General features: G+C 45.9%; 57 protein-coding genes and 3 tRNA genes (1 of these 60 running past the window's edge). 30 read left to right on the plus strand and 30 right to left on the minus strand.

The features are described from left to right. Positions 1-123 precede the first annotated feature (123 nt). Together V2H45_RS03375 and V2H45_RS25515 are read left to right on the plus strand one after the other, a co-directional pair. Complete coding sequence (locus V2H45_RS03375; protein WP_330482206.1) at positions 124-375, plus strand: hypothetical protein; 252 nt, start codon at positions 124-126, stop codon at positions 373-375. A gap of 47 nt (positions 376-422) precedes the next feature. Next, entirely contained in the window at positions 423-686 is a 264-nt protein-coding gene (locus V2H45_RS25515) for a hypothetical protein (protein ID WP_408648712.1), read from the plus strand. On the opposite strand, the gene V2H45_RS03380 is transcribed toward V2H45_RS25515, so the two are convergent. The 3 genes from V2H45_RS03380 to V2H45_RS03390 are packed head-to-tail and all read right to left on the minus strand — an operon-like array spanning position 661 to position 1,332. Further along, complete coding sequence (locus V2H45_RS03380; protein ID WP_330482207.1) at positions 661-798, minus strand: hypothetical protein; 138 nt, start codon at positions 796-798, stop codon at positions 661-663. The two genes, V2H45_RS25515 and V2H45_RS03380, sit on opposite strands and share 26 nt — an antisense overlap. Further along, positions 782-991, minus strand: a complete 210-nt coding sequence (locus tag V2H45_RS03385) for a hypothetical protein (protein ID WP_330482208.1) — start codon at positions 989-991, stop codon at positions 782-784. The genes V2H45_RS03380 and V2H45_RS03385 overlap by 17 nt, the downstream gene beginning before the upstream one ends. Positions 992-1,002: 11 nt before the next feature. Beyond that, complete coding sequence (locus V2H45_RS03390; RefSeq protein WP_330482209.1) at positions 1,003-1,332, minus strand: PIN domain-containing protein; 330 nt, start codon at positions 1,330-1,332, stop codon at positions 1,003-1,005. Positions 1,333-1,499: 167 nt separating this feature from the next. Between V2H45_RS03390 and V2H45_RS03395 the strand changes: the two genes are divergently transcribed. The 3 genes from V2H45_RS03395 to V2H45_RS03405 all read left to right on the plus strand — a co-directional run bounded on the left by V2H45_RS03395 (position 1,500) and on the right by V2H45_RS03405 (position 6,817). Next, a complete protein-coding gene (locus tag V2H45_RS03395; RefSeq protein WP_330482210.1) occupies positions 1,500-2,063 on the plus strand; it encodes an NADPH-dependent FMN reductase in 564 nt (187 codons plus the stop codon). Between the two features lie 305 nt (positions 2,064-2,368). Beyond that, positions 2,369-5,095 carry an MGH1-like glycoside hydrolase domain-containing protein gene (locus tag V2H45_RS03400; protein ID WP_408648713.1) on the plus strand — a complete coding sequence of 909 codons (2,727 nt, stop codon included), beginning with the start codon at positions 2,369-2,371 and terminating at the stop codon, positions 5,093-5,095. A 12-nt stretch (positions 5,096-5,107) separates the two neighbouring features. Then, a complete protein-coding gene (locus V2H45_RS03405) occupies positions 5,108-6,817 on the plus strand; it encodes a mechanosensitive ion channel family protein (protein WP_330482212.1) in 1,710 nt (569 codons plus the stop codon). Positions 6,818-6,864: 47 nt separating this feature from the next. Here V2H45_RS03405 and V2H45_RS03410 read toward each other — a convergent pair. The 3 genes from V2H45_RS03410 to trpA all read right to left on the minus strand — a co-directional run bounded on the left by V2H45_RS03410 (position 6,865) and on the right by trpA (position 8,987). Beyond that, positions 6,865-6,936 (minus strand) — tRNA-Met (locus V2H45_RS03410). Positions 6,937-7,005: 69 nt separating this feature from the next. Next, positions 7,006-8,193: a F420-0:Gamma-glutamyl ligase gene (locus tag V2H45_RS03415; RefSeq protein ID WP_330482213.1), complete on the minus strand. Its 1,188-nt coding sequence runs from the start codon at positions 8,191-8,193 to the stop codon at positions 7,006-7,008. Positions 8,194-8,195: 2 nt separating this feature from the next. Further along, on the minus strand, positions 8,196-8,987 hold the full coding sequence (gene trpA / locus V2H45_RS03420; RefSeq protein WP_330482214.1) for a tryptophan synthase subunit alpha: 792 nt from the start codon (positions 8,985-8,987) through the stop codon (positions 8,196-8,198). A gap of 249 nt (positions 8,988-9,236) precedes the next feature. On the opposite strand from trpA, the gene cax reads away from it, so the two are divergent. Next, positions 9,237-10,325 (plus strand): calcium/proton exchanger, encoded by a 1,089-nt coding sequence (gene cax, locus V2H45_RS03425; protein WP_330482215.1) that lies wholly within the window; start codon positions 9,237-9,239, stop codon positions 10,323-10,325. Here the strand turns inward: cax and V2H45_RS03430 are convergent. After that, on the minus strand, positions 10,322-11,227 hold the full coding sequence (locus tag V2H45_RS03430; protein ID WP_330482216.1) for a methylated-DNA--[protein]-cysteine S-methyltransferase: 906 nt from the start codon (positions 11,225-11,227) through the stop codon (positions 10,322-10,324). The two genes, cax and V2H45_RS03430, sit on opposite strands and share 4 nt — an antisense overlap. 187 nt (positions 11,228-11,414) lie before the next feature. Here V2H45_RS03430 and V2H45_RS03435 point away from each other — a divergent pair, with 187 nt between their 5' ends. The 4 genes from V2H45_RS03435 (at position 11,415) to V2H45_RS03450 (ending at position 15,395) form a co-directional block, all read left to right on the plus strand. Beyond that, positions 11,415-12,182 carry a Uma2 family endonuclease gene (locus tag V2H45_RS03435; protein ID WP_330482217.1) on the plus strand — a complete coding sequence of 256 codons (768 nt, stop codon included), beginning with the start codon at positions 11,415-11,417 and terminating at the stop codon, positions 12,180-12,182. A 478-nt stretch (positions 12,183-12,660) separates the two neighbouring features. Beyond that, a complete protein-coding gene (locus V2H45_RS03440) occupies positions 12,661-13,086 on the plus strand; it encodes a VOC family protein (protein ID WP_408648714.1) in 426 nt (141 codons plus the stop codon). 100 nt (positions 13,087-13,186) lie between these two features. After that, a complete protein-coding gene (locus V2H45_RS03445) occupies positions 13,187-13,927 on the plus strand; it encodes an LOG family protein (protein WP_330482219.1) in 741 nt (246 codons plus the stop codon). Positions 13,928-14,069: 142 nt separating this feature from the next. Beyond that, positions 14,070-15,395, plus strand: coding sequence for a PhoH family protein (locus V2H45_RS03450; protein ID WP_330482220.1), 1,326 nt, complete (start codon positions 14,070-14,072; stop codon positions 15,393-15,395). Between the two features lie 25 nt (positions 15,396-15,420). Here the strand turns inward: V2H45_RS03450 and V2H45_RS03455 are convergent, their stop codons facing one another. After that, entirely contained in the window at positions 15,421-16,692 is a 1,272-nt protein-coding gene (locus V2H45_RS03455) for a glycoside hydrolase family 10 protein (protein WP_330482221.1), read from the minus strand. 336 nt (positions 16,693-17,028) lie between these two features. Between V2H45_RS03455 and V2H45_RS03460 the strand changes: the two genes are divergently transcribed. After that, positions 17,029-17,952: an EAL domain-containing protein gene (locus tag V2H45_RS03460; protein ID WP_330482222.1), complete on the plus strand. Its 924-nt coding sequence runs from the start codon at positions 17,029-17,031 to the stop codon at positions 17,950-17,952. Between the two features lie 45 nt (positions 17,953-17,997). On the opposite strand, the gene V2H45_RS03465 is transcribed toward V2H45_RS03460, so the two are convergent. Then, positions 17,998-20,046 (minus strand): amylo-alpha-1,6-glucosidase, encoded by a 2,049-nt coding sequence (locus V2H45_RS03465; RefSeq protein WP_408648715.1) that lies wholly within the window; start codon positions 20,044-20,046, stop codon positions 17,998-18,000. A 197-nt stretch (positions 20,047-20,243) separates the two neighbouring features. On the opposite strand from V2H45_RS03465, the gene V2H45_RS03470 reads away from it, so the two are divergent. From V2H45_RS03470 to V2H45_RS03480, 3 genes are all read left to right on the plus strand, one after another. Beyond that, positions 20,244-21,068, plus strand: a complete 825-nt coding sequence (locus V2H45_RS03470) for a hypothetical protein (RefSeq protein WP_330482224.1) — start codon at positions 20,244-20,246, stop codon at positions 21,066-21,068. Between the two features lie 202 nt (positions 21,069-21,270). Next, a complete protein-coding gene (locus V2H45_RS03475) occupies positions 21,271-23,691 on the plus strand; it encodes a hybrid sensor histidine kinase/response regulator (protein ID WP_330482225.1) in 2,421 nt (806 codons plus the stop codon). A gap of 399 nt (positions 23,692-24,090) precedes the next feature. Beyond that, positions 24,091-25,164: a cupin-like domain-containing protein gene (locus V2H45_RS03480; protein WP_330482226.1), complete on the plus strand. Its 1,074-nt coding sequence runs from the start codon at positions 24,091-24,093 to the stop codon at positions 25,162-25,164. A 63-nt stretch (positions 25,165-25,227) separates the two neighbouring features. Here the strand turns inward: V2H45_RS03480 and V2H45_RS03485 are convergent, their stop codons facing one another. Both V2H45_RS03485 and V2H45_RS03490 read right to left on the minus strand, forming a co-directional pair. Further along, positions 25,228-25,509 carry a GlsB/YeaQ/YmgE family stress response membrane protein gene (locus V2H45_RS03485; RefSeq protein ID WP_330482227.1) on the minus strand — a complete coding sequence of 94 codons (282 nt, stop codon included), beginning with the start codon at positions 25,507-25,509 and terminating at the stop codon, positions 25,228-25,230. Between the two features lie 156 nt (positions 25,510-25,665). After that, positions 25,666-26,412 (minus strand): DUF502 domain-containing protein, encoded by a 747-nt coding sequence (locus tag V2H45_RS03490; protein WP_330482228.1) that lies wholly within the window; start codon positions 26,410-26,412, stop codon positions 25,666-25,668. A 115-nt stretch (positions 26,413-26,527) separates the two neighbouring features. On the opposite strand from V2H45_RS03490, the gene V2H45_RS03495 reads away from it, so the two are divergent. From V2H45_RS03495 to V2H45_RS03515, 5 genes are all read left to right on the plus strand, one after another. After that, positions 26,528-26,971, plus strand: coding sequence for a tRNA (cytidine(34)-2'-O)-methyltransferase (locus tag V2H45_RS03495; protein ID WP_330482229.1), 444 nt, complete (start codon positions 26,528-26,530; stop codon positions 26,969-26,971). A 108-nt stretch (positions 26,972-27,079) separates the two neighbouring features. After that, positions 27,080-27,331 (plus strand): hypothetical protein, encoded by a 252-nt coding sequence (locus V2H45_RS03500; RefSeq protein WP_330482230.1) that lies wholly within the window; start codon positions 27,080-27,082, stop codon positions 27,329-27,331. After that, entirely contained in the window at positions 27,306-27,668 is a 363-nt protein-coding gene (locus V2H45_RS03505) for a type II toxin-antitoxin system PemK/MazF family toxin (RefSeq protein ID WP_330482231.1), read from the plus strand. Before V2H45_RS03500 ends, V2H45_RS03505 begins: the two co-directional genes overlap by 26 nt. Before the next feature lie 385 nt (positions 27,669-28,053). After that, a complete protein-coding gene (locus tag V2H45_RS03510) occupies positions 28,054-28,281 on the plus strand; it encodes a hypothetical protein (RefSeq protein WP_330482232.1) in 228 nt (75 codons plus the stop codon). Position 28,282: 1 nt separating this feature from the next. Beyond that, a complete protein-coding gene (locus V2H45_RS03515; RefSeq protein WP_330482233.1) occupies positions 28,283-28,690 on the plus strand; it encodes a putative toxin-antitoxin system toxin component, PIN family in 408 nt (135 codons plus the stop codon). Positions 28,691-28,981: 291 nt separating this feature from the next. On the opposite strand, the gene mutS is transcribed toward V2H45_RS03515, so the two are convergent. Next, positions 28,982-31,684, minus strand: coding sequence for a DNA mismatch repair protein MutS (gene mutS / locus V2H45_RS03520; protein ID WP_330482234.1), 2,703 nt, complete (start codon positions 31,682-31,684; stop codon positions 28,982-28,984). 135 nt (positions 31,685-31,819) lie between these two features. On the opposite strand from mutS, the gene V2H45_RS03525 reads away from it, so the two are divergent. Together V2H45_RS03525 and V2H45_RS03530 are read left to right on the plus strand one after the other, a co-directional pair. After that, positions 31,820-32,707 (plus strand): alpha/beta fold hydrolase, encoded by an 888-nt coding sequence (locus V2H45_RS03525; RefSeq protein ID WP_330482235.1) that lies wholly within the window; start codon positions 31,820-31,822, stop codon positions 32,705-32,707. Positions 32,708-32,787: 80 nt separating this feature from the next. Continuing rightward, the gene (locus V2H45_RS03530; RefSeq protein WP_330482236.1) at positions 32,788-32,979 is read left to right on the plus strand and encodes a hypothetical protein; all 192 of its coding nucleotides are present in this window, start codon (positions 32,788-32,790) and stop codon (positions 32,977-32,979) included. Positions 32,980-33,077: 98 nt separating this feature from the next. On the opposite strand, the gene V2H45_RS03535 is transcribed toward V2H45_RS03530, so the two are convergent. After that, positions 33,078-33,764, minus strand: coding sequence for a hypothetical protein (locus V2H45_RS03535; RefSeq protein ID WP_330482237.1), 687 nt, complete (start codon positions 33,762-33,764; stop codon positions 33,078-33,080). Positions 33,765-34,408: 644 nt separating this feature from the next. Between V2H45_RS03535 and glyA the strand changes: the two genes are divergently transcribed. Then, a complete protein-coding gene (gene glyA / locus V2H45_RS03540; RefSeq protein WP_330482238.1) occupies positions 34,409-35,704 on the plus strand; it encodes a serine hydroxymethyltransferase in 1,296 nt (431 codons plus the stop codon). A 143-nt stretch (positions 35,705-35,847) separates the two neighbouring features. Here glyA and V2H45_RS03545 read toward each other — a convergent pair whose 3' ends face one another. Further along, positions 35,848-36,636, minus strand: a complete 789-nt coding sequence (locus V2H45_RS03545; RefSeq protein ID WP_330482239.1) for a sulfite exporter TauE/SafE family protein — start codon at positions 36,634-36,636, stop codon at positions 35,848-35,850. Between the two features lie 61 nt (positions 36,637-36,697). On the opposite strand from V2H45_RS03545, the gene V2H45_RS03550 reads away from it, so the two are divergent. Further along, positions 36,698-37,822: a THUMP domain-containing class I SAM-dependent RNA methyltransferase gene (locus V2H45_RS03550; protein ID WP_330482240.1), complete on the plus strand. Its 1,125-nt coding sequence runs from the start codon at positions 36,698-36,700 to the stop codon at positions 37,820-37,822. A 317-nt stretch (positions 37,823-38,139) separates the two neighbouring features. On the opposite strand, the gene V2H45_RS03555 is transcribed toward V2H45_RS03550, so the two are convergent. The 4 genes from V2H45_RS03555 to pgeF all read right to left on the minus strand — a co-directional run bounded on the left by V2H45_RS03555 (position 38,140) and on the right by pgeF (position 39,979). Further along, a tRNA-Val gene (locus V2H45_RS03555) sits at positions 38,140-38,213 on the minus strand. Between the two features lie 50 nt (positions 38,214-38,263). Further along, positions 38,264-38,941, minus strand: a complete 678-nt coding sequence (locus V2H45_RS03560) for an SDR family oxidoreductase (protein ID WP_330482241.1) — start codon at positions 38,939-38,941, stop codon at positions 38,264-38,266. Between the two features lie 91 nt (positions 38,942-39,032). Continuing rightward, positions 39,033-39,106, minus strand: a tRNA-Arg gene (locus tag V2H45_RS03565). Positions 39,107-39,232: 126 nt separating this feature from the next. Then, positions 39,233-39,979, minus strand: a complete 747-nt coding sequence (gene pgeF, locus V2H45_RS03570) for a peptidoglycan editing factor PgeF (RefSeq protein WP_330482242.1) — start codon at positions 39,977-39,979, stop codon at positions 39,233-39,235. Positions 39,980-40,101: 122 nt separating this feature from the next. Here pgeF and hemB point away from each other — a divergent pair, with 122 nt between their 5' ends. Continuing rightward, positions 40,102-41,094: a porphobilinogen synthase gene (gene hemB, locus V2H45_RS03575; RefSeq protein WP_330482243.1), complete on the plus strand. Its 993-nt coding sequence runs from the start codon at positions 40,102-40,104 to the stop codon at positions 41,092-41,094. 18 nt (positions 41,095-41,112) lie between these two features. Next, positions 41,113-41,871 (plus strand): pentapeptide repeat-containing protein, encoded by a 759-nt coding sequence (locus V2H45_RS03580; RefSeq protein ID WP_330482244.1) that lies wholly within the window; start codon positions 41,113-41,115, stop codon positions 41,869-41,871. Between the two features lie 75 nt (positions 41,872-41,946). Here the strand turns inward: V2H45_RS03580 and wecB are convergent, their stop codons facing one another. From wecB to panB, 6 genes are all read right to left on the minus strand, one after another. Further along, complete coding sequence (wecB, locus tag V2H45_RS03585) at positions 41,947-43,080, minus strand: non-hydrolyzing UDP-N-acetylglucosamine 2-epimerase (protein ID WP_330482245.1); 1,134 nt, start codon at positions 43,078-43,080, stop codon at positions 41,947-41,949. After that, on the minus strand, positions 43,077-44,105 hold the full coding sequence (locus V2H45_RS03590) for a hypothetical protein (RefSeq protein WP_330482246.1): 1,029 nt from the start codon (positions 44,103-44,105) through the stop codon (positions 43,077-43,079). The genes wecB and V2H45_RS03590 overlap by 4 nt, the downstream gene beginning before the upstream one ends. 144 nt (positions 44,106-44,249) lie before the next feature. Next, positions 44,250-45,215: an acetyl-CoA carboxylase carboxyltransferase subunit alpha gene (locus tag V2H45_RS03595; RefSeq protein WP_330482247.1), complete on the minus strand. Its 966-nt coding sequence runs from the start codon at positions 45,213-45,215 to the stop codon at positions 44,250-44,252. A 218-nt stretch (positions 45,216-45,433) separates the two neighbouring features. Beyond that, positions 45,434-45,757, minus strand: coding sequence for a hypothetical protein (locus V2H45_RS03600; protein WP_330482248.1), 324 nt, complete (start codon positions 45,755-45,757; stop codon positions 45,434-45,436). A 64-nt stretch (positions 45,758-45,821) separates the two neighbouring features. Next, on the minus strand, positions 45,822-46,421 hold the full coding sequence (gene hisB, locus V2H45_RS03605; protein ID WP_330482249.1) for an imidazoleglycerol-phosphate dehydratase HisB: 600 nt from the start codon (positions 46,419-46,421) through the stop codon (positions 45,822-45,824). A gap of 173 nt (positions 46,422-46,594) precedes the next feature. Beyond that, positions 46,595-47,386: a 3-methyl-2-oxobutanoate hydroxymethyltransferase gene (gene panB / locus V2H45_RS03610; protein WP_330482250.1), complete on the minus strand. Its 792-nt coding sequence runs from the start codon at positions 47,384-47,386 to the stop codon at positions 46,595-46,597. A gap of 168 nt (positions 47,387-47,554) precedes the next feature. Between panB and petP the strand changes: the two genes are divergently transcribed. The 4 genes from petP to V2H45_RS03630 all read left to right on the plus strand — a co-directional run bounded on the left by petP (position 47,555) and on the right by V2H45_RS03630 (position 50,266). Beyond that, the gene (gene petP / locus V2H45_RS03615) at positions 47,555-47,752 is read left to right on the plus strand and encodes a cytochrome b6f subunit PetP (protein ID WP_330482251.1); all 198 of its coding nucleotides are present in this window, start codon (positions 47,555-47,557) and stop codon (positions 47,750-47,752) included. Between the two features lie 160 nt (positions 47,753-47,912). Next, the gene (locus V2H45_RS03620) at positions 47,913-48,209 is read left to right on the plus strand and encodes an HU family DNA-binding protein (RefSeq protein ID WP_330482252.1); all 297 of its coding nucleotides are present in this window, start codon (positions 47,913-47,915) and stop codon (positions 48,207-48,209) included. A gap of 99 nt (positions 48,210-48,308) precedes the next feature. Then, the gene (locus V2H45_RS03625) at positions 48,309-49,373 is read left to right on the plus strand and encodes a Get3/ArsA fold putative tail anchor-mediating ATPase NosAFP (RefSeq protein WP_330482253.1); all 1,065 of its coding nucleotides are present in this window, start codon (positions 48,309-48,311) and stop codon (positions 49,371-49,373) included. 338 nt (positions 49,374-49,711) lie between these two features. Then, complete coding sequence (locus V2H45_RS03630) at positions 49,712-50,266, plus strand: RNA 2'-phosphotransferase (RefSeq protein WP_330482254.1); 555 nt, start codon at positions 49,712-49,714, stop codon at positions 50,264-50,266. Between the two features lie 62 nt (positions 50,267-50,328). Here the strand turns inward: V2H45_RS03630 and V2H45_RS03635 are convergent, their stop codons facing one another. The 6 genes from V2H45_RS03635 to V2H45_RS03660 all read right to left on the minus strand — a co-directional run bounded on the left by V2H45_RS03635 (position 50,329) and on the right by V2H45_RS03660 (position 53,957). Further along, on the minus strand, positions 50,329-51,552 hold the full coding sequence (locus V2H45_RS03635) for a heavy metal-binding domain-containing protein (RefSeq protein ID WP_330482255.1): 1,224 nt from the start codon (positions 51,550-51,552) through the stop codon (positions 50,329-50,331). A 90-nt stretch (positions 51,553-51,642) separates the two neighbouring features. After that, positions 51,643-51,978, minus strand: a complete 336-nt coding sequence (locus tag V2H45_RS03640) for a DUF5615 family PIN-like protein (protein WP_330482256.1) — start codon at positions 51,976-51,978, stop codon at positions 51,643-51,645. After that, positions 51,971-52,285 carry a DUF433 domain-containing protein gene (locus tag V2H45_RS03645; RefSeq protein WP_330482257.1) on the minus strand — a complete coding sequence of 105 codons (315 nt, stop codon included), beginning with the start codon at positions 52,283-52,285 and terminating at the stop codon, positions 51,971-51,973. The genes V2H45_RS03640 and V2H45_RS03645 overlap by 8 nt, the downstream gene beginning before the upstream one ends. A gap of 92 nt (positions 52,286-52,377) precedes the next feature. Further along, positions 52,378-53,262 (minus strand): indole-3-glycerol phosphate synthase TrpC, encoded by an 885-nt coding sequence (trpC, locus tag V2H45_RS03650; protein ID WP_330482258.1) that lies wholly within the window; start codon positions 53,260-53,262, stop codon positions 52,378-52,380. A gap of 184 nt (positions 53,263-53,446) precedes the next feature. Beyond that, a complete protein-coding gene (locus V2H45_RS03655; protein ID WP_330482259.1) occupies positions 53,447-53,731 on the minus strand; it encodes a YggT family protein in 285 nt (94 codons plus the stop codon). 43 nt (positions 53,732-53,774) lie between these two features. Further along, the gene (locus V2H45_RS03660; RefSeq protein ID WP_330482260.1) at positions 53,775-53,957 is read right to left on the minus strand and encodes a hypothetical protein; all 183 of its coding nucleotides are present in this window, start codon (positions 53,955-53,957) and stop codon (positions 53,775-53,777) included. Between the two features lie 280 nt (positions 53,958-54,237). On the opposite strand from V2H45_RS03660, the gene clpB reads away from it, so the two are divergent. Next, a protein-coding gene (clpB, locus tag V2H45_RS03665) for an ATP-dependent chaperone ClpB (RefSeq protein ID WP_330482261.1) crosses the window boundary here: on the plus strand, positions 54,238-56,405 show its 5' portion. The gene runs 421 nt beyond the window's last position; 2,168 of the gene's 2,589 nt are visible here — the first part of the coding sequence; the start codon lies at positions 54,238-54,240; its stop codon lies beyond the right edge, outside the window.

A 56,405-nucleotide genomic window follows, 5' to 3' on the forward strand; every position in this document is an offset into this window, starting at 1 on the left:
CTCAACGCTGATGCCTTTTCTAATGCTCTCAATCTTTTGTCCTGTACTTAGGTTGAAAATGGTAAATCTAAAGAGAAAGAGCAAAGTTTAGCTCAAATCAGTATTATTAAAGAATACTTTGAAATGTATCCTGATATTGAAGTACATACTAAAGAGGTTGTTGATTGGGTAACTTCAGCATATCTACAGCGTACTGGGAAAATATTTCGAGATCCTGATAGAGGAATTAGATCTTTATATCAGAGGGGTTTTTTGCAGAAAATAGCAAAAGGTATTTATAGATACGATCCTCAATATGCTCAAAATAAGCAACAACAAGATTTTACAATTGTTCAAAAAAAGAAATTTTACAGCGAGATGGCTACAAATGTGTAATTTGTGGAGCAGGTCGAGAGAATGGAGTAGAACTTCATGTCGATCATATTAAACCTAAAGATATGGGCGGTTTAGCTACCATTGAGAACGGTCAAACTTTGTGCAGTCAGCATAACTTCCTCAAGAAAAATCTTAGGCAAACCGAGACAGGTAAAAAATGTTTATCCGTCTCTATGAACTTGCTAAAAAAGAAAATAATCAGGAATTACAAGACTTTTGTATTAAAATTCTCAAAACTTTTGAAGATTTTAATATTAATGGACATATTGAATGGAGAAAGTAGATTCATTTGGCGATCGCTATTTGATTGAGATTAGGGGCGATCGCTGTTTGTTGTTGTTGGTTTGGGGGGCGATCGCTTGTGTGGTGAAGTGTGGATATTTGAGGCGATCGCTTTATGATGAGGTTAGGTGCGATCTTCAATCGTTTTTTCTCTTTTCTTCTGCACAAAAGCTCGAAAATCATCCATTGTCAACTGCTCTAATTCCTGATGACGCTCTTTCGTATAGTCACCAGAACCAGACTCAAACCTTAACAGAAATCTTGCAGCGCCAGCATAGCCCAACTCTTGAATCAAAGCTTTGTAGCCACGTCTAGAAATTTCACTAACTTTCATCACTAACCCTCCTAAATCTCCTCTTGATTTTCCATTAACCAAGTTACTGGATTAGAAACCCTAACCTTAATGTTACCAGCATAGCTTATTGCTTTCCTGAGTAGGCGATCATCCGTTGTCAAAAAAACAGTTGCCTCTGAAGCTTCCGCAAATGCTAAATGTAAAGCATCATACAGAGTAAAACCTAGTTTACAAAAACTCTCTGCCCTATCTTCAATATTGTCGGTTGTCTCAACAAAAATTTTTGCCGCACTCAAAAAAGCAAAAACTTGTTCACGTTCCTCAACATTAGGAATCCTCTGTAACTCAAATTCTAGTGCATCACTACTAATTAGGGGCAATTCATGAATTGCCCCTACGCTCTATGCAAAGGAAAGAATTCCTCATGCATCAAATAGGAGCGCTATATGAAGTTATTCTCAGTTTCGCTTCAGCTTAGCTTTAGAGAAAGAGCGCATAATTCAATCAGTAGCACTCTATGTTAGGAAGGAATCTTAGGAAGAAATCTATGGAGCGATCGCTATTTATCCCCGTAATTTTGGGAACTGTCCGCCAAGGGCGCAAGAGCGAGCATGTTGCCCAGTTTGTCATGCAAGAGGTTTCTAAGCAGCAAGGCGTTGAGACTGAGTTAATCGACATTCGCAATATTCCGCTTTCCACGATCGATGAAGGTGAGAATATTAAGGATAAAGGGTTCTCAGAGACGATCGACCGTGCCGACGGGCTGATTATTGTTGTGCCTGAATACAATCACGGCTATCCAGGGTTGCTCAAGCATGTTCTCGATACAAATTTAAAGGAATATATCCATAAAGCTGTGGGAATCTGTGGAGTTTCGGCAGGACCATTTGGCGGGACGAGGGTGATTCAAAATCTCTTACCTGTGATGCGGGAGTTAGGCTTGGTGACGATTTTTTGGGACGGGAATTTCTCTAGCGTCCAAAATATCTTTGATGAGAGTGGGAACCTCCTAGAAGAAGCCTATATTCGCCGCATGGATAAGTTCTTAAAGGAATTGATCTGGATGTCAAAGGTACTGCGCTACGGGCGTGAGAAAGTGGCGCTGGAATGATTTTGAATCATCTGGAATCGTAGGGGCAATTCATGAATTGCCCCTACGAAAAAATCGAATCTGATTCTACTCTCTCCTTATTAAGCTACCGTTTACACTCATCCCATTTATCCAAAAGGTTTGATCCCCCTGCCCTATCGGGCATCCCCCTTAGTAAGGGGGAAGACTAATTCTCCCCCCTTACTAAGGGGGGGTGGGGGGGATCAAACCCCAAAACGAAGACAGACCATAGCTTAACAAGGGGAACTGGGGGGATCGACACCCTTAAACGCAAGCAATTAATTAATCATAGGAGAACGATCGTGATAACCGCAGAAGAAGTTAGATTAGCAGAAACGAGAAATGGAACGCCTTGGAAAAAGTGGGGTTCCTATTTGAGCGAGCGTCAATGGGGAACTGTGAGAGAAGATTACAGTGCCAATGGGACAGCATGGGATTATTTTTCGCACGACCAATCGCGATCGCGTGCCTACCGTTGGGGTGAGGATGGCATTGCTGGAATTTCAGACGATCGCCAGTTGCTTTGTTTTGCGATCGCGCTGTGGAATGGCAAAGATCCAATTCTTAAAGAGCGCTTATTTGGCTTGACAGGTAGTGAAGGCAATCACGGTGAGGATGTAAAGGAGTATTACTTTTATCTGGATAATACGCCGACGCATTCCTATATGAAGTATCTGTATAAATATCCACAAGCAGCCTTTCCCTACACCGAGCTTGTGAATGAGAACAAACACCGAGGTCGGAGAGAGCCAGAATTTGAGTTACTTGAAACAGGAGTATTTGAAGAAAATCGCTACTTTGACGTGCAGGTGGAATATGCAAAAAACGCTCCTCAAGATATTGGGATTCAGATTAGCATTACCAATCACGCTCCTGAAGCAAAAACGCTGCACCTTTTACCTTCCCTCTGGTTTCGCAATACTTGGTCTTGGAAAGAAGGTACGCCTAAGCCCCAGCTACAAGCATTGCAAGTCAATGATTCCTTGAAGGTCATTGCGGCAGATAGTAATGAACTGGGGAAAATGTGGCTGTATTGCCCTGATAGCCAAGCGTTACTATTTACAGAGAACGAAACGAATAATCAGCGTATATTCGGAACTGCGAATGTATCCCCCTATGTCAAGGATGGCATCAACGATTACATCGTCAACGGTAATACTGAAGCTGTGAACCCAGAACAAAAGGGCACAAAAGCTGCAGCCCATTATTTACTAACAATAGGTGCAGGGGAAACCAAAGTGGTGATGCTGCAATTGAGCGATGTTTCTCCTGCCTTACTGAATCATGGGAGCGACCGCGAAATATTTTCACAGGGGAACGTTAAGGACATACTCTCAAAGCGTCTGAGCGAAGCCGATGAATTCTATCAGCGTATTTCTCCCTTTGAGATGAGTGAAGATAGGCGGAACGTGCAGCGACAGGCATTTGCAGGCATGTTGTGGAGTAAGCAATATTACAACTATTCCGTAAAGGATTGGTTGGATGGCGATCCTGCCTTGCCAACACCACCCCGCGATCGCCAGCAGGGTCGAAATTCGCAGTGGTTCCATTTAGAAACAGAGGATATTCTTTCCATGCCCGACACTTGGGAATATCCTTGGTTTGCCGCTTGGGACTTAGCCTTTCATGCCATTCCTTTAGCCATGCTCGATCCCGATTTTGCTAAGAGCCAACTGGATTTGATTACGCGAGAATGGTACATGCACCCCAACGGTCAGATTCCCGCCTACGAGTGGGCGTTTGGCGATGTCAACCCTCCCGTCCATGCTTGGGCAACTTGGCGCGTTTATAAAATCGAGCAGAAACTCTACGGACGTAGCGATCGCCAATTCTTAGAACGGGTCTTCCAAAAGCTCTTGCTGAACTTTACTTGGTGGGTCAATCGTAAGGATAGAGAAGGCAAAAATGTGTTTGAAGGTGGCTTTTTGGGATTGGATAATATCGGCGTGTTCGATCGCAGTGCCGAACTGCCCACAGGGGGCCATATCGAGCAGGCAGATGGCACGAGCTGGATGGGCATGTACTGTCTGAATCTATTGGCGATCGCTTTAGAATTAGCCAAAGAGAATTCGGTCTATGAGGATATTGCTACCAAGTTTTTCGAGCACTTCCTCTATATTGCCGATGCCATGAATAAAGTCGGTGGTAACCATACGGAGTTATGGGATGAAGCCGATGGCTTCTTTTATGACGTATTGCATCTGCCCAATGGCGAACAGTTGAAACTCAAAGTGCGATCGATGGTGGGACTGATTCCTCTGTTTGCGATCCAAACTTTAGAACCAGATGTGTTAAATCAACTCCCAGACTTTAAGCGCAGAGTGGAGTGGTTTATCCAACATCGTCCCGACCTCGCCCATAACGTCGCCTGTATGGAAGCAGGAGGAATGAAAGCCAGACGGTTATTGGCAATCTGCGATCGCCAAAAATTAGAGCGCATTCTCAAGAAAATGTTGGATGAGAGCGAGTTTTTAGGAGATTATGGCATTCGTGCCATTTCTAAGTTCCATAGTTCTAACCCCTATGTTTGGGAAACCAATGGCAGTCAATATCGCGTTGATTACGAACCTGCCGAATCAACCAGTGGTCTGTTTGGTGGCAATTCTAACTGGCGTGGCCCCGTATGGATGCCTGTCAATTTCCTGATTATCGAATCCCTACAAAAATTCCATCATTACTTTGGTGATGACTTTAAGGTCGAGTATCCCACGGGTTCAGGGAAAATGCTCACGCTTTGGGAAGTGTCTGTAGAACTCTCACGCCGACTGATCGATATTTTCTTAAAAAATCCTGCGGGCAACCGTCCCGTTTATGGCGGACAACCTACATTCCAAACCGATCCGAACTGGAAAGATTTACTCTTATTCTACGAGTATTTTCACGGGGATAATGGTGCTGGCATCGGTGCGAGTCATCAGACGGGATGGACAGGTCTAGTTGCGAAGTTGATCCAACAGTCTAGCGAGTATGGTGGAGCCACGCCCCATCTTGCCCTTGCCGATAATTTACTAGAAGCAGCCCTGCCCAAGTAGTAAGATACGAATATGCTCAAAACCAAGAGACTTTTAACCTCGCTTCTTACCTGTTGCTTTGCATTGCTGCTAGCAGTGAGTGCAGTGAGTGCAGTGGGTGCAGAACCAGCCCCTTCCCTAGAAAATGATACGAATCCTTTCTTACCGACAATTCAGAACGGTAGTATGGTTTATGCCCCTGTCAAAGTAGATGGCCATGTCCTGTTTTTGGTGGCAGCAGAGGCATCCAACGGGCAGGGAATGACACAGGGAAGCATGAGTCCGATTGAGACGCGGGCGCAAGCGATCGAAAAAACGCTATATAAAACCATCGATCGCGGCTTCAATGCTGAGATGCTCAAGGTTTCCAATAAAGTAGAGAACAAACATGCCGATATTCTTCTCTCTGATGGCAAGGAATACGATAATCTCAGCCTGCTCGTTTATAGCGAAATGGATGCGCGAATTAGTGGCTACACGCTTCAGGAAGCTTCGGGTTATGTAGCTTATATCATCTACAAGGCACTCCTTCGCGCCCAAATGGAACGTCAGTCAACCTATCTCTGGCAGCAGGGCTTGGTTTCAACAGGAATCCTTTCGATCGCGATCTGTATCAGTTTATTTTTGCGGTTCTTTCAAAAACGATTGACAGTAAGGTGGCGATCGCTGCAAGCAAGGCAAAAAGACGAAATGCAGAAACTCCTATCCGTGAGAAATGCCGTTGACTCTGAAGATGAAGATAGCGATACTTCCACTTTTGTGAATGTGATGATGTCGCAGCAAATGGTTTTCGATCGCATTCTCAATCGTTACGATCTCTACAGGCATTTGCTCCAATTGGGACATGTATTGGTGTGGTTGATTGGTATTGCTTGGATTGTCGGGCTCTTTCCCTACACGCGTTGGTTGCAGGTATTTGCAATCCAGCAGCCGATTCTTTTAGGTGTTTTTCTAGGTACGAACTTAGCGATTAAATATAGCGAGGTTTTGATCGATCGCTTGTTAGCCAAGTGGACAACCAGAGAATCGCTGACCCCAGAAGCCACCCAACGCTGGTCTTTGCGAGTGAGTAGCTTTTCCCCTATTCTCAAATTAATAGTTGCTATCCTTTTAATGGGATTGGCACTTTTGTATGTGCTATATAGTTTTGGAATTCCTCTAGCTCCTGTGCTAGCAGGGGCGGGGATTTTAGGCTTCGCAATTTCGCTCGGTTCGCAGACCCTTGTTAAAGATCTGATCGGAGGAGCGTTGATTTTAATTGAGGATCAGTACGCGATCGGGGATGTTGTCAATCTCAATCACGTTTTTGGGCGCGTCGAGAACATGAACCTACGGATTACTTCTCTGCGTAGCGACGAAGGTAGTGTCATTATCATTCCGAATAGCGATATTAGAATCGTGCAAAACCTCTCGAAAGATTGGTCGCGGGTTAAACTCCCGATTTACATTGATTACAATACGGATATAGACGATGCCTGCTCAGCACTTCAATCTGTAATTGATGATATTAAGAAAGATGAATTCTGGGGTTCTCAAATTGTCGAAGCAGAAATCAGGGGCATGGATGCCATTGATGCAGGGGGCTTTACGATCGGCGTGCGCTTTGAAACCAAACCCGGCGTTCATCGTAAGCTCATCAAAGAATATCGCCGTAGAATGAAGCTTGCTTTCGATCGCGCAGGCATCAAACTCGGTTCGCCCGTAACCACAATCCAATCAAAGAGCGAGCCTGTAATGACTTAACTGGACATGATTTTACGAGGACGCTTCTAAGTGTCTAGTTTCTTGAATCCTGGGTGTCGGAATTGAACCGACATATCAACGATTATGAGTCGTTTGCTTTACCAATCAGCCAACCCAGGCAGTGGTACGCATCCTAAATAAGGAATTGCGTATCTTAAGATTTCGCTTAAATATTATAGGCGATCGCTCTATAGTCCGATAACATTTGGTCGAATTAATACGATCGGTGTTTGCTCGGAGGCATTGCCAGCGGGATTGAGCAAGAGGGCTTGGTTGAGTAACTTTTCGGAGACACCTCCAGTGGCTGCCAAAACTTTAACTCGCTTGAGATCGTTAACATCGACGATCGCGGCTTCTAAACCAGTTTCTGCCTTAATTTGATCGACCACAGTTTGGGGACGGTCTGGGCCTAGCACGATAAATTGATCGTAGGGGGGTAGCGTGCCCGTGACATCATCGATCAAACGCGCCTGCTCGCCTGCCAAAATGTAAAACAAGCCGGGAAAGCGAAAAATTGCCTTGGCAAATGCGCCCAAAATGAAGGCGATCGCGACGCGCCAAGCCCCAGACTCGTCAACCAAAACTTGCAAACCGCAAGCGGTTGCCAAACTCGATGTGGACTGAAAGTAATAACACAACCGTTTTGCCAGCCAGCCCGGTTTGACATCGCTGGGATGCCGCCAACGCCCCTGCATAATGGCTACGGGGGTTTCGGCGATCGTGACAATATCGCCTGCTTGGGCATGGTCGGTGACATAGCGCTGGATTGCTTCGACAGGGGTGTCGAGGACAGACAAAATGTGGGTGCGAATCGGCAATACGTCCGCATCCTTAGTGGGTCGCCATCTTTCCCGTTGTTGCGTATCGGGAAATTGCAGGGGCACAATGCAGTGCCTGAGTTTTTGGGTGCGCCCTTCAGGACCGTATGCCACATAGTGAATGCGCAGCCAAGCTGTCTTGAGGGATTCTAGCTCTTCGCCTTGCAGGTCAAGCTGAATTTCTAGTTTTGTCTGTTCGCCTGGTTTGACAATGTAAGCTTCCCAATAGTTGTCAGCGCGACTGGGTACATTCTCGCGATCGGCTCTAAGCTTGATCGTATGAATGACGCGATCGAGGCTGCCGCTAGACAGTAAGGTAACCTCTGGTCTGACCTCAGTCAAAAATACATCGAGGCGATCTGTGTAGTTCGTTGCGGTGAATGTGAGTTGGAGCTGATAAAAGTTAGGTTCGTAGGCTGTAAATTCCCAAGTACCCGAGTCTAGCTCTAATAAGTTGCCCTGACGACTGGCAAATTGGAGTTCAAACAGTAACCATAAAAGCAGGATCAGTGCGATCGCTGCCGCACCACCTATTGCTAAACCGACCAGAATATTCATGTCTAGTCCCTCAGAATTGCCCGCTTTAGACTACTACATAAATCGACGATTTCAGCTAAACCATCAGGTTCTGCTAGCCGTTTTACCATGGCACTACCGACGATCGCGGCATCTGCTCCCCACTCAATCACTTGATGTGCCTGTGCGGGTTGAGAAATGCCAAATCCAACACCAATGGGCTTATCGGTCATGGTGCGCAGGCTTTCGAGCATGGTTTTGACATTTTTAGCTACTTGAGTGCGAATGCCAGTTACACCTGTGGCGCTAACGAGGTAAATAAAGCCTTGAGACTTGGCAGCGATCGCGGCGAGGCGTTCGGGTGGACTCGTGGGCGCTACGAGTAAAATCACTTCAATACCAATAGCGGCAGCGGGTTCGAGCAAGACATGGGACTCTTCGAGGGGCAAGTCTGGCACGACCAAGCCCCTTGCTCCTGCATCGTAGATTTGCTGTAAAAACTGCTCGACGCCCAGATTGAGAATGGGGTTGTAGTAAGCAAATAAAATAATTGGCGATCGCAACTCAGGGCTAACGGTGCGCACCACCTCTAAGACCTTTGCTAAGGTTGTCCCCTTTTGCAACGCCCTCGTTGCTGCTGCTTGAATCACAGGCCCATCCGCCAAGGGATCGGAGTAGGGGATGCCCAACTCAATCAGATCGGCTCCGTTGCGATCGAGTAAGCGTAGGGCTTTGATCGTTGTCTCTAGATCTGGATCGCCCGCAGTAATAAAGGGGATCAAGGCTGCTTGCCCCTTAGCTCGCAATTCCTCTAATCGAGCAGAAACCGACACCATGCTGATACTTATCCCTAAAAAATTTAGTCCAAACCATAGTAATACCAATTCTTGACATACTTTTAGCAATCCCTACCAATTTCAAGAGTATTTACGATCGCTCTGAATTTGAAACCCTCCCAGAGTAAGGATTTTGAGGAAATTCTGCATGATTAGCAAAACCCTATGACTGTTAGCCGAAATTGAATTTTGCCAATATACTTTGACAGAACAAACCCTCAACTTATCGTCTCAAGCTGCCCTATAGGTATGGTCAAAAAAATTATTTCCATTGGACTGCTCGTGTTTGTACCCATTTCGATCGCTGCCCATTGGTTAGGTTGGAGTCCCTTAATTGTATTTATCACTGCTGCGCTAGCGATTTTGCCCTTGGCATCTTGGTTGAGTACGGCGACCGAAGAAATTGCGGTGGTACTAGGCCCATCTTGGGGTGGTTTGCTCAATGCCACCTTTGGAAATGCAACGGAACTGATTATTGCACTGGTAGCGCTGAATGCGGGGCTGGTGGGTGTAGTCAAAGCCAGTATTACTGGCTCGATTATTGGAAATCTCCTGCTGGTGATGGGTCTGGCGATGCTGCTGGGGGGATTGCGTTACAAGGAGCAGGAATTTCAGCCTACGCTAGCAAGGGTAAATGCCTCTGCCATGAATCTGGCGGTAATTGCAATTTTGCTACCAACAGCGGTCAATTTTACTTCAGTGGGGATCAGTCAAGGGACGCTACAAGGGCTGTCGATCGCCGTGGCAATCGTACTGATCTTGGTCTATGGTTTGACGCTTCTATTCTCGATGAAAACCCATGCCTACCTCTATGATGTTGGCGTATCAGAGTTCGAATCCGATGCCGCAGAGCATCCCAACGATCTACCCCACGAAATCAACCTGTGGTTATGGGTTGGTGTATTGCTGGGCGTGACGATTTTTGTGGCGATCGAGTCAGAACTTTTGGTTGGAACGCTGGAAGAAGCGACTGCTCAACTGGGGCTATCTCAACTATTTACGGGGGTGATTTTGCTACCTGTGATTGGCAATGCTGCCGAACATACGACAGCCGTAACCGTAGCGATGAAAAACAAAATGGAACTATCCGTTTCTGTTGCAGTGGGTTCCAGTATGCAAATCGCTCTATTTGTCGCACCTGTTCTAGTAATTGCAGGTTGGTTTCTCGGTCAACCGATGGATTTAAATTTCAATCCATTTGAATTGGTGGCTGTAGTGGTGGCGATTTTGATTGCTAACTCAATTAGTTCTGATGGTCGTTCTAATTGGCTGGAAGGCACTCTATTACTTGCCACATATACAATCCTAGGTTTCGCATTTTACTTCCATCCTGTTTAAAGGATTTGGGATTTATCTGCGATCTGACTAGCTTCCCATCCTAGGATTGACATTTTACGATCGCATCCCCAACGATAGCCACCTAGCTCACCCGAGGCACGAAGCACGCGATGACAAGGAATTATGTATGCGATTGGATTGCTTCCCACGGCATTTCCGATCGCTCTTGCTGCAGTTGGACGACCGATCGCTTCTGCTAAGTTCTGATAGGTGGCAATCGCCCCAAAGGGAATATTGAGCAATGCCCGCCAAACTTGAATTTGGAAATTTGTCCCCTTGACGAAAAGTTTTAACGGTTCGTTCTCGGGGGCATCATTTTTGCAGAGCGTAGGACAAAAGATGCGATCGCAGGCGAATTGCGTCGCCTTTGGATCGTAAAGGATCTCTGCCTGCGGCCATTCCAATCGTAGTAGGGATTCGATATTCTGGGTAGCTAAGTCTAAATCCGCAACATCTAAAAATTGCAGGGTACAAATGCCGCGTGTTGTTGTCGCGATCGCGCACCTCCCAAACAGAGTGTCGTGAATGCCATAGAAAATCTGCAAACCCGCACCACCCGATTTGAATTCCCCTGGGGACATTGCTTCCAAATTCACAAACAGATCGTGTAGGCGACTGGAACTCGATAGACCAACATCCACAGATAGGTCTAGAAGATTCTTAGTCTCAGCAATCCGAGATTTGGCATATTCCACCGTGAGATATTGCAAAAAACGCTTAGGACTAATGCCTGCCCACCTAGTAAATAATCGTTGGAAGTGGTATTCGCTCAGATGAAGATGCTCTGCGATCGTGGCGAGATCGGGTTGCCTGAGATGGTTTTCTCGCATGAAAGCGATCGCTTTCGCAATGCGATCGTAGTCTTTGGTGCGATCGTCCTTTTCTATCGGCATGAATTGCATAGCGGTGCGATGATGAATAGGTCTCTACTCTATCGAAAACAAACCTGCAATACTACCCATTTCTTGCGATGTTTGACGCAATCAGCAGATTCTCCTGCGATCGAAACAGATCGGAAAGGGCTAGATTTTGTTACACTCTAAGCATATTCAGTAACCTACTAAAACAAGCAACTTGTTTTCTTTCATCATGGTTCTGCAAGCCCCACCCATCAAAACAGCGCCAACCATTACTTGGGAAGCCTTACCAGCAGACTTTGTATTACCTGACGATCCTGTGGAAAACATTCAACAGCCCTCCCTTGCTGCTGCCCTTACAGATGCGCTCGGAGCCGCAGGACTGATCCAGCCAACCATGCTGATCGGTTCCAACTTCGCGCTGGTTGCGACAGTCAATAAAAAGATCGTCGTCAAAGCACCCGATTGGTTTTATGTGCCGCAAGTGCATCCTGTTGCTGAGGGCATTATTCGTCGCAGCTATACACCTAGCCTAGAGGGTTCTCCGATCGCTATAGTGATGGAGTTTCTCTCCGAAACCGATGGCAGCGAATTATCCGTGCGATCGAGTCCGCCCTATGGCAAGCTTTACTTTTACGAGCAGATCCTGCAAGTTCCTACCTATGTTACCTTCGATCCCTACGAACCTAGTTTAGAGGTACGTTGTCTGCAAATGGGCGAATATACCTTACAGAAACCAGACGATCTCGGTCGAGTCTGGATTCCTGAGTTAGAACTATTTTTAGGGATTTGGTCTGGGGCAAGACTGAGCCAAACCAATAACTGGCTGCGCTGGTGGGATAAAGCTGGCAACCTCTTATTGTGGAGTTCAGAACAGACCGAACAAGAGCGCCAACGTGCCGAACAAGAGCATCAACGTGCCGAACAAGAGCGTCAACGGGCTGATGTATTAGCAGCAAAGCTGCGCGAGTTGGGTATCGATCCAAGCACGCTGACTTGAAATTTGGCTTGAAATTTGGCTTGAAATAAGCCCCAAAGTGACTCTTTAATGTTTAAACGTGAATTTGGGTTAAGGACTTCTGCACAAAGTAAGCTAACTTGTTGGCAACAAAGGACTTGACTTCTCTACCCGATAGGACATCTCCCTTACAAAAGGAAAGAGATAATTGCGTTATGTTAAAAGCTCTCTACCTCACTCCCATTCAGCCGCTATACTGCTAAACAAAGGTTTTATCGCGATCCTCAAATTATCCATGGGAGATTTCAGCCTCTCCCTAGAATCGTAGGGACAATTCATGAGTTTCCCCTACCTAAAAATCGAATGGGGGTGTGGGATATAACTGTCGTCAGGTAAATTAGGTTATCTATAGTGGATAACTACCTTGCTACGCAAGGCTTTTAAAAAATTAGTAGCTAATAGCTAAATGCTAACCGCTATAAAAGCGAAGAAACTTGATTTCGAGCGAGAAAATGATGCGATGAGCGATCTTGGTCTGACTCACATAGCCCTCCCTGTCTCAAATATCGATCGCAGTATTGCGTTCTATGCCACCTATGCGGCGATGCAGGTCGTTCATCGTCGCACCGACGTTGCAACGGGTGTGACTGTGGTGTGGCTCAGCGATCGCACGCGTCCCTTTGTCATCGTTTTGATTGAAGCAGATTCCGTACAACCAGTCCTATCGCCCTTTGCCCATCTTGGTGTCGGCTGTGCTAGCCGCGAAGCCATGGATGTGCTGTGCGAGAAAGCAAAACAGGAAGGGGTTCTGATCGAACCGCAGAAGGATTCGGGCTATCCGATTGGATATTGGGCGTTTTTAAAAGACCCCGACGGGCACACGTTGGAACTATCCTATGGTCAAGAGGTGGGGCTTGCTGTGGAAAAGGCTTCCCAACCCAGTTGATGAAGCGATGTCGATGAGGCAATATCGATGAAACGATCCTTTGGCGATCGCAGAACCTGCCATACTGAAGAATACTTTTGCTTAATTTGATTTCGATCGCGTGAACCAACCACCGCACTCTCAACATCCCCATAATCCCAACGAGTCACAGGATGCCGTAAATATTCGAGAGGATATCGCTTTTGACATTGTCCAAGAATCTGTGCTGGGGCTTTGGAAAGTTGTCAATAACCTCACGAGAATTCGTCCCTCAAAGCGCGATCGCTATCGGGTCAGTATTTTTGGCTCTGCCAGAATGCAACGTCAAGATCCGCTTTATGAAGGGGTGTTACACTTAGCCAGCGAATTGACGGTCATGGGTTGCGATATCGTTACGGGTGGCGGGCCGGGGTTGATGCAAGCCGCCAATGAAGGAAGTGTGATTGCCGATCCTGAAGATTTAACCCGTTCCATCGGCATTCGTGTCGATCTTGGGTTTGAGCAAGACACCAATCCTTTTGTGGAACAAATCTACAATCATCAAACTTTCTTTTCACGGCTACATCACTTTGTGTTGATTTCGGATGCCTTCGTCGTCGTCCCTGGCGGCATTGGCACGACGTTAGAAGCCTTGATGATCTGGCAACTGGTTCAGGCGCGCAAACTCCATGATACGCCGCTCATATTTGTCGGGCAGATGTGGGCAGATTTGGTTGAATGGGCCGATAAACATATGACAGAGCACAAAATGGCAGACCCCGCCGATATCTCGATTCCGCAGTGTGTGGAACGATTTGAAGATGCTGTCGCTATACTTCGTACAGCTCAAGCGCAATGGCAGCAAAAGAATCAGTCCCCTTAAAAAAAGGTAGCTTGGTATCATTTGTTACACTTCATTGCTAAAGCGATCGCATCCATGATCCAGTAGCAGACAATAGAACTAGAGAAATGCCTGAGTGAGCCACCGAGTGAATTGCTTTGGCAACCATCAGTGGGGATAAATCATGAAAAAAGTATTCGTCTTGGATACGAATGTCTTGCTGCACGACCCAAATGCAATGTGGCAGTTTGAAGACAATGATGTGGTATTGCCAATCACGGTTATTGAGGAACTAGACCGTTTCAAGAAACAGCCTGAAATGACGGGTAGAAACGCCCGTCAGGCATCGCGCAATTTGGATGCTTTGAGGCAAAAGGGACATCTGACCGACGGAGTCACCTTAGAAAAGGGAGGTTTGCTCCGCGTCGCCCTCTGCCAGCGCCAGACATTGCAAGAGCTACCCGCAGAATTAGAGCGAGACAGTGGAGACAATGCGATTTTGGCGGTGGCTCTAGAACTCAAGCATCAGTGTCAATGTCCTGTAATTGTGGTTAGTAAGGATACGAACCTTCGCATCAAAGCCGATGCCCTGGGGCTAACTGCCGAAGACTACGAAAACGATAAGGTGGATGTTGACGAACTCTACACGGGTACGGTGGAGGTACTGCTGACAAGCGATCGGATCGACCAGTTGTACAAACAAGGCAGTATTTCCCTTGAGCAGGAGTTTTTCCCCAACCAAGCGCTTACCTTAGTGGATGAGGCAAACCCTTCTCACACAGCACTGGCAATTTTTGATGGTATTACCAAGCAGATTGTGCCTTTATCTAAGCTGGCTTCATCAGAGGTTTCCCATATTCGGGCGCGCAATCGCGAACAGAAGTTTGCCCTTGAGTTGCTATTGCGCGACGCTATCTCTTTGGTGACTCTCGTGGGACAAGCGGGGACAGGGAAAACCTTACTAGCGATCGCAGCGGGACTGACTAAAGTTGCCGACGATCGCGACTACACAAGGCTCTTAATTTCTCGACCTGTCGTACCGATGGGGAAAGATCTGGGCTATTTACCAGGAGATGTGAATGAAAAGCTGACTCCTTGGATGCAGCCACTCTATGACAACTTCGATCTAATCTTTGGCGCTCAAGATGCGGTCAACAAGTTTGCCCATCGCAGGAAAGGATATGAGGAATTAATTCAACACGGACTGCTGCAAATTGAACCGCTCACCTATATTCGTGGGCGCACCATTCCCAAACAATTTTTTATCGTGGATGAGGCGCAAAACCTCACCCCTCATGAAGTCAAAACCATCCTGACCCGTGCGGGAGAGGATACCAAGATTGTGCTCACGGGGGACATCAACCAAATTGACAACCCCTATGTTGATGCTTCTAGTAACGGTCTAACCTACGTAATTGAGCGCTTTAAGCAAGATCCGATCGCGGGGCATATTACCCTCGTCAAGGGAGAACGCTCTAAACTCGCCGAACGTGCTGTGGCTTTGCTTTAAGCCTGTGATTCTATGCTTCGCCCGACTAAACAAAAACATCATGGGAAAGCGAACCGTTAAAACTTTCCAAACGTTCTGAAGCTGGCTCGGGGCCAAAAGCGAATAGGCTACCAAAAAAGAAGAAAGAAACCCCAGCAAAATCTCGATTGCGAGTTTCAGATATCTGTGCTTCGATCGTGGCAAAAGGTACGCAGGAATCCTTAAGACCCGTCAGAATGCCAATGACTGTGGGGATGCGATCGCGGGTATTTCTCACCTCTGACTTATTTAGCTCGTCAATAAAAGCTGACAGATCGTCTCTATATACCTGTAAGACCATTTCTTCCATGAGACCTTCTTGTTCCCATATATGCCAATCTGCTAGGCATTTGCTTTGAGAGAAACCGAGGGGATTGGGAGAAATAGAAAGAATGCAATCGGCATTTTTTGCCTTAACGGATTGAAATATTTTTCTCAGTAAATCTGTGATTTTATCCATTCGCCATTTTTTCCATAAATAGGAATTAGGATTTTCCAGTGGATCTGCACCTCCTGTTTCTTGATTAAATAGCTCTAAAGTAAAAGAATCGTATCCCATTTCCACAGGCATAGCAAAATGGTCGTCCAATTGAACGCCATCGATCGAATAGTTTTGTGCGACTTCTGCAACTAGGTCTGAAATGAATTCTCGCACCTCGGGTTGGCAAGGATTTAGCCAGCACATGTTGCGATCGCTTAGAGATTTGTTACCATTTCGATCTTCAGTCAAAAGCTCCGATCTCGTTTGTGTAAACATGGCGTTAGAGGGGGTCATTAAGCCATATTCAAACCATGCAATCACTCGGAAGCCATGCGGTTTCGCTTCTTCAATCAGCTCGGCTAACATATCCCTATCTTTAAAGTGCGGATCGGGAGAAATAGAAGCTCCAAATGTATTTTTTGCGACCTCGCTAGGATAAAGCGTGAATCCTCTTTGCCACACAACTGGATAAATCGTATTAAACCCCAAGGCTTTCAATTGGGCAAGTCCTTTTCTCAGGTTCTCTCTAGACTGAAGGATGTCGCTATCTGCATTGGCAAGCCAAACGCCACGAATTTCTTCCATCTGAACGTGCTCGTGAAAAAAGTAGCCTGAGGCTCCCACTGGAGAAATGCTCTCAGCCAGTTGCACGAAGTAGTGTTTCCCTTTTTTTTGATATGACTTAATCTGAAGCGACTTACCTGCATTGATAAATGCTTTTTGAGTTACCGCAAGCGAGCTAGAGGGATCGGTTGTTGCTTTAAAGAAAGTGTTTTGCGCAATTCTTAGTGTCAGCATACAAATATTATCAATAGTTCCTTAATTTGGACATTCATCTATAATTCTCTCCTGACAGCTAAAGACAATTTTTGGCATGTTAGGTTGAAAAATTTGCGCTCTGACTACTTAAGCTTTAGATTTTTTCATACTCATGAAAGATTGCTTGAATTAACAGTAGCAAAAAGTAAAAATAATCACCTATCGGGATTAATAAAAGTTTATAAAAATATCGTTATTTGGTTTAAATGGTTTGGGTTATTTTGAAATAAAGTGGGGCTAAACTTTTGCAAAAAAAACTATTTTAGACGTAGGGTCGCAAAGTAAGATAAAGCATGAAATCAGTCACGAAATCCGATGGAAACAGAATTTGACCCCCAAGAAACTGAGCACATCGATCTTGATTTAGATGACTATCTTTCTGAAATTAAGTTAGCAGCGGATAAGTTTGAGCTTTGGTTTCAACCAGTGTATGAAATTGTCTCAGGGACAGTTTTGCACAATGAAGTTCTGGTGCGATGGCGGGATAATGAGGGAAGGTTGCGATCGCCTCGCGAACTCTTTGAGGTTTTACAAAACACGCACCTGATGGGACAACTCGATCGGATCGTAGTAGAAAAAAGCATCGAAATCCTCGCTCAAAATTCTAAGGTTAGCCTTTCAATTAATCTTTCAGCGGAAATACTCGAAGACTCTGATTTTTTATCTCAACTACAAAAATGGCTAGAACATTATCGCGTTAACCCGAAGCTGTTGATGTTTGAACTAGATGAAGCGATTTTCATCCACACTTCCATAAAATCTCTGGAATTGATGAAAGCATTCAAGCAAATGGGATGTGGCGTTGTATTGGATAGCTTTACAGGGAATCACTTCTCACTGCACCAATGGCAATCCCTGCCCATTGATACAATTAAGCTCGATCGCAATCTGATTGCCGATCCCCAATCTTCCGAACAAAAACAACTGGCAAAGGCGATCGCCCATATCAGTCCCATTTTCCACAAACGCTGTATCGCCACAGGCATTGATAACAAGCAGATTCTAAAATTTGCGTATGATATTGGCGTGCAAGGTGTTCAAGGTTTTCTTTTAGGCAGACCCGATGACAAGCCTAAAACCTTTGTTTCTGTTGGGGTCTTGATTGTTAGAATTATCACCTTTTTAATTTTGCTATACATTATCAAGAGTTTAGCGGGCATTGATTTATTTCCCAATCGTCACGCATGGGAAGTAATTGCTGATTTCTTCCAGTCCTTATTTGAGGGAACCAAACAATAGCTAAACATGGCAGTCCAGTTGCGATCGCATTTTGCCCCATGGAAGTTAGTGCTTGGATTTTCTGTATTGTTCGATAAATACCCATGCCTGTAAAACTTCAGCGACCGTCCAGGCTTGGGCAATACAACCGCGCGATCGCATGGGAGCATCGCCATCAAAGATTTCGCTGAGACTACCTATACCCCCTGCTTTGAGATGGTGGGACATCGGCTGCAGCAAGGCATGGGCTTGCATAGGATTTTGATAGACCTGTAAATGAGCGCGGACAAACGCTCCCAGCAGCCAACCCCAGACTGTGCCCTGATGATAGGAACCATCACGTTGATAGGCATCACCACCATAAAGCCCTCGATAGTTGGGATGGTCGGGAGGTAAGGAACGCAAACCGTAGGATGTCAGGAGCGATCGCGCACAGGCATCGACCACACTTCGCTGCTGTATGGGAGTAAGTAGAGATTTCATGCTTCCCTCTCCTTGCAGGAGAGGGGTGGGGGGAGAGGTCATAGGAAGAGAAATCGCAAAGATTTGATTGGGGCGCAGCGTGGCATCATTCCCATCAGGACTATCCAAGACATCAAAACAATAGCCTGCAGAAGAATTCCAGAAACGCTGAAATCCATTTCTTGCCTGCTCTGCGAGGTTGTCATACCGTTCGTGAGGTTTTCCCAATCGCTGGGCGATCGCTGCCATAACCACGAGCGCGTGATACCAAAGGGCATTGATTTCCACGGGTTTACCGATGCGTGGTGTAACCACCCAATCGCCCACCTTAGCATCCATCCAAGTCAGTTGTACGCCTGCTTCCCCTGCATAGAGCAAGCCATCGCGATCGAGATGGATATGGTAGCGCGTACCGCGACAGTGCCAGTCTATGACTTCTTCTAAGGCAGGAAAGAGTTGGCGGAGTAGTTCGTCATCCCTAGCAACTGCATCGTAAGCGCGGATCGCCTCAAAATACCAGAGCGTTGCATCTACAGTATTGTATTCTGGTATCTCTCCCGCATCGGGAAATCGATTGGGAAGCATCCCTCGATCGAGATATTGGGCAAAGGTGAGCAAGATCGAACGGGCAATTTCTGGTCGTCCCGTCGCTAGGGTCAACCCCGACAAGCTAATCATCGTATCGCGTCCCCAGTCAGAGAACCAGTGATAGCCTGCAATGATCGTTTTGCCATCAGGGCGATCAGGTAGGGGGCGATCGACCACAAACTGATCTGCTGCCAAAACCAAATGTTCGATCCAATCAGGTGCTGACTTTGTATCGATCTTCAAATAATCAGCAGAGTTCCAAATATTGACAAGCTGAGATTCGCGATCGCGTTGTGCTTGCAAAGCAGTTTGCCCATCAAGGGAAGGATTGGATTCTGTGCTGGCAATTATCGTCAAGGATTCGCCCCGATCCAGCGTGACTGTGAAGGTAGCTGCATGGAGGTGATCTTCGCGATCGCTGAGACCACGATAGCGTTCTACAGCCAGATCGAAACCCTCGTACCAATCATGATGGGCAGTCAGATCTCCGCGATCGCCGAGCAAATAGAATGGCGTTGCGGATGGGAAAGCCGTAATACAAACTCCTTGGGCGATCGCATCTACCTGCATCTGCCAGTTCCTTCCTACGGTGTTGCCATGGTAATCGCGATAGTTGACCAAGGCTTTAATCGATAGTGCGATCGGACTACTGCCGCGCTCTAGGGAATATTGAATATAGGTCGTATTTTTGCCATGCTGCATCCAGACGCGCTTTTCTAATAGAGCATCGGCACAGGCAAATCTCCAGACTGGTATCGTTCCCTCTAGGGTAAAGCTCTCAAGATTGAGATAACCCAATGGATTCACAATGCCACCCGTCCAATGATTGGTATAAAGCGGATAGAGCTGTTGTCCGTATTGAACCGTTTCATCTAGTTTCGATAGCAGCAGCGATCGCTCTAAGAGAGGTTTGAGTGCCGCCACCAGCAAACCATGATAGCGACGGGTAAGCGCTCCTGATACCGTGCCCGAAGCATAGCCTCCAATACCGTTGGTAACTAACCATTCTCGCCGATCGGCTGTATTTAACTCGCCACAGACTTCTCTACCAAAATCAATCTTCATCATGTTTATGTCAAATCTTCCCCTAGACTAGCGATATTCATTAAATGGCAACTGTATGATTCCTGAGAGATTGCCAAAACATTTCTTAATTGACTGTGGGCAGATCCTTTGCAAAAACTCATCCGTAAATTGGGATCGCTTGGAAATCTTTCAAGGAAACATTGATTGCTTAATCTATAGGTCGAATGAAGCCGATTATGTTAAAACCTATCCAATTTCTGTTGGTACTGATTGCAATCCTATGCGTACAGATGCCTGCTTGGGCGACGATTGGGCTTGCAGAATGGTCGATCTCAACCCCAGGCGGCAATACAATTGGTAATAACGATACCTTGCCACCTAAAGTAGGCACTGCAATTTACCGTGGCGATCGAGTTTATGTCGATCGCCTTGGTAACTATGGCTTTTACGATGGGGTGATTATTGGAGAAACCGATCGAAAATTTTTCTTGTTTGATGAGTCTACAAAAGCAGTCACTAAGTTTTCAACCAAGGAGCAACTGTGCGCGGATGTTCGAGCCAAGGGGCTTAAGTTCAATAACAATCTGCGTTTTTTTCCTGGTAGCTATCCTTATGATTACTACGTGATTCGTTACGCGCTCTATTTTTCGATCCCATTCATTCTGCTATTGGTGATTCATGCGATCGCAAAACAGCAAATTCCATTGGCACAAAGAATCGATCGAATTCTCATGGGTAACTCATTCCTACTACAGCTATTAGGACTTTCTGGTTTTCTAAAATTTGCCTTCACAAACGCTCAAACTGACGATCTTATGCTCGAAGGATTGATACTTACCATCGTAGCAGTAGGAATCATTGGCACTTTGTTATGGCTTTTAAGTCGTTTTAGTTTAAGAATTCTAGACAGGATAAATCTTTTATCCCAATACCGTGATTCGAGCTTTTTGGCATTATTTAAATGCACGCTTGTGGGTGGAATTATGACGGCGGGACTATATCTGACTATTGGTCAGTGGGAATCTTCATGGACGAGTATCAAATACTTTTCCTGCCTCTAAACAAGCATAGGTAGGCTGAAGTCCCTTGCTGAATTCATGCTAAGTCTTGTCTGGCAGGCATTGCAAGAATTGGGATGGCTGCGATCGCTATGACAAATAAGCGCGAAAAATATCTAAAAACATGTGTAAATGATTATTTTGACAAACCTGTTAAACTGAGACATCTTAACAAGTACCATCCAGCGACTTTTTGACAATAAATATGGTAGATATTTGTTCTAAAAAAATTCTTGTCATTGAAGACGATCCCTATATCCGAGAGAATATTCAGGATGTTTTGATACTGGAACGCTTTGAGACGATTACGGCTGAAAATGGCTTGATTGGATTACAGCAAGCAAGAGATCACAGTCCCGATCTAATTGTTTGTGACATGATGATGCCCGAACTAGATGGTTATGGCGTGCTACAGGCATTACGACAAGATCCCACAACCGCTACAATTCCTCTAATCTTTTTAACCGCAAAAGCCGATCGCGCTGATATTCGTCAAGGCATGGAGCTTGGGGCAGACGATTATTTAGCCAAGCCGTTAAAGCCTGAAGAGTTGCTCAAAGCGATCGCTACACGCTTAGAAAAAAAAGCAATCTTCGATCAGCTCGTGACGCTACAAGAACTTCTGGCTCAGCAAAACAATGAGTTGCAATATAGTAATGCCCTGTTAAAGGCTCAAAAAGAATCGTCGCTCGATGGAATTTTAGCAACGGATGAGCAAGGACGTATCTTTAGCTATAATCGTCGATTCTGCAAAATGTGGAATCTTGAACAAGAATTGTCCGATCCGAAATTGGAATCAAGTCTTTTGCTCTCTAGGGTCGATCTCCCAGATACCTTAATGAACTTGATCGAGCAAGGCTATGAAAATGCCGATCAGGTAATTCACGGTGAGGTCAATATTGATGCCAAAGTCTTTGAGTACTACACCAGTCCTGTCTCCTCCCCCGAGCATAAGTTTTTAGGGCTGATTTGGAGCTTCCGAGATATTACAGAGCGCAAATTGGCAGAAATTAGGCAAACAGAATTGTTAAAAGAGGTTCAGCAAGCGAAAGAAGAAGCAGAACTAGCTGCGAGAGCCAAGGCTGACTTTCTGGCAATGATGAGTCATGAGATCAGAACGCCGATTAATGGCGTATTGGGCGTAACCCAACTGCTGGCGACTACCGACCTAACGCCCGAACAGTATAAATATGTTAGAACGGCTCAGGTCAGTGGTGAGATTCTGTTGACCGTCGTAAACGATATTCTAGATTTCTCCAAAATTGATTCGGGTAAGTTGGAGCTAGAGCATCAACCTCTTGATATCCGAGCAGTTGTCCGTGATATTTACGAACTAATTTCACCCAAAATCCAAGAGAAAAATCTCCATTTGCATTACAACATTGCTCCAGATATTCCTACCTATATTTTGGGTGATGTCACGCGCCTGCGTCAGATCCTCTTGAACTTAATTAATAATGCCGTTAAGTTTACAGAAGCAGGAGAAGTGGAGGTATCCGTCAAACTAGAGACACCTCAAGCGCTTCCGCCCCAAGGCGAAGAAGTGATGATTTTATTCTCTATCCGAGATACGGGAATTGGTATTTCTGAAGAAGATGTCAGTCGGTTATTTCAAGCATTTACACAGGCAAATATTGCGACTGCGCGTAAGTATGGTGGTACGGGGTTAGGTTTGGTCATTTGTAGTCGTCTGATTGAGATGATGAAAGGATGGATTTGGGTTGAGAGTAAAGAAGGAGAGGGGTCAACCTTTTATTTCACGATCGCCTCTGAAATCACTGACCAAATCCCAGAAGACTCAAAATTAGTGAGTTCTCTCCAGCCTTTATCATCTCGGCTCAACCAAGGGCAGAAATTAGGCGAAGTTCTCCCACTCAATATTTTGTTGGCAGAGGATAATGTCATTAACCAAGAATTGGCGATCGCCATGTTAGGAAAGATGGGATACCAAGCTGATGTGGTTGGGAACGGACAAGATGCGATCGAAGCCGTGCAACACAAGCAATACGATATCCTGTTTACCGATATTCAAATGCCGAAATTAGATGGGCTAGAAACTGCTAACTTCTTGACCAAAAATTGGGCCGATCTATTATTGCCTTATCCGCGTCCAAAGATTATTGCCATGACGGCTAGTGCCTTGCAAGGCGATCGCGAAATGTGTTTGCAAGCAGGCATGGATGACTACATTAGTAAACCAATTTTGTTTGATGCGTTCCAACGCATGGTAGAAAAGTGGGGACAGGGAATCGATCAACCATCCCAAGAAGAAGGAGATCGTCTTGATACTGTAGAAGCGATCGAGCCTAGTGCAATCCAATCGCTACGGGATATCGATCCTAGATTGGTTGAGCGTATGATTAATCTGTTTTTAAAGGAAGAATCTCCTCCTCTCATGGCTCGATTGAGGGAGAATATCAAAAAAGTTGATTTACCTGAAATTTATCACGTTGCCCATACGCTCAAGGGTTGTAGCTATATTTTAGGCGCTAAGAAACTCGGCGATCTATTGCTGAGTATAGAAATGAAGGGTAAAAAGAACGATTCCAGTGACATAGAATCTCTAATGCAGCAGGTGGAAGTGGAATATCTAACGGTGACTCAGGAGTTACAGAAATTTCTGTAATGGGGTTACACAACATTTCTTTATAACTAGCTCAAATCTAGAACTCATCGCAATGGTTTACTTTGAGTCACTATACTATCCATTTGGTAACTACCTTGTGGAAGCTAGGGATTTAAGGGAAAATGAACTTGTCTTTTTGGCTTTTCTTCAAAGATTTAGGATTTGGAGATTTTCTCTTCTGCGCCCTTTATAGCGCTTCTAAATGATACATGAGAGCTTCTTTGTTCTACTTTGTTTTCTCCATAGAATTGTGGGGGCAATTTATGAGTTGTGCCTACACACAAGTTAAATAGGATTGCTATACATAAACACCAGGCACTTGCTCCTTTAAGTGGCGACACTACGTCCTAGGAAGTTTATAGCTACTCATTTTTTTGCAACAGAACCGAGTGAAAGACAATGACTTATTTCAATCAATTGGGTACTCAAGAATTTAGTCCACTCAAATACAATCCTTTTGTTGTTCCCTCTAAGCCTCTAACCGACGACTGGAAACGATGGATTGCTGAGAATAAACTATTAGGAGCAGATGATAATTCGCTCGTTCAAACCCTTGTTCAGCATGGCATTGATGCCAATGTAGCGCGTAGAGAGTTACAAACTGTTAGATCTCATCCCTATTTTCAAGCAGGTAGAAACTTTACCGATGCCCTGAGAAAGCTCGAATCTCATGCCGATATCAGCATCAAACTGGCAGAGCTATCGCCCAAACAACAGCAAATAGAGCGTCGAGACAAGCTGACGCAGCAAGAATTTTTAGAAAATTATTATGCCACCAGTACCCCAGTGATTTTGACTGGACTAATGGATAACTGGCCAGCTTTATCTCTATGGAGTCCTGAATATTTAAAAGCTAACTATGGCGATGTCGAAATTGAAGTACAGACTGGCAGAAATTCAGATCCAATCCATGAAATTAATGTCGATCTCCACCGCACAAAATTACTCATGCGCGACTATGTTGACTTGATTGTTAACAGCGATCCGACGAATGATTTTTATATGGTTGCCAATAATCGCAATATCGAACGCGAAGGCATGCAAAGCCTCGTTGACCAGATTGAATTCTTCCCTGAATACCTAGATCCCAAAAATACAAAAGGCAATTTCTTCTTTTGGCTTGGTCCTGCTGGCACGATCACCCCGCTACATCAGGATACTGCCAATATATTTATGGCACAGGTCTACGGACGCAAGCACTGGAAGATGATTCCTCCCTATTACAACCATTTAATCTATAACTATAGGGGTGTTTTTAGCGAAGTCGATTTAGATAACCCTGACTACGATCGCTTTCCATTGTTCAAACAGGTAAAAATGATTGATGTGGTAGTAGAGCCCGGGGAAGTGATTTTTATACCCGTTGCTTGGTGGCATTACGTGCGATCGCTAGACGTCAGCATTTCGCTTTCGTTTACAAACTTTTTATTTCCCAATCAATATCAATGGAATTTTCCTGATATTAAGCGATAGGTTCGTCGCTGACAACCAGCTTGCAACCAAACGACTCTCTTTTAGGCTAAACGCAGTAGCCAGTTACCACCTTCGACGTGAGAATAGGTGAATGAACGCCACAAAAAGGGCAGCACCGATAATTGACCACAGGATTGGAAAGGGATGTCCATCAATGGCGATCGTAAAAGGCTCTGGGAGTTTGAGTGCCTGAGCCACCCAAGGACCAAGAATAGCTCCGATGAAGCCAAGGGCTATGGAGACGATTAACCCGCCTTGAACGTCACCCGCGATGGCTTTTCCGATAGCACCGCAAACAGCCGCGATTACGATGAGTAGGATAAGTCCCGATAGTGAGATGGTCATGAAAAGTCCCTTTTGATGAATAACGGGAATTATGACAACCTCGTGTTTGGTTTCATGTTGGAATTGTTGCTTGAGTTGAAAAATTACCCAATCTCTTTACTAAAAACTGGGGGTGCATTCCTTTTAAGCTTTTGCAGGGTTAATTCATGAGGTAACTCATTGATCGGCGCGTAATTGTACCTCGTGCTGTGGCAGTTCCAACTCGTTTAAAGGGACTTTTGTTGCCGTAGGAATCAGTTGTTCGGGTAAAACGATACCCGCAGAAATAATTAGCTTAAACGCGTCCTCTACGGACATCGATAGGTTTACCACATCCATTTCAGGCACGATCGCGTACCAACCGTTTGTAGGATTAGGGGTTGTGGGCAAAAAGATACTTAGCATCGACTGCTCCAAGTCTGCCTCGATTTCACCGCCGATTTCGCCTGTGACAAAGGCAATGCGCCAGATGCCCCGCCGAGGGTATTCCACCAACACGACTCGCCGAAACTTTTCGTTAGAATCTTGTAAGAGGGTTTGCAGGAGTTGTTTGAGTGTCTTATAAACTGCCCCAGCCAAGGGAATAGACTGCAAAAGCGATTCGCTGATTTTCAGCAGCCATTGACCGACAAAATTACGAGCCATCAGCCCCACGAGCAACAAACTGGCTAGGGGCACGGCTAAGCCCACCAGTAGGTTGATCAAATTGATCAGCAGGGGATGTAATCCCATTAAGGGATTGAGCTGCTTGGGAATGCGCGTCAGGAGATCGATGCTCCAAGCGGCGATGGTCAAGGTCAACCAAATTGTGGTTGCGAGGGGAATGATGACAAGTAAGCCTGCAATCAGATCGTTTTTTACAGCTTGAACAAATCGCTCTTGAAAAGTCGATTCAGCCTTTAGATTACTTTTCCTTACTGACATAACCTCACTGTTAGCAAATTGGTAATTTCGACAGTTACTATCCTAAATCTAAGATTAGACTAGTGCTAGTCAAAATGTAACCATCCGCACAAAAATTCAGAAAACAAAAGTCTCTATGCTACAGGTTGTGTTAGTTTATCCAGAAATTCCACCGAATACGGGCAATATTGCGCGGACATGTGCTGCTACGAACACGCCTTTGCATTTGGTCGAACCCCTGGGCTTTGAGATTAGCGATCGCCAACTCAAACGGGCAGGCTTAGATTATTGGGAATATGTCAATTTGCAGGTTCACCCCAATTTAGAGGCGCTCAAGCAGGTGGCTACGGGACGGTTGGTTTGTTTTAGTGTCTACAGTGATCGCAGTTTTCGGGATTTTCAATTTCAGGCGGGGGACTGGTTGCTATTTGGCAGCGAATCGAAGGGTTTACCCAAAGACCTCATCGTCCAATGCGAAAATGTCTGTATTCCTATGGAACACCCCAAGGTACGCAGTTTAAATTTATCGGTAAGCGCAGCTTTAGGCTTGTTTGAGGCGAGGCGACAATTAGGGCTGTGAGTAAAGCGTTTAACTGTTGTAGCGATCGAAAATCGTGATGGCGTATTCCTGCCTATGGGAGACTTGCTTGCCTTTATAATGTTGTAGATACAGGATGCAGAAAACAAAATGCTAACTACTGTTGAAGGAATTTATCGGAATGGTCGAGTAGAATTTGTCGAACAACCTCCTAACATACATGAAGAAACGCGGGTTATTGTGGCTTTTGTTAGCTCGAACGAGATCGACCTCGCTTCTCATGACATTGACAGGGTTCAAGCTCAAGTCTTGCGAGCAAATTTGGCAACCTTTGCAGAGGATTGGGATAGCCCAGAAATGAGTATCTACGACGATTATGACGCAGCCAAAGCTAACCATTAGACGCAATGATGTTGTTTTGGTTCTTTTTCCAAACTCTAACTTGACTACTGCCAAAACAAGACCAGCTTTGGTCGTTCAAGCAGATAACTTGCTGACAGGCTTACCTCAAATTATTGTTGCGATGATTACTAGTCAGATGATGAGAGCAGGACATCCTAGGCGAGTTACTGTGCTTTTAAGTTCCATCGAAGGGCAGCAATCGGGGCTATTGACTGATTCAGTGGTCATGCTCGATAACTTGGCAACGATTACACTCTCTGCTATTCAGCGTTCGATTGGCTCATTACCCGCAATTGAAATCGATCGAGCGTTGAAACATACTCTTGGATTGCAGTAGGAGTTAGTACGGCATTACCAATCAGATGTATTGGATGGACAAAAATTGTCGATGCCGAGTTGGAGTTTACTAGCCGTTCCTAGTTTGAGGTGCTATCTAGAGGTTTGTTTTGTAATTGCAGCTTCGTTAATACGCCTACCTGCAAATCAAGACTTTGATTCGTACAAGTCTCGGTAAATTACCATGTTTTATCCAGAAAGTTTGAGTATAATTAGTAAATGGGTTATTTTATTCAAAAAGTCTGTGTATAAGTACTAGTAATATTTCTTAAGAAGGGCTAAATAACCCTAAGTAGGGATAGGCAATGATTATTTTGAATTTCGACAACATCCAAGGGCTTATTCGTTAGACAGTATCTTTATTAGAAGATGTTAAGTAATTAGCGATGAAAACAAAAACCATCAAAATCCGCGTTAATGCTGAGGTCGCTCGTATCTTTGAGGCTGCATCTGATGAACAACGCCGCAAATTAGAGGCACTACTTAGCCTCAAGCTGAGTGATACAACGCGAAGCAAAAAGACTCTAGAAATGGTTATGAGCACTATTAGTCGGAATGCTCAAGGGCGAGGATTGACCCCAGAAATTCTGGATTCAATTTTAAGTGAGAATTAACGTGCGCTACGTTTTTGATACAAACGTGATTATTAGTGCGCTCCTATTTGAGAATGGAAAGCCCGCTCAAGCACTTCGATATGCTCTAGCAAATGGAGAAGTGTTATTGTCGCTTGACCTTTTGGAGGAATTGAATGAGGTATTGGGACGCGAAAGATTTAATCGGTATGTGACAAGTGAAGAACGAGAAGAATTTTTAGAAGCTTTAGTAGAGAGAGGAGTTCTAATTGAGATAGTTGAAAACGTGCAAGAATGCCGAGATCCGAAAGATGATAAAGTTTTAGACTTGGCATTGAGCGGAAAAGCCCAGTACATAATCAGTGGTGATAAAGATTTGCTTGTATTACACCCATTTCGCGATGTGATGGTGGTTACGGCAGAAGCATTCTTACAGCAAATTGCATTCTGACAAACCACAGAATTTATCCTAAAACTAAGGCTGGACTTGATCTTATCCCAATTTCACTTGAATTTGCAACAGATCGAGGTTTGAGTTTCGCGCTCCACGCGGTCTTTCAAAAACAATGCGACGCATTAATTTTTGAAAATGGTATTACAACCTTTATCTTGTGGTGAATTTGATCGGAATTTGCTGTAAAAACTATCGGAGATGAGTAGTAGGGGCATGGCTAAATAACTGATTGCTATGATTAGCTTTGATGAGTTTCCCATTAAGTGTTATTGATCGCCACCAGAACTCCTAAATATCGCGATCGAAGATGCTCAATTGCGCTTTATCTGGTTTGGTTTTGCTCTTAGCTGGAGCTTTCTCAGGTGAAGGATTACCAGCATTTCTAAGTCCCGTGGCAATGCGGCTGTTGCGATCGATGTAGGCAAGGAGTTGTTTGGCTCGACTGATTACTGTGGGTGGCAAGCCCGCCAAGCGACCCACCTCGATACCATAGGAGCGATCGGCTCCACCAGGTTGAACTTGATGCAAAAAGATGATTTCGTCTTCCAACTCCTTCACCGTAACTTGGAAGTTTGCCACATTGGGGAGCAAACTCGCCAACTCATTTAACTCATGGTAGTGTGTCGCAAAGATGGCGCGTGCCTTTAGCGCAGTGGCGAGGTATTCTGCGACTGACCAAGCGATCGCCATGCCATCAAACGTAGAAGTTCCCCGACCAATCTCATCTAGCAACACCAGAGAAGTTTCCTTGGCATGATTGAGAATGTTTGCCGTTTCATTCATCTCTACCATGAAGGTTGATTGTCCTGTCGCCAAGTCATCCACTGCGCCCACTCTAGTAAAGATGCGATCGCATAAGCCTAAATTCGCCACATCCGCAGGTACAAAACTTCCCACCTGAGCCATCAGTTGAATCAATCCCACTTGTCGCAAAAAGATACTTTTCCCGCTCATATTCGGCCCCGTCAGCACGATCAGATCGGGGTGTTCGCTATCTGGAGAGGATTCTGTGTCTTCAGGGTTCGCGGATAACGGATAACCCAAATTCACAGAATTGGGCACAAAGAATCCTGCGGGTAAGGACTGCTCTACGACAGGATGGCGACCATTTTTAATCTGAATCGAACGATTCTCAGCAATCACGGGACGACAGTAATTGTAGGTAACTGCTACCTCAGCAAAACTACAGAGCGCATCGGCTGCGGCTAAAGCCTGCGCGATCGCGCGCATCGGTTCGATATGTTTGGCGACTTCCGTTCGCAATTCGATAAACAGTTCGTACTCCAAAAGATTCAAGGCTTCCTTGGCTTTGGCGATGCGAGCTTCTCTTTCTTCTAACTCTGGTGTGACATAGCGTTCCTCATTTGTGAGGGTTTGCTTGCGTTTGTAGTCCTTGGGAGCCTGATCGCTTTTGCCCTTTGAGATGCTGATGTAGTAGCCAAATGCCTTGTTATAGCCGAGTTTGAGCGTACTGATGCCCGTGCGTTCTCTTTCTAGTTTCTCTAAATTTGCCAGCCAATCGAGATCCGCCTTCGCCTGTTGGCGCAATTCATCCAGTTGCGAATTCACACCTGCTCGAATCAGATCTCCTTCCGTGAGGTAAATCGGCGGTTGTTCCACGAGGGTATTCACCAAGCGATCGCCGAGTTGTTCCAAATCCAATGGTACCTGTTGCAAGCCAATCAGATAGGGAGAGCAAGCATCGAGGACTACCTCAGAAACATCCCTGAGTTTTCCGAGGGACTGGGCTAGGGCAATGAGATCTCTGGCATTGGCAGTACCAGCCCCGACGCGACTGCATAGCCGTTCGATGTCATAAATCTGGTTGAGAACGTGGCGTAGGCTCTTGCGCAGGCTGTGATTTCTAGAGAGTTCTGCGACCGTATCGGCGCGATCGCCAATGGCTTGAATATTCTTTAAAGGCTGCAACAACCAGCGGCGTAGGGCGCGGCTCCCCATGGCTGTGGTGGTTTTATCCAATGCCCAGAGCAGAGAGCCATAGAGGGTGCTGTCTCGAACCGTTTGGGTGATTTCTAGATTTCTACGGGTTTGGTGATCGAGCAAGAGATAGTCGCTCACCGTATAGGTGGAAAGATTCTGTAACGGAGTCTGGAGATTTTTTTGGGTCGCGGATAGATATTCCAGCAGTCCGCCCGAAGCGCGAATTGCCAAAGGCAGGGCATTACAGCCAAATCCCTCCAGCGATCGCACGCGAAAGGTTTCCAGCAATCGCTGTTTGGCTTCAGCAAGGGAAAAAGGTGTTTGCGATCGCTGCGTGTAACAAAGGGAGTCGGGTAGTTTTGTGTAAGCCGAGGGCAGTTCTATGGGTTCGCGCTTTTCGGCGATCGCATCTTGTGTAGGATGATGCTCGGGCTGATTTTTGGCTTTAAAGAACTCTTTTAATCCATGCAAATTAGGACTATCCATCGGTAAGAGCACCTCTGCGGGTTGCAGTCGCAAGAGTTCCTGTACCAACTGTTCCGTACTGCGCAACTGGGTCGTCTGGAATTCGCCCGTGGAAATATCGGCATAGGCAAGCCCCCAGTTTTCTGCGGCATTCACCACTGCCACCAAAAAATTATTGCGCTTTGCGGGCAGCATCCCCTCTTCGATCACCGTGCCTGGCGTGATCACCCTTGTCACTTCCCGCCGCACCAATCCCTGCGCCACAGCGGCAGATTCCATTTGATCGCAGATCGCAATCGAAAATCCTTTCTCGACTAATTGGGCAGCATAGCGATCGAGGGCATGGTGCGGAATGCCTGCCATGGGAATGCGCCCGATTTCCTTTCCCCCTTCTCTACCTGTGAGGACGAGTTCTAATTCGCGGGAAATGAGCTGGGCATCTTCAAAAAAAGCTTCGTAAAAGTCACCTAGCCGATAGAGCACTAAGGCGTGGGGATACTGATCTTTGGTTTCAATGTAATGCTGCATCATCGGTGTGAGTGCAGCGCGATTGACCTGAGTAGTAGTGAGTAACGGCGCAGTCATTAAGTCTAAGTCTATAGAATTTTTAGTTGTGGAGCTTTGTACTAGTCTAGTTTGATTTAGTCGATATTCTGGTTGATATTCTGTAAGTTAGGATAGTAGTTAAGATATGTAAAGAAAACCCATTTGAGCGACTTCATGACTGCAATCTCTACTATGCCGATCGCTGGAGACTATTGGCTTTGGCGCGACCAGAAAATCTATTACACCCAAGCAGGACAAAACTCGCAAAAGCCGCCTTTGTTACTCGTGCATGGGTTTGGCGCATCAACCGATCACTGGCGTAAAAATATTACCGAACTCAGCCGCGATTTTGAAGTGTGGGCGATCGATATGCTGGGCTTTGGTCGATCGCAAAAACCCAACTGGCAATATAGCGGCGATCTCTGGCGCGATCAGTTGCATGAGTTTATCGAGCAAAAAATTGGTCGCCCTACGGTCATTGCTGGGAACTCTTTGGGGGGCTACGCTGCTTTATGCGTGGCAGCCGATTATCCGCAGTCTGTGGCAGGCATCATCTTGCTCAATAGTGCGGGGCCTTTTACCGATACCAATCCACTGGGCGCGAAAAAGATTAATCCCGTGCAAAAAGCCGTGGGTAAAGTCGCCCAATCGGTTCTCAAGCAGCCCTGGGCTAATAATTTGCTGTTTCAGCTAGTCAGACGGCGATCGCGCATTCGTCAGACCTTGCTCAAGGTCTATGTCGATACATCTGCTGTAACTGACCAATTGGTCGAAGAGATCTATCGTCCTTCCTGCGATCGCGGTGCAGCACAAGTATTTGCCTCGGTTTTTAGTACGCCACAGGGTAAAAAAGTCGATGAGCTGTTGTCGGTGATGACTTGCCCTTTACTCAATATTTGGGGAGAAGGCGATCCTTGGATGAATACAAGGGCGCGGGGAGCCAAGTTTAAGGAGCATTACCCTACACTCATAGAACATTATGTAACGGCAGGGCATTGTCCCCATGACGAAATTCCCGATCGCGTCAATGAGTTGATCCGAAATTGGCTAAAGGCATTATGATTTGTTTCCAACGATCCCAAATAACTTATTTGGGGTCGGGATCGATGGCTAGCGATCTATAAAATCTGTGAGGATGTTTTATGGTTACGAAAACAATTTCTGCTCAAGACCTGATCGAACGGTTGCGAAAGTATAAGAGTGAAAGCGAACGATGGAAGCTTCTCTATCAAGACACCCTAGAAGCTCTCCAGCGGGAACAGGAAGCTCATGCCCAAACCAAGAGCAATTTATTTAAAATTCTTGGCGATGCGATCGCGGCTCGAACCTCTTAAATCCATTTCAATTCCCTACGCTACTGGCAGTCTCACCCCATCCTGACGGCTGCCAGATCGATTCCCAAAGAGGAGTATTTTTGTCACGTCAAAGTACTTTAGAAATTTTGTGCGATCGATAGCCCAATTTCATTTGACAGGTGTTTGAGAAATAAAGTTCTTTGAGAGGGATTATCAAATAAGGGCTTGTTTTTGTAAAAATGCCTTGAGATAAAATCTTTTAAAGACTTCTTTTCAAAGGTAGATTTTGAATCTGATGATTTAGATAAACCCGTTCTCTGCAAAAAGAATATCTTTTGATTTAACGGAAGTTTTTGATATTCCAAATTTAGTTTGTTGATGATTTCAGCATTCTCAACCTGAGTTTGGGCTGTTGTATCGGGAGGCGAAGTTTTTTTATTATTACAATAAATTTCTGCGGCTCCAATGATTACGATCAAAAAGAAACAGGCAAATATTTTCCAAAAAGGACTGATCGAATGTGATTTTTTGTAATCATTGATTTGTTTTCTGTAAATTTCTTGGGGAGTTTGTTCCCATACAAAACATACAGATTCATCCAGCAAGCTCTTTCCAAATAGGCATCCACCTGAAATATGCCCTTCTTTTCTTTCTGCTACGATTCTAACGGTATTGAGACTTGCTGATTCACTATCTCTTTTACCTACAAGTCGCTTATTAATATCGGGACCATCGGCAAAGCACTGAATATTTTCTGGCTTACCACAGAGGTTTTTGACGTCAACGTAGGGATTTTCTTTGCCAATATGCCATTTGCCGCCCATTCTCACAAAATAGTAGGGCTTGCTAACCTCAAAACCAGGGACTTTTTTTAGCTCCTCGATCGTTGGTAATTCATTAAACCATTGCTCGATTACTCTTAAGGAAGGATTTGGGCGATTCACTTCTCAAAAATTGGCTCTCTTTAAAATAGAAACAAAACACGTTTGGATTTCAAGATCCGATGCGTTTTATATTGAGAGCCACCCGCCCACTCCACTTGAGATTTAGCGCTTACATTGAAACTGACTTCATCAGTAAGAAGCGTAAAACGCCTGTGGAAAAGTAGACTCTAGCCCTAAATATACTTTTCACCAAATTTGAAATACTTAAAATCCTTATTGAAAAGGATGCTTTGGAAATAACCCACCTAATAAAAACAGCATGTTGAGATTCGCAAATCCTCCATGTTTATGTTTTTATTAAATATAAACGAAATTTTCCAACAAATTCGTTTGTAAAGCTATCAGCCATTTAGCGCAATCAAGAATTCTCTGGGCTAGCTGCGATTCTAAATAAAAATCCCATTCTTAAGCTTGTGCCCCAACACCGATATCCCCTTGCCGTAACAAATTGCTCAATCTGGCGTGTTAGCATATCTCAATATGACTTGCGTGCATGGATAGCACTACGTTTAGGAGATATTTGAGTGGCAGACATTTCATTTTTAGCGAATACCGACCCCGCGATCGCAGGCCTGATTAATCAAGAACTAGAGAGACAGCGCAGCAATATTGAATTAATCGCCAGCGAAAACTTTACCTCTCCTGCGGTAATGGCAGCACAAGGCTCGGTACTGACCAACAAGTATGCCGAAGGCTTGCCTAGTAAGCGGTACTACGGTGGCTGCGAAATTGTGGATGAGATTGAGGCGATCGCGATCGATCGCGCCAAACAACTCTTTGGAGCCGAACATGCCAACGTTCAACCCCACTCAGGCGCACAGGCTAACTTTGCCGTGTTTTTGACTCTTTTAGAGCCCGGCGATACCTTTATGGGTATGGACTTGTCCCACGGTGGACACTTAACCCACGGCTCACCTGTGAACGTCTCGGGCAAATGGTTTAAGGCAGTGCATTATGGCGTTAGCCCAGAAACCGAACAGCTAGATTACGACATGGTGCGCGAACTTGCCTTGAAGCATAGACCCAAGTTATTGGTCTGCGGCTATTCTGCCTATCCTCGCGTGATTCAGTTTGATAAATTTAGAGCGATCGCTGACGAGATTGGAGCTTACCTATTTGCCGACATTGCCCATATTGCTGGTTTGGTGGCAACAGGACATCATCCCAATCCAATTCCTTTCTGCGATGTGGTCACAACCACAACCCATAAAACCCTACGCGGCCCCCGTGGTGGCTTGATTCTCACCCGTGATGCGGAACTGGGCAAAAAACTCGATAAGGCTGTGTTCCCCGGGACTCAGGGTGGGCCTTTAGAGCATGTAATTGCAGGTAAGGCAGTTGCCTTTGGTGAAGCCTTAAAACCTGAATTTAAAGCCTATTCTGGCGCAGTCATTGCGAATGCTCAAGCGATGGCAACACAACTGCAAAAACGTGGATTTAAGTTGGTTTCTGATGGCACAGATAATCACTTGATGCTGATCGACCTACGTTGCATTGGCATGACTGGCAAGGTTGCCGATCTGCTTGTCAGTGGGGTTAATATCACGGCAAATAAAAATACGGTTCCCTTCGATCCGACTTCACCGTTTGTCACCAGTGGCTTGAGAGTGGGTTCTCCCGCCATGACCACAAGGGGCTTGGGTACAGAGGAGTTTCGCGAGATCGCCGATATTATTGCCGATCGCTTGCTCAACCCAGAAGACGAAGCCGTACAAGAAACCTGCAAACAAAGAGTTGCCACCCTCTGCGATCGCTTCCCACTCTATCCCGATCTCTATACGGGACAAGCCCTAAAGGTTCCTGCTTTAACCAGTCGCTAAAGCCTCAACGGAAATTCTCGATCCATTGTGAAAATGCCTCTCTTTAATAACGCCAGAAATAACGTCAGAATAACGTCAATTTGGAATAAGAGAACCTATACCCCCAGCCCCCTTACAAAAGTAAGGGGGCTGTTTGATAATCGCTAGCCGAGAATGAAAAAGTAAGCCGTCATACTCACTGCTACGATCGCCACAAATCGCCGCACGATCGCAGGTTGAATCTTTCGAGCAAAACGCGCAATGATATAGCCGCCCAAGGAACCGCCCACCGCCATCAGTAGGGCTTGGGGCCATACAATTACACCCGCAAAGATAAAGGGAACAATGGCAATCCCATTGATGCAGGTTGCCAAAAAGGCTTTTAAAGCATTCATGGCGTGAATATTTTTAATGCCCGAAAGCGTTAAGGTTGCCAGCATTAAAATGCCGATACCTGCCCCAAAAAAGCCGCCATAGATGGCGATCGCTAGTTGCGCTACCACCAAGCTCAAGAGGGACGGTGGCTCAGAGGATGATTTCTGACTCAGCGCTTGGATTCGGGCTTTGATCGATTCGCCAAAGATAAATACCAGCGTTGCCAGCAGCAATAAATAGGGAATCAGTTTCTTAAACACATCGGGAGAGGTGAATAGCAAGGCGATCGCGCCCAAGATGCCACCGACTAAACTGGTGATGCTCAAAATCAAGATCGAGCGTCCTTGCATATCCAAATCTTTGCGGTATGCCCCCGCACTCGCCAAACCAGCCACCCACATCGCCGTGTTATTGGTGGCATTCGCTGCGATCGGCAAAACCCCTGTAAAGATGAGGGTTGGGAAGGTAATGAAGCTCCCACCCCCTGCTACGGCATTGAGACCACCCCCAAGAAAGGCAGTTCCAAACAGAAAAATACTATTCAACGGCGTCAGCGTTGGTGGATCGATTGCGATCATAAAGTTAGGTCAGCGGAAAGGGAACTTAACAAATCACTACAATCAACCGTATCATAGGTTTATGAATCAATATTTTGCAACGGTAGCCCGAGGACTAGAAACGCTTGCGGCTCAAGAGTTAGAGCAACTCGGCGCTCATTCCGTAGAGCCAGGATTTTGTGGAGCTGCCTTTGAGGGCGATCGCGCCTTGCTCTATCGCGTCAACCTTTTTGCAAGACTACCGTTCCGAATTTTATGGAAACTGGATGAATTTCCCTGTCGCGATGCCGAGGATCTCTATGAAGGGATCAGGGCGATTGATTGGGCGGAGTATCTCACGCCAGATTTGACGCTGGCAGTCAATGCCACAGGTAAAAGCGATCGCCTCAACCACACCCACTTTACGGCGCTTCAGGTTAAAAATGTGATCGTCGATCAGCAGCAAGATCGGTTTGGGGCGCGATCGGATGTCGAGACCCAAGAACCCGATGTACGCATTGGCGTGCATATCGATCGCGAGGTTTGCACGGTCAGTCTCGACAGTTCTGGCAATAGTCTGCACCGTAGGGGCTATCGCCCAGCGGTAGGCTCAGCCCCCCTTAAGGAATCTCTGGCAGCCGCATTGATTCAAATCTCAGGTTGGCAACCAGAGCAGATGTTTTACGATCCGCTCTGTGGTTCTGGAACCCTACCCCTAGAAGCCTGTTTGAAAGCGCTAAATATTGCTCCAGGAATGTTTCGCGATCGCTTTGGATTTGAGACTTGGCTCGACTTTGACCTCTCCCTTTTCAAGCGGTTGGCGCAAGAAGCGCAGGAAGGCGAACGCGATACGCTACCCGCACCGATCTGGGGTAGCGATCGCAATCCTAACGTGATCGAACAAGCGATCGCAAATGCTAAGACCTGCGGCGTACTGGAACATGTCTATTTCTCTCAAATCGAACTTTCGGAAGTATGTGCGCCCGCTGATAGTGGTGTCTTTTTCTGCAATCCCCCCTATGGCGAACGCTTGGGAAAAGATAGCGATTTGGGCGCATTCTATAAGCTATTGGGGGATGTGCTCAAACAACGATTTAAGGGTTGGACTGCGTTCGTGCTGAGCGGTAATAAGGAACTATCGCGATCGATTGGACTAAAGTCATCCCAACGAACAGCAATATTCAATGGAACGTTACCTTGTCAATTAATGAAGTACGAACTGTATTGAGGTGAGCATTCCTGAAATTTCATGCAGTGAATCATCTTAACGATTCATTTCTTTTTGATTCCAAGATAACTTGCAGCTATACTTCGCACTATTGGCGCTAGGAGCTATACAAATTTAGGCAAAGCGATTCAGGACGCTTTTGCTCAACTTTCTTTGGTGGATATTTTAGGATGGTTCATACATTGCTGTTACTGTACCTCACCAGACTAGGAATGCTATGCAGTATCTATGCAAAGTCGAATCGATAAACTCAATTTAAGCGTCTTAAAAGAAAGTTTTTCGCATAACACCGTTTACTAAGACAGAGTTTTGAAGTATGGACACAACTGGACTCGAACCAGTGACCCCCACGATGTCAACGTGGTGCTCTAACCAACTGAGCTATGCGTCCTAGAACAATCGGACTATTAATATACCATAGACCGTGAATTTGGAAGATACCTACAGTAAAAATTCTTCAAAAGGTATTGGGTTATAGATCTTGTCACGATCGATCGCTGCGAGAATCTTATTGTTACAGCGATCGCTTCGCAAACATTGACAGACGAGATCGGCAACATCTGCGCGGTGAATCGTGCCCGAAATCTTAGGATTTTCTGTGAGAATACCCTTACCTGTGGGTGGTTCAGACTTTAAGCCCCCTGGACGAATAATCGTATAAGTTAACCCACTCGCGATTAGATAATTTTCTGCCTGAGCTTTTTCGATAAGAACGCTTTTTAGTGCTTGCAAAGCTTGTGAAGGAAGCGCTTCGGCACTATCACCACTTCCAATCGAAGAAATCAGGATAAACTTTTTGATGCCTGCTTTTACCGCACTATCGATCAGGTTTTTGTTTCCTAAAAAGTCGGCTCTCACACCATCTTTGGGCAAACCACCAATGGTACTGACTACTAAATCAGGAGCCTCGCGCAGCATAATTTGCTCTAGCACGGTTGTATGTAAAGCGTCGGCGATCGCCACGGAAATGCCCATTGCTTCCAATTCGACTTGGTAGGTTACATCTCTCAAAAGCGCTACAATTGGATGATTTTGAAACAGGGAATTGGTCGTTAAGTACTTGGCGATTTCTCTGCCTACACCACGACTAGCACCTGCTAAAAATATGCGTTCAATCATGCCCGAAAGACATCACAGTACCGATGAGAATTGGTTTGATTTATGTTTTAACAGCTAGTTAAATCAACGTAATTGATTTACTAAATTAAAACGGGCTAGGAGGGATTCGAACCCCCGACACCGTGGTCCGTAGCCACGTGCTCTAGTCCACTGAGCTACAAGCCCTTAACTTGCATTAGCAAGAATAACACATCTTGATCGAAAACCGTCAAAATTTCTCTTGATTAAAATTCAATGGGATTTAGCTATAAGGATCTGGCTACGATCTCCTAAATTCTGTAGTGCAAGATTTCACCGAATCGCAATGCCAGACCATTGCACCTGTGGCGATCGCTTGGCTTCTACACCATGTTCTAAACAATAACGGCGATAGGAAAAAAAATGTTCGGGGGTTTGTAAGGTGCAATAGGGTGCGATCGCCACTTGCTCGGGGGCAATTCCCAACTCCTTAAGTTGTTGTTGCTGCACGAGGCGCAGATCTAAACGACAGCGATCGGGTTCTCGATCGGGCGTTACACCAACGGGTGTTTGAATCGTTGCCACTACTTGCTCTGCGACAGATTGGGATACTTGATAGGCTTCTCCTGTAATTGCAGGACCGAGTGCCACTAACAAATCTTTTAGCTCGCTACCCCGTTGGCACAGTTGGATCACCGTTTCTTTGACAATTTTTGCCGCAGTACCCCGCCAACCCGCATGTACTGCGGCTACTGCTCCAAGACGGCGATCGCCAATCAAAATCGGAACGCAATCAGCGGTGCAAACCCATACAGAGGTCGGTGCATTAGCAAACTCAGGGCTGACCCAAACCCCATCGGCTTCGGGTAAAGGCGGCTCGGTGGAAATGTCTTGAGCGTGAATTAAGCGATCGCCATGCACCTGTTTGGCTCGATAGGCCACACCCTCCGAGTAAAAACTCCTATGCAAATCTTGGGGCATTTGAGGATTGTGCGATCGCGTAAAAAAGCCGTGTTGCCACTGGGACAACAGATCGCAGGTGAGAATGCCGTCGCGCCAATGCCAGCTAGAACTGTCCATATTTAGGATGTATCCTTGTTTTGGTACAATACAAGATCTGAGAGAATTTCAAAAAAATTTACGAATAAAGCTCAATTACAACTCCAATTGTAAAGTTATTTTAACCTTAATCGAGAATTTTCATGTCACTTACTCACCGCCCCCGTCGCCTACGCCGCAATCCTGCGATTCGTCGCTTAGTTAAGGAAACCCATCTCACGGTTGACGATCTGATTTACCCCATGTTTGTGATGGAAGGGGAAAATACCAGAGTTGAAGTTCCCTCTATGCCCGGAGCCTATCGCTTTACGCTCGACCTGCTACTTAAGGAAATTGCAGAAGTTTATGACCTCGGTATCAATGCGATCGCTCTATTTCCTGCGGTTCCAGATGAAAAGAAAGATGTTACGGGCAGTGAAAGCTATAACCCCGATGGATTGATTCAGCGATCGGTACGCGCGATCAAGCAAGCGGTTCCAGATATTCTTGTCATTACCGATGTTGCCCTCGATCCCTTCACCACCCACGGTCACGACGGCATTCTCGATGAGAATGGCATTATTTTAAACGATCCCACTGTGGAAGTTCTGGTCAAAATGTCCCTGTCTCAAGCTCTAGCGGGTGCAGATATGGTGGCGCCCTCTGACATGATGGACGGACGCATTGGAGCAATTCGTCAGGCCCTTGACGAACACGGCTACGAACACGTTAGCATTCTTGCCTACTCTGCTAAATATGCCTCCGCCTATTACGGGCCTTTTCGGGATGCTCTGGGTTCTGCACCCAAGTCTGGAGACAAAAAAACCTATCAAATGGATCCTGCCAACACGAGAGAAGCGCTCAAAGAGGTTTATCTGGACATTGCTGAAGGTGCAGATATCGTCATGGTCAAGCCTGCACTCGCCTATCTCGATATTATTGCCAAGGTCAAAGAAGCCACCGACTTACCCGTAGCTGCCTATAACGTCAGTGGAGAATACTCCATGATCAAGGCAGCAGCGCAATTGGGATGGATTGACGAGAAAAAAGTAATGCTGGAAACCCTCACCAGTATGAAACGCGCTGGTGCAGATATTATTCTCACTTACTTTGCCAAAGAAGTGGCACAGATTTTGGGTGTCCATCCTCGGTATTAGGCTTAGCAATAAAATTTCATGGAAGCAAAACATCTCTTAGAACAATACGCCAAGGGAGAAAGAAATTTCAGCAGGTTAAAGCTGAGTGGAATATTCCTAACAGGGGCAGAGTTGAGTGAGGTCAATCTGATTGAATCAGATTTAGATGGGGCTGTTTTAGATTTAGCCAATCTAGAAGGCGCCGAATTAAATCTCACCAGTTTGAATGGTGCCAATCTGAGTGGGTCTGATTTGTCTCAAGCTAATCTCAATGGAGCGAGTTTAAATCGAGCTTCTCTTATTGGTGCGAACCTAACCGAAGCGTTTCTAATTGATGCAGATTTGAGCGAAGCCATTTTGCTAGAGGCAACGCTCATCCGTGCTTTTTTAACAGGAGCGAACCTAACTAAGGCGAATCTCAACCGCGCCAAATTTAGTAATGCTTTCTTAACGGGGGCGTTTTTAAATGGCGCGAATTTGAGTGGAGCCAATCTGGTGGAAGCTGATTTAACGAGGGCTAACCTTACGGGTGCAAATCTCACAGGCGCAGATCTCAGTCGTGCTAATCTTACCGATGCCAAGTTAAGTTGGGCTAATCTCACAAATGCAAAGTTAGTTGGTGCTGACTTGACAGGAACTTACTTAGTTACTTTGAGAAGTATTACTGGAGCCGATTTTACCAATGCCCGAAATGCTCCTACTCCCACGGTTGAGCACGAAGAGTCCAAAGTTGAGAAAAGCGAACCAGAGGAGATCGAACCCCAAGAACCTGAATCAACCCAGAATTCAGATAGATAAATGATTGGTCAGATAGGCGCACTTAGTCGCTTCTGTTGATATCACTTCTACGCTCCTAAATGCAAATCTTACCTTTTAGGAGCCAACCTTAAAATAAGCCCTAATAATATTGGCAATCCTTTGACTAGATCTCCCATCGCCAAAGGGATTCGCCACATTTGCCATGCTTTGATAGATTGCGCGATCGCTGAGAACTGCCGTCGTCATCTCTACAATCCCTTTTGTTTCCGTACCGACGAGTTTGGCTGTACCTGCGGCGATCGCTTCGGGACGTTCTGTATTAGAGCGCAGAACTAGGACGGGTTTGCCAAGGCTAGGGGCTTCTTCTTGGAGACCGCCAGAGTCGGTCATAATCAGATAGCATAGCCGCATCGCTCCCACCAATTGTTCGTAACTAAAAGGTTCCGCCAAAAAGATGCGAGGATGAGATCCCAAGAGCGCTTGCAAAGGTTGCCGCACGACAGGATTGAGGTGCATTGGCAAGACCAACGCCACATCAGGGAAGCGATCGAGAATTTCTAACCAAGCTTGGGCGATTTGTTCCAGAGGTTTGCCCCAATTTTCGCGGCGATGCACGGTCGCCAAAATCACTCGATAGGCTGACCAATCTAAGCCAGCAACATCACAAACAGGCGATCGTGATGAGACATGTAGCAGCGCATCAATCACTGTATTCCCCGTATTGTGAATTCCTTCCTTTACACCTGAGGCGCGAAGATTCTCTACTGCCATCGATGTGGGTGCGAAGTGGAGTTGAGCGATTTGCGATACGAGGCGACGATTGCCTTCTTCAGGATAGGGATTGAATAGATCGTCGGTGCGCAAGCCAGCTTCCACATGACCGACTGGAATGCGTTGATAAAAAGCTGCAAGAGCGGCAGCAAAAGCAGTGGTTGTATCCCCTTGAACCAGAACGATTTGAGGCTTAATTTGGAGAAATAGTTGTTCTAAACCGACCAAACTGCCACAGGTAATTTGGGTCAGCGATTGCTTGGGCTGCATAATTGCGAGGTCGTAATCTGCCTGTAACTCAAATAAGTTCATTACTTGAGCCACCATCTCTTGATGCTGCCCAGTCAAGATAATTGTGGTTTTAAAATCTTGACTCTGTGCCAAAAATCGAATCACAGGGGCAAGTTTAATCGCTTCTGGGCGCGTACCAAACGTGACACAAACATGAATGGGGAGAATTTGGGAGGCTGCGGTCATGAGTGCTTTGCGATTCTCTGGGGAATGTATGCCGCCAAATTATAATTGCTTAAGGTATTTCCTAGTAGTTTTGCTGCTGTACTCTTTCCTACATGAGAACTTCCCGTTAAGTAATGAATACTGGGAATCAGTGCCACAAGAAAAAGACAGGTCAAGCAGTATTGCAAGATTTGGATGGGCAGGCTTGGTGTTTGTGCAAGGACTTGGGAAAATTGATTCAGTTTACTGAGAGAAGGCTTATCGGCAGGGTTAGAAAAATCGGAAGAAGCAGTTCCATTTGTACTGATTGACTCAGGGTTGAGGCTGGCATGGTGGTTTTTGCCATGGTAAAACCCCATCGTCGTTAAGGGTGTCACGGGAGGTAAAGTAGGTAATGGAATTAGTGGTGGATTGAGATCCGTATTTTGTGCGTTACTTCCCAAGATAGCAGTTTGTGAGGTTGCAGTTTGCGAGGTTGCAGTTTGTGGATATGCAAGTTTTGATAGCGGATCGCTGAATTCGCCCAGAAGCTCCATGACAAAATCTTCGCGATCGCTGCCGTTCAAATTTGGTGTCTGTTTAGATATGGCGAGATTGCTTGGAAACTTTATATAAGGACTTTTGGGCTGGGATGTGTGGGGAATTTGGTTGGGATTTGGCTGCAAATTTGTTAGGAAATTTGGTTGGGAGGTTAGGCGAGAATTCACAGGTGCAACGCTTTGACTATCCGTGGGAAGGGCAAACTCATCGATCCAGACTGGCTCAGATTGCTCCGATCGCTGCAACGAAATGCGAACTGTAGACACATTTCTAACCCCAATTTTAATCAGCCACTTTTGAATCATCGATCCTAAGGCTTTACGATTGGGAATTTTTCCACTGCCATTGGGCGATCGCCCTAGATCGGTAATGGCGATCTGCATGCAGTCATCCTGCCGATCTACCTCTATGACCATCCCCTGAGCGCCGAGCTGATGATTCATCAAGGAGGAAATTACTTTTGTATTCCCCATATGTACCTGTTCTAAAAGGTCAATTTGCGCCATGACAGTAGGTTCCCTTATCCAAGCCTTTAAAGGGCGAATCATAAAGTACAAAGCTTACATTTCTGCAAAAGTATCGTCTTTACCTAGAAATTCAGCCAAATGTACTAAACAATTCACTAAGCCAAATGTAGCAGATTTATGGGCTTAACCTTCTAGAAAAACACCCATTTTGCGAAACTTTTGATAGCGATGCTCTTGCAGATCGCTGGCTTCCATTTTGCTTAATCGACTGAGATTGCTAATGAGGGCAGATTTGAGCGCTGCCGCAGCTTTTAGGGGATCTCGATGGGAGCCACCGAGGGGTTCTGCCAAAATTTGGTCAATAATGCCTAGACGTTCGAGATCGTTGGCGGTAATTTTTAGTGCCTCTGCAGCTTTGGGAGCCTTCGCCGAATCGCGCCATAAAATTGCGGCACAGGCCTCAGGTGTAGCTACGGTATAGACAGAGTTTTCAAACATCATGAGATGATCGCCGACCCCAATGCCTAATGCCCCACCAGAGCCACCTTCACCAATGACGGTACAGATAATCGGGACGCTAAAGCTAAACATTTGACGCAGGTTGACCGCGATCGCTTCTCCCTGTCCCTGCTCTTCGGCAGATACCCCAGGATCGGCTCCGGGCGTATCAATTAAGGTGACAATGGGCATACCAAAGCGATCGGCATATTCCATCAGCCGTAATGCCTTGCGATATCCACCAGGGGCAGCCATACCAAAATTACGGGCGATGTTGTCTTTGGTATCTCGTCCCTTTTGATGCCCCACAATGACCACCGACCAATCTCCCAGTTTGGCAATGCCACCAACTAAGGCGGGATCGTCATTACCACGGCGATCGCCATGCAATTCGAGCCATTCATCGGTGATCGCTTGGACATAATCGAGCGTACTAGGACGACGCGGATGGCGGGCAATCTGCATCCGTTGCATCGGTCCTAAGTTATGAAATATTTCCCGTCTGAGCTGATCGGCACGCTGCTCTAGGTGTTCGATCTGGTCGCTAACGTCAACATTGGTTTCCTGTGACAAGTTGCGGATCTGCTCTATTTTTCCTTCTAACTCTACCAGTGGCTTTTCAAAATCAAGCAGGATGGGGCGGTCAGACATTCTTTTTATCTTTAACTTACTAAAACTGGAGCAAAAGATACAATTTTGCTTTAACTCTAATTGTAAAGCGCAAGATGACCGAATAAGCCCTACATTTCACTGGGCAAACTCAGTATTTAGGATATTAAGGTCATCCTAAGAATCTTCTCCACCCATTCTATAGGGGCAGGCAGGGTAGCACTGCCCCTCGATTTGGGATTTTGCTTGATAGCAATCACCTAAAAGGTATTTTGCAATTCCTCGACTAGATCGGAAGCGGTCTGGTTATCGGGACCTGCCACCGCAAAAAACACAATGCGGCGCTCAGCTACACATCGAATTGTGGCGCTGTACCTACCTCTGACTGCAAATGCGCCGCTACCAATAAACTCAAAATTTTTGGTAAAGCCTGCCCGTTTCATCGCTGCCCCAGCATTATCTACGCATTCTTCTTGGGTAAGATTTGTCGTCTTAATGTGGTTGAAAATGATCGGATATTGGGCAAAAGCAGCTCCTGGTAACAAAATTGCGCCTAGCAAAGGCACGAATCGTAGAAATTTCATGATTTATCCCCTCGAAAAACTTACTTTAAGTTGACCTAAAATCATCTCGGACACTTAAAGGTGCCTACAAAACACCTTTGGAGCTGGGAATTACTCCAGCCCGTCGCGGATCGGCTTCGATCGCCATTCTTAAAGACCGTGCAAATGCCTTAAATGTTGCCTCAATAATGTGATGAGAATTCACCCCATCAAGCTGACGAATATGTAAGGTAATCTGGGCATGGTTGACGATCGCTTGAAAAAATTCTCGCACCAACTGCGTGTCATAGGTACCCACTCTTTGCGTTGGGATTTCAAGCCCATAGACCAAATAGGGACGACCTGAAAAATCAAGCACAACTTGGACTAAGGCTTCATCTAAGGGCGCGACAAAATGACCAAACCTCACAATTCCCTTGCGATCGCCTAACGCTTTGCCTAACGCCATGCCCAGGGTGATCCCGACATCCTCATTGGTGTGATGATCGTCGATATGCAAATCCCCAGTCGCCTGAATGTCTAAATCGATCAGCCCATGGGAGCAAATCTGTTGCAGCATATGGTCTAAAAACGGAATGCCTGTATTCACGTCTCCCTTGCCGCGTCCATCTAGATCTAGTGCCACAGTAACGTCGGTTTCTCCAGTTTGGCGGTGCACTTTGGCGGTGCGATTGGTATATGACATAAAGGGTAAAAGGGGAAAAAAGGTAAAAAGACTCGGAATTTAGGGCGAAGTATGCGGAGAACGATCTTACTATGAAGTAAAGGCGATTGATGCTAGAGTCCGTCACCCCTAAAGGTTTCCAGTGTTATCCAAAGCATTCCTCCATCCGTCTGCAAAATTTAAACTCGGTTGCCTTATTGGGGCGGCTTTACGGGTGGAAAGGTATGATGTCGCACGTCCTGACAATAGCGATCTACCGTGGTCGCGATCGCCTCGCTCAAGTCGATATATTTGGGTGCAAATGGGGGCTGTTTGTCAGAAAGCCCCAACAAATCGTGGGTGACGAGAATTTGACCGTCGCAGGCGCTCCCTGCACCAATCCCAATCGTAGGGACTGGAATGGTTTTCGTGATTTTTTCAGCCAGCTCGGCGGGAATATGTTCCAAAAGCAAGGCAAAAACACCTGCATCTGTCAAAGCTTTAGCTTCCAAAAAGATTTTTTCTGCCATGTCTGGGGTGACGCCTTGAATGCGATAGCCCAACTGATGCACAGACTGCGGTGTGAGCCCGATATGCCCCATCACAGGAATACCTGCCTGTACCAGTTTGCCAATCGTATGTACCATATCTGCATATCCCCCTTCGAGTTTGACCCCTTGGGCATTGGTCTCTTTGAGAACTCGTCCTGCTGACTGCAAGGCTTGTTCGTAATTAACTTGATAGCTTAAAAAGGGCAAATCCACCACCAAGAGCGCATTGGTAACGCCACGACTAACCGCTTGGGCGTGGTGAATCATTTGATCGAGGGTAAGCGGTAAGGTATTGCGATGCCCCAGTGCCACCATTGCCAGAGAATCCCCCACCAAAATTAGGTCTGCCCCTGCTCGATCGATGATTTTAGCGATCGCATATTCAGAAGCCGTTAGGGCAGCGATCGCTCGTCCTTGTTGCTTCCATGTCTGCAAATGTGCGTGAGTTACTGGCATACGATCGATGTTTAGCCTAAAAAATTGTATGGATATTGTCAAAACCAAGACTTACTTGTTTTGCCTGTCATCTCTCCTATCCTAATCCCAAAACTTGATCCAAAAATTAATGTAAACTCTTTAAGAGAATTCTAAGCATTGATAAGTTTAAGTACAAAATTAATAACTATGAAAGTGGGTCAGAAAGTTCGTGTTCGCTCCTTTAAAGACAACGTTAGCAAAGATGTCGCAGGTAAAGTTGGCGAAGTTGGCGTGATTAAAGAAGAAAAAATTGTTGATGGTGGTGGCTGGGGCTACATCGTTACCTTCCCTGATAATCGATCCACTTGGTTTTTTTCGGATGAGCTAGAATTGGTTGCTTACTAGGAGGTTGCTCTCAAGCGATTTCCGCTCGTTTGAATATCCACGTTGGCTGAGCTAATGAGAATATCCGCGTTGCTGCGACTTTGTACGGGCAACGTGGGTCAGTAAAATTTATGCTTGGAAACCACCTAACCTCACTGATTCCTTCTTGAGGAGTTGTAGCATGGCCGATCTAAATCGTCAGGATATCATTCGTGGCATGATGGCTGAGGTCGATGGACTCAGCCACAATATGGCTTCTGCGAGTTTAGAAGCGGCACTAACTTGTATCTCGCGTGCGCTCTCGCAGCAACAATCGATTATGCTCAGCGACTTTGGCAAGTTTGGGGTGCGCGATCGCCCCTCTAGGCAAGGAAGACATCCTCGCACCCACGATCCGATTACCATTGCAGCGGTAAAAGTGCCTTACTTTACGCCTAGCCCCATTCTCAGAAAAAAAGTGAATCATCAGGACAGTTAGCGGTTAGCAAGTGGCTAGAATGATTTTAGAGATTGACACCGAAAACTGACCTCTTTAAAAAGCTAAGAGCTAAAAACTGAAAGCTAAAAGCCAAACAACATGAGCCAAATTTTGACGTTTTTAGGTAAAGGTGGCGTAGGTAAGACAACCACTGCGATCGCGATCGCTAAGGCTTTTGCCAGTCAAGGAAAACAGGTGCTCTTGGTGGGGCAACAGGCAGGTCCTGGTCTCAGTCAAATGCTAGAAACAGAGCTATCCTGCGATCCACAGCAGGTGAGTTCGGGGTTATCGGCAGTGCATTTGCAGTCCACGACATTGCTCGAACGGTACTGGGAAAAAATGAAGGGCTTAGAGAGTCAGTTTCTGCGCACGCCTTTTTTTAAGGAGGTCTATGGGCAGGAGTTGGGAATTCTACCCGGAATGGATGCGGCTCTGGGCTTGAGCTTTTTGCGCGAGCGCGATGCTGAAGGGAAATATGATGCGATCGTCTATGACGGTATCGGCGATCTGATTACCTTGCGCATGTTGGGAATGCCTGAAATTTTGGGTTGGTATCTACGCCGATTTCGGCAGGTGCTCACGGGTTCGGCATTGGGACAGGCACTCTCGCCATTTGTCGAACCAATTTTACGCAGTATTTTGCAGGTCTCCTCTACGGATGACATCACGCAACAAGCTGGCGAGATGAATAATGTTTTGACTAAGGGGCTAAAGGCAGTCAACGATCCAAATCGCGTGGCGGCTTACTTGGTAACGACTGCCGATCCGATCGCGATCGCGACAGCAAAATATCTCTGGGGCAGTGCCCAACAAGTTGGTTTGACCGTAGGTGGCGTATTTGCGCGATCGGAAATTAGCGATCGGGAATTTTCACCGCTACCCGTACATGTAATTCCCGATCGCCCAGTCGAATTGGTAATTCCTAGCCACATGGCTGCTGACCTTGCTCCCGTTCCTGTAGCGATCGATATTGCCACTAAGCAAGTAAAGCTGTTTTTACCGACATTTGATAAGCGACAAGTAAAATTAATTCAATCGGGCCCTGAGGTGACAATCGAAGCAGGCGATCAAAGACGAAATATATTTCTGCCAACTGAACTCGCAGGCAAACAAGCAACAGGCGCAAAGTTTCAAGATAGCTATTTAATCGTTTCCTTTGCGTGAGTTCCTTGCGACTTACGACTAGGAAAAATTGCGATCGCAAAGTGTAGGATAAAGGCAAAGGGGCTTAGCTACAAATGGATTGCACTTCCAATTCATTCGCATCTGTGCAGGTGAATTACCCATCTATCAGCTATTTCTCTCTCTGTCCTTTATCGAACCTGAACCTTCTATCCAAATTTTCAAGGTTCTCAAAGCGATCTGCAAGTTGTGATGGGCTGGAGATGTCTTTAATATTCGCAACTTAATTTTTGAAAGGAATGCAACTAAGCGCAGAGCCTAAACCCCGATCTGTCGAAAATTGAAGAGCAGTTGATATTAATTTAGATTGAATGGATATCATGAAAAATAATCGCATTACCACAATTAGTAAGTTCCTCAGCAAATATTTGCGGCATCAGCCCGAGCAACTCGGCTTGCAATTGGATGTTGGAGGATGGGTAAAAGTGGAAGATCTTCTCAATGCTAGTGCAAAGCATAACTTTCCCATTAGCCCCTCTGAATTGGAAGAAGTTGTTGCCACAAACGAGAAAAAACGCTTTTCCTTCGATTCCACAGGTATGTTAATTCGTGCCAACCAAGGGCATAGTGTAGAAGTAGATTTACAGCTAGAGCCTGTTCGACCGCCCGATCGCTTGTATCACGGTACGGCTGAAAAGAGTGTGGAAGCAATTATGCAGTCGGGGTTGCAGAAAATGTCTCGACATCACGTGCATTTGTCCAGCGAGAGATCGACTGCCAAAGCCGTTGGGCAGAGACATGGCAAACCTGTTATCTTTTCGGTCGATGCGGCATCAATGCATAAAGATGGCTATCTCTTTTACTGTTCTGCAAATCAGGTCTGGCTAGTGGAGTGCGTTCCACCTGAATATTTGCAAAAAATTGATAACACTTGAGAATTCTCTAATCCCAACTTGCTTGAGAGTTATTGCGGGTGGGTATATCGATGCAAGTCGATTTAACGATGAAGGATGAATCTGAAGAAAAGAAAGATCAAATAGATTGCGAAAAAGGCAAAGCTGGCAAACAAGGCGATCGAACCCGACAGATTATTTGCCTGATTGAGTGCCGCGACGGTAGAGCCATCAGCCGTATTAATAAACGTGTCGCGATCGCGAATAATTGCTTGAGGGAGTAGAGTTTCAGATTGCGTCTTGACCTCTGGCATTTTTTTCACGGCTGTCCCGATCGCTAAAAACTCGATCGTGCCGCCACCTAGGTTATAGACATAGGTTTTGATCCCCACCACTTCATCCGCATGGCAGCGCCGCGCATCTTCAGCAATGTACTTTAAGGCTTCTTCTCTGGCTTCGTAGATTAGGGTCGTGAGTTCGCGAATTTCCCCGCGCACAAACGATTTAAAGAATGAAGTAACGCCCCCAACAAATCCCAATGAATAGACTGAAACCCCTAAAACCAATTGCACAGGCATATAGCCTTGATTCACCAAGTTCCACATTTCTTCATTGGTCAAATCGCTGGTAATCGGATTTTGATAAAAGCTCTTAGGTAGAGCGGGATGCTCTGACGCAGTGCCAATCATCACCATTTCTTGCAATCCTGCAAAGGGAAGAATCGATGTATTGATTCCCAATACGGCATTGGCCTCTACCTGTCTCGCTTCCGTTTTAATGCGCTGCAGTGCCAAATGTCGCGTCTCATTAAATACTCTAGAGTATTCTTTGACTTCACCCCGTTTCAAACTTCTCAAGCCCCCGAGCAAGCCCCCACCGACACCGATCGAGTAGGCAACATTGCCAAATACGAACTGCTTGGGGGTAAAGCCTGCATCCATCTGACAATAAAGCGCCTGTCCGTCAGATGAGGTAGAGAATTCCAAGTGTTCGGTTTTGGCTCCTTCCTGATGCACGCAGGAGCCGATCGCTAGAAACTCAACATTGCCGCTATGCAGGACGAGTTCGTTAGAAACCCCTGTGATGCCGATGCCCCCATGCCGTTTTGCCTCTGCTAACAGTCGCGTATAGGCTCGTTGTCGTCCTTCGTGAATGATGCGCGTAATTTGAGAGACTTCGCCACCAAATAGAGTTTTTAGACCCGATGCGATACTACCAATCACACCGAGTGAAATTACGCTATTGCCAATCACTAGATCCCCTGGGGTCAAGTTCTTTTGGCGCAGACAAAAAATTTCGTTACCTGATAAACCTGTAATAATTGCCATGACCCCAACCTCACTAGAAAACTCACATTCCCAGAATTTAAATTCCCAATTTTTATCCTCGCAATAATTTTGATTTTTTAGAGATACTCTTTACAAATATTCCAGATGTCCAACCATTTCATCCGTCGTTAATAACTCCCAAATCAAAACGAGTCCTTGAATAATTTGTCCTATAGATTTAGTCTGCTGAGGACAATAAACAATACCTAAATGATTGGCAGTTAGCTGGTTCATGCGCAAAAAATCAGTGTCTTGCGTAAAAATTACTCTCCCCATCGAACGGGCGAACTCTAACTGGATTTCATCGGAAGCAGAAATTAGTCCTTGCTCTGGAGTAGTAGTGACATCAATGCCTCTAGCACGAAGCCCACTTGCGATCGCATTACTGACATTCTCATCCAAATGAAACTTAATCTCTCTAGCCACGAATACGACTCAGCTTTTGCTGAACTAAAGAAGGATGTTTAGACTTAATTTCCCTAGCAAACATCTCATCACTTTCGATATCTTTCCTAATTTCTTCAACATGATCGTAATAGTAAGCCAATGCAGCATGAACATCAGCTAGCGTGATGCTGGGATAGTGATAAACAATTTCATCGGGAGACATTCCCATGCGCTCATAACAGATCGCGATATTTTGCACCGTAATCCGATGTCCAGCAATGCGAGGTCTACCCCCACAAGTTCCTGCTGTAATTTCGATGTGGTTACTGATTACTGCTGCTGTCATGAAAGATTTTCTCTATTTTTCAAAGACGAATAAATGTTGGGATCTTAATACTCTAACAAAATGACAAATTGCGTGGATTTGTACGACTGAGGCTAGTTTCCTAGTAAAAGTTGGACGGCTTGCTCAATGTCGGGTTGCTTCACCAAGGATTCACCAATGAGTACCGCACCGCAACCGCAGTTGGCAACAAAGGCTAAATCTTGACGGGTGTACAAGCCTGACTCGCTTACCCAGAGATAGGTTTGTTTGACTTGCTCATTTAAAGCATCCAACAAAATCTGCGTTTGGGCTAAATCGACCGTAAAGTCTTCAAGATTGCGATTATTGATCCCGATCGTGTCCACATTCGGCATCCTTAATACTCGTTCTAATTCAGACTGCGTATGCACTTCCACCAAGGTTGTCATGCCTAAGCCATGCGCGATCACCTGTAGATCGATTAAATCGCGATCGCTGAGAATTGCCGCAATTAGCAACACGGCATCGGCTCCATGCAGTCTTGCCCAATAGATCTGATAGGGATCGATGATGAATTCTTTGCAAAGTAAGGGCAGGTCAACCGCCGCCCGCGCCAACTGTAAATTTTCAAAGCCACCCTGAAAAAACTCCCGATCGCATAGCACCGAGAGACAGCTTGCCCCACCGCGTGCGTATGCCTGCGCGATCGCGGCGGGATCGAAGTCTGGGCGCAGGATCCCCCGACTTGGCGAGGCTTTTTTGACTTCGGCAATCAGTGCGGGGCGATCGGCTTGCCGATTGTTTTGCAGGGCTGCCCGAAAGTCGCGTGGTTTTGGCAGATTCTCTAACTTCGCGATCAGAGCCTCTAAGGGGAGCTGGTCATACATCTGGGCAACTTCTCGTTCCTTTTGCCAGACAATTTTTTCTAAAATATTATGGGGCTTAGCGCTGGGATTGGCGATCGGATAATCCTTGCCTTGCTCTGTTCCCTGCATTATCGAACGGCGACGAACTTGCATAAATTGATACTTGCGAACTGATTGATTATCTGCGATAAGCAAAAGTTTAGATCCCCCCTTAATAAGGGGGGAGAATTGCTCTTGTCCCCCTTATTAAGGGGGATGCCCGATAGGGCAGGGGGATCAAACTTCTTGGATAAATGAGATGTATATACAGGTAGCCTTTGCAAGAGCAGGGTATTCACTAATTTATCATGGTCAAAATACCTTGCTGCCCCAGCAAAATTTCGCGCAAAAAGCTAAAAATGCCGACGCTAATGATGGGAGAAATATCGATCCCACCGATGGGGGGCACGAGTTTGCGTAAAAGGATGAGTAAGGGTTCTGTGGGGATCGCAATCAGGTTAAAGGGAAATTTATCTAAGGGAACCTGTGGATACCAAGTGATCACAATCCGAAAAACATAGAAGAGAATCAGCAAACCTAAAAGAATATTTAATCCCAGCGTGCTAAGTTCGAGTGCGTCCACAGCAAAATAACCAATAAAGCGACTAGACCATAATACTAAATAGCTAATCAGAATTTTGGAACAAACTCAAAACTGGGACACAAGCACCAATACAAGACGCGATCGCTGCAACCCCCCCAAAAATATGTGGAAATTGAAAGAATCTGACCAATTCATCAGATGCGGCTGGAAGCGTAAGCAACAATACACAAGAGACTCCCAGACGAATTACTACTTGGTTAACCATATATAAACCTTGAACTCGACAGGACACCTAGTCCTAAAGTCTCTCGAAGCAGGGTCAAACCCCATCTATCTTGAGATATATTTACCGGTACTAGATTCGTTAACATTGACTAAGATTAACTAAGAAAACCTAAGATTAGATTAGCTATCGTAGCAGACAAAGTATAAATACCTAGCTATAGTAAGGCTGTATTCTATAATGCGTCATCTGTACAATGAGCGATCGATGCTACAGATTTTTTTAATCTCAAATACTCCCATAATTTGCCTGACAACTTGTAATGCAGCCTACAGACCCCAATAAATTCACAGAAAAAGCTTGGGAAGCGATCGTCAAGTCTCAAGACGTTGCCCGCCGCGCTCAGCATCAGCAGCTAGAAGTAGAACATTTGCTGATTTCTTTACTCGAGCAAAATGGGTTAGCAACAACGATCTTGACCTCCGTCTCTGTGCCCGTGGCAAGATTGCAAAGACAAGTTGAAGATTTTTTGCGTCAACAGCCCAGAGTTGCCAGTCCCGACCAACTTTATCTGGGACGCAACCTCGAAGTTTGGCTCGATCGCGCCGATGAGTCTCGTAAAACCTTTGAAGATGAATTTATTTCGATCGAACATCTTGTGATTGGCTTGTTAGATGACGATCGCATCGGCAGGCGCTTATTTCGCAACCTCAATCTCGATCGCAAGCAATTAGAAGCCTCTATCCGCAAAATACGCGGTAACCAGACCGTTTCCGATCAGAACCCCGAAGCCAAATATGCAGCTCTAGAGAAATACGGTCGCGATCTGACCGCTCAGGCAAAGGATGGCAAACTCGATCCCGTGATCGGACGCGATGACGAAATTCGACGGGTGATTCAAGTCCTGTCGCGGCGCACCAAGAATAATCCCGTACTGATTGGCGAACCGGGCGTAGGTAAAACGGCGATCGCGGAAGGATTAGCCCAACGCATTATTCGCGGCGATGTTCCAGAGTCGCTCAAAGGTAGAACTCTGATCAGCCTCGACATGGGTTCGTTAATTGCAGGAGCAAAGTATCGAGGTGAGTTTGAAGATCGGCTCAAGGCAGTGTTAAAAGAAGTTCTGACTTCAGACGGACAGATCGTTCTATTTATCGATGAATTGCACACGGTCGTGGGTGCGGGAGCGACACAGGGATCGATGGATGCGGGCAACCTACTCAAACCGATGCTGGCACGGGGAGAATTGCGTTGTATTGGCGCGACCACCCTCGATGAATATCGCAAGTATATTGAGAAAGACGCGGCTTTGGAACGTCGTTTCCAACAGGTATTTGTCGATCAGCCTAGTGTCGAGGATACGATCTCGATCCTACGCGGTTTAAAAGAACGCTACGAGGTGCATCATGGGGTCAAAATTGCTGACTCGGCGCTAGTTGCGGCTTCCGTGCTTTCCAATCGTTACATCTCCGATCGCTTTTTGCCTGACAAAGCGATCGATTTGGTCGATGAAGCGGCGGCAAAGCTCAAAATGGAAATCACTTCTAAACCTGAAGAATTGGATGAGATCGAACGCCGCCTCATGCAGTTAGAGATTGAAATGGTGTCTCTGCAAAACGAACAAAATAAGGCTTCTCAAGAGCGTCTCGGTCGCATCAAAAAAGAAGTTACCGACCTTACCGAAAAGCAATTTGAGTTTAGTACGCGCTGGCAACTGGAAAAAGACACGATTGAGAATCTTCAGATCCTCAAGGAGCAGATCGACCAAACCAAGCTCCAGATCGAGCAAGCCGAACGAGAATTTAACCTCAATCGCGCTGCCGAACTCAAGTATGGCAAACTCACCGATTTGGAAAAGCAACTTGATGATGCCGAATTGGAACTAGGGAAAGCACGGGCAGATGGTTCTCCCCTATTTCGCGAACAGGTGGTAGAAGATGATATTGCCGAAATTGTGGCGCGTTGGACGGGGATTCCCGTCAAGAGTCTGTTGGAATCGGAACGTCAGAAATTGCTGAAGTTGGAAGTTCACCTGCACGAACGCGTAGTCGGACAGGATGAGGCAGTAATTTCAGTGGCCTCGGCTATTCGCCGTGCCAGAGCGGGGATGAAAGACCCTAATCGTCCCATTGGTTCTTTTCTGTTTCTTGGTCCTACGGGTGTGGGTAAAACGGAACTGGCTCGTGCCTTGGCTGAGTTTATGTTTGATACCGATGCGGCGATGGTACGCATTGATATGTCGGAATATATGGAAAAACATTCCATTTCTCGACTGATAGGCGCACCGCCTGGGTATGTGGGCTATGAGGAAGGCGGTCAATTCTCGGAAGCCGTGCGTCGCCATCCTTACTCCGTCGTTCTGTTTGACGAAGTCGAAAAAGCGCACCCCGATGTGTTTAATATTCTGTTGCAAGTTCTAGATGATGGGCGGATTACCGATAGCCAAGGACGATTGGTCGATTGCAAAAATACAGTGATCGTGATGACCAG

This window comes from Tumidithrix elongata BACA0141, from assembly GCF_036349135.1.
Classification (GTDB): Bacteria; Cyanobacteriota; Cyanobacteriia; order Pseudanabaenales; family Pseudanabaenaceae; genus Tumidithrix; species Tumidithrix elongata.

What these genes read in the sequence shown, in the direction of transcription:
- V2H45_RS03495 (WP_330482229.1), top strand. Translation starts at nt 26,528, where the DNA reads ATGCTACAGGTTGTGTTAGTTTATCCAGAAATTCCACCGAATACGGGC.
- V2H45_RS03510 (WP_330482232.1), top strand. Translation starts at nt 28,054, where the DNA reads ATGAAAACAAAAACCATCAAAATCCGCGTTAATGCTGAGGTCGCTCGT.
- V2H45_RS03645 (WP_330482257.1), bottom strand. Translation starts at nt 52,285, where the DNA reads ATGACAGCAGCAGTAATCAGTAACCACATCGAAATTACAGCAGGAACT.
- V2H45_RS03580 (WP_330482244.1), top strand. Translation starts at nt 41,113, where the DNA reads ATGGAAGCAAAACATCTCTTAGAACAATACGCCAAGGGAGAAAGAAAT.
- V2H45_RS03590 (WP_330482246.1), bottom strand. Translation starts at nt 44,105, where the DNA reads ATGGCGCAAATTGACCTTTTAGAACAGGTACATATGGGGAATACAAAA.
- V2H45_RS03500 (WP_330482230.1), top strand. Translation starts at nt 27,080, where the DNA reads ATGCTAACTACTGTTGAAGGAATTTATCGGAATGGTCGAGTAGAATTT.
- V2H45_RS03560 (WP_330482241.1), bottom strand. Translation starts at nt 38,941, where the DNA reads ATGATTGAACGCATATTTTTAGCAGGTGCTAGTCGTGGTGTAGGCAGA.
- hisB (WP_330482249.1), bottom strand. Translation starts at nt 46,421, where the DNA reads ATGTCATATACCAATCGCACCGCCAAAGTGCACCGCCAAACTGGAGAA.
- V2H45_RS03455 (WP_330482221.1), bottom strand. Translation starts at nt 16,692, where the DNA reads ATGCTGACACTAAGAATTGCGCAAAACACTTTCTTTAAAGCAACAACC.
- V2H45_RS03475 (WP_330482225.1), top strand. Translation starts at nt 21,271, where the DNA reads ATGGTAGATATTTGTTCTAAAAAAATTCTTGTCATTGAAGACGATCCC.
- V2H45_RS03550 (WP_330482240.1), top strand. Translation starts at nt 36,698, where the DNA reads ATGAATCAATATTTTGCAACGGTAGCCCGAGGACTAGAAACGCTTGCG.
- panB (WP_330482250.1), bottom strand. Translation starts at nt 47,386, where the DNA reads ATGCCAGTAACTCACGCACATTTGCAGACATGGAAGCAACAAGGACGA.
- hemB (WP_330482243.1), top strand. Translation starts at nt 40,102, where the DNA reads ATGTCACTTACTCACCGCCCCCGTCGCCTACGCCGCAATCCTGCGATT.
- V2H45_RS03630 (WP_330482254.1), top strand. Translation starts at nt 49,712, where the DNA reads ATGAAAAATAATCGCATTACCACAATTAGTAAGTTCCTCAGCAAATAT.
- V2H45_RS03485 (WP_330482227.1), bottom strand. Translation starts at nt 25,509, where the DNA reads ATGACCATCTCACTATCGGGACTTATCCTACTCATCGTAATCGCGGCT.
- V2H45_RS03505 (WP_330482231.1), top strand. Translation starts at nt 27,306, where the DNA reads ATGACGCAGCCAAAGCTAACCATTAGACGCAATGATGTTGTTTTGGTT.
- V2H45_RS03530 (WP_330482236.1), top strand. Translation starts at nt 32,788, where the DNA reads ATGGTTACGAAAACAATTTCTGCTCAAGACCTGATCGAACGGTTGCGA.
- wecB (WP_330482245.1), bottom strand. Translation starts at nt 43,080, where the DNA reads ATGACCGCAGCCTCCCAAATTCTCCCCATTCATGTTTGTGTCACGTTT.
- V2H45_RS03545 (WP_330482239.1), bottom strand. Translation starts at nt 36,636, where the DNA reads ATGATCGCAATCGATCCACCAACGCTGACGCCGTTGAATAGTATTTTT.
- V2H45_RS03470 (WP_330482224.1), top strand. Translation starts at nt 20,244, where the DNA reads ATGTTAAAACCTATCCAATTTCTGTTGGTACTGATTGCAATCCTATGC.
- V2H45_RS03490 (WP_330482228.1), bottom strand. Translation starts at nt 26,412, where the DNA reads ATGTCAGTAAGGAAAAGTAATCTAAAGGCTGAATCGACTTTTCAAGAG.
- V2H45_RS03465 (WP_408648715.1), bottom strand. Translation starts at nt 20,046, where the DNA reads ATGAAGATTGATTTTGGTAGAGAAGTCTGTGGCGAGTTAAATACAGCC.
- V2H45_RS03625 (WP_330482253.1), top strand. Translation starts at nt 48,309, where the DNA reads ATGAGCCAAATTTTGACGTTTTTAGGTAAAGGTGGCGTAGGTAAGACA.
- V2H45_RS03595 (WP_330482247.1), bottom strand. Translation starts at nt 45,215, where the DNA reads ATGTCTGACCGCCCCATCCTGCTTGATTTTGAAAAGCCACTGGTAGAG.
- V2H45_RS03440 (WP_408648714.1), top strand. Translation starts at nt 12,661, where the DNA reads ATGAGCGATCTTGGTCTGACTCACATAGCCCTCCCTGTCTCAAATATC.
- V2H45_RS03480 (WP_330482226.1), top strand. Translation starts at nt 24,091, where the DNA reads ATGACTTATTTCAATCAATTGGGTACTCAAGAATTTAGTCCACTCAAA.
- V2H45_RS03385 (WP_330482208.1), bottom strand. Translation starts at nt 991, where the DNA reads ATGAAAGTTAGTGAAATTTCTAGACGTGGCTACAAAGCTTTGATTCAA.
- V2H45_RS03415 (WP_330482213.1), bottom strand. Translation starts at nt 8,193, where the DNA reads ATGAATATTCTGGTCGGTTTAGCAATAGGTGGTGCGGCAGCGATCGCA.
- V2H45_RS03450 (WP_330482220.1), top strand. Translation starts at nt 14,070, where the DNA reads ATGAAAAAAGTATTCGTCTTGGATACGAATGTCTTGCTGCACGACCCA.
- cax (WP_330482215.1), top strand. Translation starts at nt 9,237, where the DNA reads ATGGTCAAAAAAATTATTTCCATTGGACTGCTCGTGTTTGTACCCATT.
- V2H45_RS03430 (WP_330482216.1), bottom strand. Translation starts at nt 11,227, where the DNA reads ATGCAATTCATGCCGATAGAAAAGGACGATCGCACCAAAGACTACGAT.
- V2H45_RS03435 (WP_330482217.1), top strand. Translation starts at nt 11,415, where the DNA reads ATGGTTCTGCAAGCCCCACCCATCAAAACAGCGCCAACCATTACTTGG.
- V2H45_RS03375 (WP_330482206.1), top strand. Translation starts at nt 124, where the DNA reads ATGTATCCTGATATTGAAGTACATACTAAAGAGGTTGTTGATTGGGTA.
- mutS (WP_330482234.1), bottom strand. Translation starts at nt 31,684, where the DNA reads ATGACTGCGCCGTTACTCACTACTACTCAGGTCAATCGCGCTGCACTC.
- V2H45_RS03660 (WP_330482260.1), bottom strand. Translation starts at nt 53,957, where the DNA reads ATGGTTAACCAAGTAGTAATTCGTCTGGGAGTCTCTTGTGTATTGTTG.
- V2H45_RS03535 (WP_330482237.1), bottom strand. Translation starts at nt 33,764, where the DNA reads ATGGGCGGCAAATGGCATATTGGCAAAGAAAATCCCTACGTTGACGTC.
- trpA (WP_330482214.1), bottom strand. Translation starts at nt 8,987, where the DNA reads ATGGTGTCGGTTTCTGCTCGATTAGAGGAATTGCGAGCTAAGGGGCAA.
- V2H45_RS03620 (WP_330482252.1), top strand. Translation starts at nt 47,913, where the DNA reads ATGGCCGATCTAAATCGTCAGGATATCATTCGTGGCATGATGGCTGAG.
- trpC (WP_330482258.1), bottom strand. Translation starts at nt 53,262, where the DNA reads ATGCAAGTTCGTCGCCGTTCGATAATGCAGGGAACAGAGCAAGGCAAG.
- V2H45_RS03405 (WP_330482212.1), top strand. Translation starts at nt 5,108, where the DNA reads ATGCTCAAAACCAAGAGACTTTTAACCTCGCTTCTTACCTGTTGCTTT.
- petP (WP_330482251.1), top strand. Translation starts at nt 47,555, where the DNA reads ATGAAAGTGGGTCAGAAAGTTCGTGTTCGCTCCTTTAAAGACAACGTT.
- V2H45_RS03635 (WP_330482255.1), bottom strand. Translation starts at nt 51,552, where the DNA reads ATGGCAATTATTACAGGTTTATCAGGTAACGAAATTTTTTGTCTGCGC.
- V2H45_RS03395 (WP_330482210.1), top strand. Translation starts at nt 1,500, where the DNA reads ATGGAGCGATCGCTATTTATCCCCGTAATTTTGGGAACTGTCCGCCAA.
- V2H45_RS03460 (WP_330482222.1), top strand. Translation starts at nt 17,029, where the DNA reads ATGGAAACAGAATTTGACCCCCAAGAAACTGAGCACATCGATCTTGAT.
- pgeF (WP_330482242.1), bottom strand. Translation starts at nt 39,979, where the DNA reads ATGGACAGTTCTAGCTGGCATTGGCGCGACGGCATTCTCACCTGCGAT.
- V2H45_RS03525 (WP_330482235.1), top strand. Translation starts at nt 31,820, where the DNA reads ATGACTGCAATCTCTACTATGCCGATCGCTGGAGACTATTGGCTTTGG.
- V2H45_RS03600 (WP_330482248.1), bottom strand. Translation starts at nt 45,757, where the DNA reads ATGAAATTTCTACGATTCGTGCCTTTGCTAGGCGCAATTTTGTTACCA.